This window comes from Micromonospora sp. S-DT3-3-22 (assembly GCF_015354745.1).
Lineage (GTDB): Bacteria > Actinomycetota > Actinomycetes > Mycobacteriales > Micromonosporaceae > Micromonospora > Micromonospora wenchangensis.
In genome coordinates this window covers 1-55,860 of sequence record NZ_JACGMO010000027.1, presented here as the reverse complement: position 1 = coordinate 55,860, position 55,860 = coordinate 1, and the positions used below count along the sequence as shown (strand labels likewise).

Here is a 55,860-nt window from a genome sequence, read left to right as displayed (position 1 = left end):
TCGGCGTCGGGGGAGCGCAGCTCGGCGGTGCCTGGGCGGCCGGCGCGTTCACCGTGCCGGGGGTGCTGGCCGGTACGGCGGCGATCGTCGCCGGGCTGCTTGCCCGCCGGCAGATCCGCCGGGCCGCGCCACCGCCGGCGGTGCGGTTCACCGGCCGGGGCCTGGCGACGGCAGGGATCAGCTGCGGCGGGGTGGGGCTGGTGCTCAGCCTGCTGGGCCTGGGGCTGGCGTTGCTGGTGCAGTTGGCGTGACCCCCGTCGCCCGGGGGTGACGGGCTGCGACGTACGGCAGCCGGTACACTGGACAGCCTAGGGGCCCGTCACGGGCGAGCAGGCAGGGCGCACGGCGCGACCGACGGAGTTCTGAGACCCGGCGGACCAGCCCGTTTTGACCTGCGAGGCTGTGGTAGGTACTCTTTCCCCTTGCGCCCGGGCATGCCCGGGCGACTCGTGCGTGCGCGGGATCCGGATTGATCCGGAGATCGAGCGGCCGTACGACACAGTCCACAGGACCCGGCGGGCGGACGACCACGCGCCGGTGACAGAAACCGGTGCCACCCGCGCGAGCGACGGCACCGGGACCGCGAACCGGGCGACACACCCGACCGCGGGTACCGGGACCGCCGCGAGGTGGACCCGGTCGGAATGTAGGAGAGCCGGCCATCAGGTCGGCTAACGAGCAGACGGCGCGGTCGCGTGACGCGGCCGAAGGGAGCGGAGAAACCCGGTGCCCACCATTCAGCAGCTGGTCCGAAAGGGCCGCCAGGCCAAGACGACCAAGACCAAGACCCCGGCGCTGAAGGGATCCCCTCAGCGGCGCGGTGTGTGCACCCGCGTGTACACCACCACCCCCAAGAAGCCGAACTCGGCGCTCCGCAAGGTCGCTCGTGTCAAGCTCAGCAGCCAGATCGAGGTGACCGCCTACATCCCGGGCGTGGGTCACAACCTTCAGGAGCACTCGATCGTGCTCGTTCGCGGCGGCCGGGTGAAGGACCTCCCCGGCGTGCGTTACAAGATCGTCCGCGGCTCGCTGGACACCCAGGGTGTCCGCAACCGCAAGCAGGCGCGCAGCCGGTACGGCGCGAAGAAGGAGAAGAGCTGACATGCCGCGCAAGGGACCCGCTCCGCGGAAGCCGCTGGTCGCTGACCCGGTGTACAACTCGCCGCTGGTCACCCAGCTGGTCAACAAGATCCTGATGCGCGGCAAGCGTCAGCTCGCCGAGCGCATCGTGTACGCCGCCCTGGAGGGGTGCCGCGAGAAGAGCGGCACCGACCCGGTCGTCACCCTCAAGCGCGCGATGGACAACGTCAAGCCGACCCTGGAGGTGCGCAGCCGCCGGGTCGGTGGCGCCACCTACCAGGTGCCGGTCGAGGTCCGTCCGGCCCGGGCGACCACTCTCGGTCTGCGTTGGCTGGTCACGTACTCCAAGGCCCGTCGCGAGAAGACCATGGTCGAGCGGCTGATGAACGAGCTGCTCGACGCGAGCAACGGTCTGGGTGCCGCCGTCAAGCGGCGCGAGGACACCCACAAGATGGCGGAGTCCAACAAGGCCTTCGCGCACTACCGCTGGTAACAGCCTGGTTCCGGCGCCGGACCGGCGCCGGAACCGCCACCGGTCGAGTCGAGACGACGATAAGTAGGGATTGAAGTGGCCGCCGCAGACGCGCTCGCCAACGTACGCAACATCGGCATCATGGCGCACATCGATGCCGGTAAGACCACGACCACCGAGCGGATCCTGTTCTACACCGGTATCACCTACAAGATCGGTGAGGTCCACGAGGGCGCTGCCGTCATGGACTGGATGGAGCAGGAGCAGGAGCGTGGTATCACCATCACCTCTGCTGCCACCAAGTGTGAGTGGAAGGGCCACACGATCCAGATCATCGACACGCCCGGTCACGTCGACTTCACGGTCGAGGTCGAGCGGTCGCTGCGGGTGCTGGATGGTGCGGTCGCGGTCTACGACGGCGTTGCCGGCGTGGAGCCGCAGACGGAGAACGTCTGGCGGCAGGCCGACAAGTACCACGTCCCGCGGATGTGCTTCGTCAACAAGCTCGACCGTACGGGCGCGGACTTCTTCCGCTGCGTGCAGATGATGATCGACCGGCTCAACGCCACCCCGCTGGTGCTCCAGATCCCGATCGGGCTCGAGGGCGACCACATCGGTGTCGTCGACCTGATCGGCATGCGCGCCCTCACCTGGCGCGGGGAGACCCAGAAGGGTGAGGACTACGCCATCGAGGAGATCCCGGCCGACCTGGCCGACTCCGCGGCGGAGTGGCGCGAGAAGCTGATGGAGACCCTGGCCGACGTCGACGACGCGGTGATGGAGAAGTACCTGGAGGGCGAGGAGATCTCCGTCGAGGAGATCAAGGCCGCCATCCGGCGGGCCACCATCGCCAGCAAGGCCAACCCGGTGCTGTGCGGCTCGGCGTTCAAGAACAAGGGCGTGCAGCCCATGCTCGACGCCGTGGTCGACTTCCTGCCGTCGCCGCTGGACGTGCCGGCGATCGAGGGCACCGCGACCGACGGCGAGACGCCGTTGCAGCGTAAGCCGTCGAAGGCCGAGCCCTTCTCCGGCCTGGCCTTCAAGATCCAGACCGACAAGCACCTCGGCAAGCTCACCTACGTCCGGGTGTACTCGGGCGTGGTCGAGACCGGCAACCAGGTGGTCAACTCCACCAAGGACCGCAAGGAGCGGATCGGCAAGATCTACCAGATGCACGCCAACAAGCGGGAAGAGCGCGGCTCGGCCCAGGCTGGCGACATCATCGCGGTGCAGGGTCTCAAGCAGACCACCACCGGTGACACCCTCTGCGACCCGGCGAACCCGGTCATCCTGGAGTCGATGACCTTCCCCGAGCCGGTCATCGAGGTCGCGATCGAGCCGAAGACCAAGGCCGACCAGGAGAAGCTCAGCACCGCCATCCAGCGGCTGGCCGAGGAGGACCCGACCTTCCGCGTCAAGCTGGACGAGGAGACCGGTCAGACGGTCATCGCCGGCATGGGCGAGCTGCACCTGGACATCCTGGTCGACCGAATGCGCCGCGAGTTCAACGTCGAGGCCAACATCGGCAAGCCGCAGGTGGCGTACCGCGAGACGATCCGCCGCAAGGTGGAGAAGATCGAGTACACCCACAAGAAGCAGACCGGTGGCTCCGGCCAGTACGCCCGCGTCATCGTGAGCATCGAGCCGCTGCCGCTGGACAACGAGTCGCCGACCTACGAGTTCGCCAACGCCGTCACCGGTGGCCGTATCCCCCGGGAGTTCATCCCGTCGGTGGACGCCGGTGCGCAGGACGCCATGCAGTACGGCATCCTGGCGGGCTTCCCGCTGGTCGGTGTCAAGCTGACCCTGCTGGACGGCCAGTACCACGAGGTCGACTCGTCCGAAATGGCATTCAAGATCGCCGGCTCGATGGTGATGAAGGAGGCGGCCCGCAAGGCCGACCCCGCGCTCCTCGAACCGATGATGGCCGTTGAGGTCACCACTCCCGAGGAGAACATGGGTGACGTCATCGGCGACCTCAACTCCCGCCGTGGCATCATCCAGGCGATGGAGGAGCGCAGCGGCGCCCGCATCGTGAGGGCCCTGGTGCCGTTGTCGGAGATGTTCGGCTACGTCGGCGACCTGCGGTCGAAGACCCAGGGCCGGGCAAGCTACAGCATGCAGTTCGACTCCTACGCCGAGGTGCCGCAGAGCGTGGCGAAGGAGATCATCGCCAAGGCGACGGGTGAGTGACGCTCACCTGCTGCTGATCCGGTGAGCCGGGGCCGGTCGCGGACGGGAGTCCCGCCCGCGACCACCTCGGTCGGGTTGTGTGAATCCGGGCCTGTAGGCTTCATCGCCGCAGAACCCACCAAGCTCTCCGGCCGTTGGCCGGAAAGGCTGTCGACAGAGTCCTAAGCGCCGTCCGGCGCGCCGGGGCGAGAAGAACCAAGAAGTCCACAGGAGGACACCAGTGGCGAAGGCGAAGTTCGAGCGGACTAAGCCGCACGTCAACATCGGCACCATTGGTCACATCGACCACGGTAAGACGACGCTGACGGCGGCCATCACGAAGGTCCTGCACGACCAGTACCCGGACCTCAACCCGTACACGCCGTTCGACGAGATCGACAAGGCGCCGGAGGAGAAGGCCCGCGGTATCACGATCTCGATCGCGCACGTCGAGTACCAGACCGAGGCGCGGCACTACGCGCACGTCGACTGCCCCGGGCACGCCGACTACATCAAGAACATGATCACCGGTGCCGCCCAGATGGACGGCGCGATCCTGGTGGTCGCGGCGACCGACGGCCCGATGCCGCAGACCCGCGAGCACGTGCTGCTGGCCCGTCAGGTCGGTGTGCCGTACATCGTCGTGGCGCTCAACAAGAGCGACATGGTCGACGACGAGGAGCTCCTGGAGCTCGTCGAGCTCGAGGTCCGCGAGCTGCTGTCGGCGCAGGAGTACCCGGGTGACGACCTGCCGGTCGTCCGGGTGTCGGCGCTGAAGGCCCTTGAGGGCGACCCCGAGTGGACCGGCCGCCTGCTGGAGCTGATGAACGCGGTCGACACCGCGATCCCGCAGCCCGAGCGGGAGACCGAGAAGCCGTTCCTCATGCCGATCGAGGACGTCTTCACGATCACCGGTCGTGGCACGGTCGTCACCGGTCGCGCCGAGCGTGGCGTGCTCAAGCCGAACGAGGAGGTGGAGATCGTCGGTATCCGCGAGAAGTCGCAGAAGACGGTCTGCACCGGCATCGAGATGTTCCGCAAGCTGCTCGACGAGGCCCGCGCGGGCGAGAACGTCGGTCTGCTGCTGCGTGGCATCAAGCGCGAGGACGTCGAGCGCGGCATGGTGGTCGTCAAGCCTGGCACCAGCACCCCGCACACGGAGTTCGAGGCGACGGTCTACATCCTCTCCAAGGAGGAGGGCGGCCGGCACACCCCGTTCTTCCAGAACTACCGCCCGCAGTTCTACTTCCGCACCACCGACGTCACCGGTGTCGTCACCCTCCCCGAGGGCACCGAGATGGTCATGCCGGGCGACAACACCACGATGGCCGTCAAGCTCATCCAGCCCATCGCGATGGAGGACAACCTCAAGTTCGCGATCCGCGAGGGTGGTCGTACGGTCGGCGCGGGTCGCGTCACCAAGATCATCAAGTGACCCAGGTAACCCCGATTAGCGTCGCCGCCGGTCGTGCGGCATACTAGTCAGGTTGCGTAACGACGGTTAGTCGCCCGTGTCCGGCGAAAGCTGGACCTCCGGGAAGACCAACAGTCGCGCGTAGGGTGGTTGATCGCCCCTGGCGGTCAACCACCCTCGCACGGCGTCCAGATCGCTGTGATGCGATCGGCGCCTTGACCCACCGCGTGGTCAGAGAGTCGCTCCGGAGTCCCGGGGCGGAGCCTGGTCCGAGGGCGCGACACGCCCGACCGCGGGGGTCGGCGAAGTGGGCCTGTGCCAGCCGGTACAGGTGCCCGCAACACAGCGGCATCGAGAGAAGGAACAGAAGCCACCATGGCGGGACAGAAGATCCGCATCCGGCTCAAGGCCTATGACCACGAGGTCGTCGACTCCTCGGCGCGGAAGATCGTCGAGACGGTGACGCGCACCGGGGCGCAGGTCGCGGGCCCGGTGCCGCTGCCCACGGAGATCAACCGTTTCTGCGTCATCCGCTCGCCGCACAAGTACAAGGACTCGCGCGAGCACTTCGAGATGCGTACGCACAAGCGGCTGATCGACATCATCGACCCGACCCCGAAGACGGTCGACTCGCTCATGCGCCTCGACCTGCCGGCTGGCGTCGACATCGAGATCAAGCTGTAGGGACCGGACAAATGGACAGGCAAGTCAAGGGGATCCTGGGCGCAAAGCTCGGCATGACCCAGGTCTGGGACAACAACAAGGTTGTCCCCGTGACCGTGGTTCAGGCCGGCCCCTGCGTCGTCAGCCAGGTTCGTAGCGCCGAGAAGGACGGTTACTCCGCGGTCCAGCTCGCCTACGGCACGATCGACCCGCGCAAGGCCAAGAAGCCGCTCGCCGGGCACTACGCCAAGGCGGACGTGGCGCCGCGCCGGCACATCGTCGAGCTGCGCACCACCGACGCCGCGGACTACTCGCTCGGCCAGGAGGTCACGGTCGAGGAGTTCCCGGTCGGCGTGGTCATCGACGTCACCGGCAAGACCAAGGGCAAGGGCTACGCCGGCCCGATGAAGCGGCACGGCTTCCACGGTCTGCGCGCCAGCCACGGTGTCGAGCGCAAGCACCGCTCGCCGGGCTCCATCGGCGCCTGCGCGACCCCGGGTCGCGTCTTCAAGGGCACCCGGATGGCGGGTCGGATGGGTGGCGTGCGCTACACCGTCCAGAACCTGACCGTCCAGGCGGTCGACACCGAGAACAACCTCCTGCTCGTCCGTGGTGCCATCCCCGGCCCCAAGGGCGCGCTGGTCCTGGTCCGCACCGCGGCCAAGACGAAGGCGAAGAAGGGCGGTGTGGCCAAGTGACCACCGTTGACGTCCTCAACGTCGAAGGCGCCAAGAGCGGCTCCGTCGAGCTGCCGGCCGACATCTTCGACGTCCAGGCCAACATCGCGCTGATGCACCAGGTCGTGGTGGCTCAGCTCGCGGCGGCCCGGCAGGGCACCCACAAGGCCAAGACCCGTGGCGAGGTCTCCGGCGGCGGCAAGAAGCCGTACAAGCAGAAGGGCACCGGTCGCGCCCGGCAGGGCTCGATCCGCGCGCCGCAGTTCGCCGGCGGTGGCGTGGTCCACGGCCCGGTGCCGCGCGACTACAGCCAGCGGACCCCGAAGAAGATGAAGGCCGCCGCCCTGCGTGGCGCCCTCTCCGACCGGGCCCGCGCCGGCCAGGTGCACGTCGTCGAGACCTTCGTCTCGGGCGAGAAGCCGTCGACCAAGGCGGCCCTGGCCACCCTGGCCAAGCTGACCGGGGCCCGGCGGGTGCTGGTCGTGCTGAGCAGCACCGACGAGCTGAACTGGGTGTCGCTGCGCAACGAGCCGCGGGTGCACCTGATCGAGTCCGGCCAGCTCAACACGTACGACGTGCTGGTGGCCGACGACGTGGTCTTCACCAAGGGCGCCCTGGACGAGTTCCTGGGCGTGCCCGCCGAGACCACCGAGGAGGGTGGCAAGTGAGCACGATCGCCGACCCGCGGGACGTCATCGTCGCGCCGGTCGTCTCGGAGAAGAGCTACAGCGAGCTGAACCGGAACTGGTACACCTTCCTGGTGCACCCGGACGCGAACAAGACCGAGATCAAGATCGCTATCCAGCAGATCTTCAACGTCCGCGTCCTGACGGTCAACACGCTCAACCGCCAGGGCAAGCGCAAGCGCACCAAGACCGGCTTCGGTCAGCGCAAGGCGACCAAGCGGGCGATCGTGAAGCTGGCTGACGGTGACCGTATCGAGGCCTTCGGCGGCCCGGTCAGCTGAGGGGTGTAGACAATGGCTATCCGTAAGTACAAGCCGACGACGCCGGGCCGACGCGGCTCCAGCGTCGCCGACTTCGCCGAGATCACCCGGTCCACGCCGGAGAAGTCCCTGCTGGCTCCGCTGCCGAAGAAGGGCGGACGCAACGCCCACGGCCGGATCACCGCCCGGCACCACGGCGGCGGCCACAAGCGGCAGTACCGGCTGATCGACTTCAAGCGGGTCGACAAGGACGGCGTGCCGGCCAAGGTCGCGCACATCGAGTACGACCCGAACCGCACCGCGCGCATCGCGCTGCTGCACTACGCCGACGGCGAGAAGCGCTACATCCTCGCGCCGAAGGACCTGAAGCAGGGCGACCGGGTCGAGTCCGGGCCGGGCGCCGACATCAAGCCGGGCAACAACCTGCCGCTGCGCAACATCCCGGTCGGTACCACCATCCACAACGTGGAGCTGCGTCCGGGCGGCGGCGCCAAGCTGGCCCGTTCGGCCGGCGTCGGCATCCAGCTGCTCGGCCGGGAGGGCGTCTACGCGACCCTGCGTATGCCGTCCGGCGAGATCCGGCGGGTCGACGTGCGCTGCCGCGCCAGCGTCGGCGAGATCGGCAACGCCGACCAGTCGAACATCAACTGGGGCAAGGCCGGCCGGATGCGGTGGAAGGGCAAGCGCCCGACCGTCCGTGGTGTCGCGATGAACCCGGTCGACCACCCGCACGGTGGTGGTGAGGGTAAGACCTCCGGTGGTCGCCACCCGGTGAACCCGCAGGGTAAGCCCGAGGGCCGCACCCGTCGTAAGGGCCAGCCGAGCGACCGGCTGATCGTCCGCCGCCGCTACGCCACGCGTAAGCGCGGCTGAGGGAGATAGAGCATGCCTCGCAGCCTGAAGAAGGGCCCGTTCGTCGACGACCACCTGCTCAAGAAGGTGGAGACGCAGAACGACAAGGGCTCGAAGAACGTCATCAAGACCTGGTCGCGCCGCTCGACGATCATCCCCGAGATGCTCGGGCACACGATCGCCGTGCACGACGGACGCAAGCACGTCCCGGTGTTCGTGACCGAGGCCATGGTCGGGCACAAGCTCGGCGAGTTCGCGCTGACCCGTACGTTCAAGGGTCACGAGAAGGACGACCGGAAGAGCCGCCGGCGCTGACGCCGCGGGCATACGGATAGAGGAACAAGGGGTTACAGCGATGCCAGGAAAGGGCGACGCTCCGGTGCTTCCGGGCGCGCGGGCGGTTGCGCGACACGTGCGCATCTCGCCGATGAAGGCGCGCCGGGTGGTCAACCTCGTCCGCGGCCTGCCCGCGAAGGAGGCGCTCACGGTGCTGCAGTTCGCGCCGCAGGCGGCGAGCGAGCAGGTGTACAAGGTGCTCGCGAGCGCGATCGCCAACGCGGAGAACAACGAGCGGCTGGACCCCGATGCGCTGCTCGTCAGCGAGGCGTTCGTCGACGAGGGCCCGACCATGAAGCGGTTCCGGCCGCGGGCGCAGGGCCGGGCTTACCGGATCCGCAAGCGCACCTGCCACATCACCGTGGCGGTCGAGGCGGTCGCGCCGGCCGCGCCGAAGAAGTCCGCGGCGAAGAAGGCGGCGCCGGCGCAGCAGGCCGAGCCCGCGGCGACCGAGAGCAAGACGGAGGGTGCCGAGTAATGGGTCAGAAGGTTCACCCCACTGGGTTCCGGCTCGGCATCTCGACCGACTGGAAGTCCCGCTGGTTCGCCGACAAGCTCTACAAGGACTACATCGGCGAGGACGTCAAGATCCGCCGGATGATGTCCAAGGGCCTCGAGCGGGCCGGCATCTCCAAGGTCGACATCGAGCGGACCCGGGACCGGGTCCGGGTCGACATCCACACCGCCCGGCCGGGCATCGTCATCGGCCGTAAGGGTGCGGAGGCCGACCGGATCCGCGGCGAGCTGGAGAAGCTCACCGGCAAGCAGGTGCAGCTGAACATCATCGAGGTCAAGAACCCCGAGTCGGACGCGCAGCTGGTCGCCCAGGGTGTCGCCGAGCAGCTCTCCAGCCGGGTCAGCTTCCGTCGGGCCATGCGCAAGTCGATGCAGTCGGCGATGAAGAACCCCGTCTGCAAGGGCATCCGGGTGCAGGTCTCGGGCCGTCTCGGCGGCGCCGAGATGAGCCGGACGGAGTTCTACCGCGAGGGTCGGGTTCCGCTGCACACGCTGCGGGCCAACATCGAGTACGGCTTCTTCGAGGCCCGTACCACCTTCGGCCGGATCGGCGTGAAGGTCTGGATCTACAAGGGCGACGCAGTGCCGGGCCGGGAGGCTCCGGCCGAGGCCGGTCCGTCCCGCCCGCGTCGTGGTGAGCGTGGCGACCGGCCCGAGCGGCCGCGTCGTGGCCGGTCGGGTTCGTCGGGTACGACCGCCGGCGGTACCGAGGCCGGCCGGGCTGCCGCGACCACCATCGCGCAGCAGGCCGAGACGCCGAGTGGCGAGCCGGTCGACAGCTCCGCTGTCGCCGCAGCCGCCACCCAGCCGGCAGAAACGCAGCAGGAGGGCTGACAGATGCTGATGCCGCGCAAGCCCCCGAAGGGCTTCCGCAAGCCGCACCACCCGGACCGCCACGGCGCGTCCAAGGGCGGTAACCGGGTGGTGTTCGGCGAGTTCGGAATCCAGGCTCTCGAGCCGGCGTACGTGACCAACCGGCAGATCGAGTCGGCACGTATCGCCATGACCCGGCACATCAAGCGTGGCGGCAAGGTGTGGATCACGGTCTTCCCCGACCAGGCCCTCACCAAGAAGCCGGCCGAGACCCGGATGGGTTCCGGCAAGGGCTCGCCCGAGTGGTGGGTCGCGAACGTCAAGCCGGGGCGGGTTCTCTTCGAGATGTCCTTCCCCAACGAGCAGATCGCGCGAGAGGCGATGCGTCGCGCGATCCACAAGCTCCCGATGAAGTGCCGCATTGTTACGCGCGAAGTGGGTGAATCCTGATGGCAGCGGGCGTCAAGCCCTCCGAGCTGCGTGAACTCTCCGAGGAGGAGCTGGTCACGAAGCTGCGCGAGGCCAAGGCGGAGCTGTTCAACCTCCGCGTGCAGGCCGCGACCGGTCAGCTGGACAACAACCGGCGGCTGCAGGTCATCCGTCGGGAGATCGCCCGGATCTACACGATCATGCGTGAGCGCGAGCTGGGTCTCTCGGCCGCGCCGACTGAGGTGACTGCATCATGAGTGAGACCGAGAACACCGCCACCACCGTGCGGGCCCGCCGTAAGGTCCGTGAGGGCCTGGTGGTCAGCGACAAGATGGACAAGACCGTCGTGGTCGAGGTCGAGGACCGGGTCAAGCACGCGCTGTACGGCAAGATCATGCGCCGTACCAGCAAGCTGAAGGTCCACGACGAGCAGAACGCTGCCGGCATCGGTGACCGGGTCCTGATCATGGAGACCCGGCCGCTGTCCGCCACCAAGCGTTGGCGGATCGTGGAGATCCTCGAGAAGGCCAAGTAGCGAAGGCTCGAGCTCGGCCGGTTTCGGTCGGGCGCAGGTTCCGCCAGGCTCCGGCCGTCCGCGAGGGCGGCCGGAGAACCGGCAGACATAGGAGATAGACGTGATTCAGCAGGAGTCGCGACTGCGCGTCGCCGACAACACGGGTGCCCGGGAGATCCTGTGCATCCGGGTTCTCGGTGGCTCCGGTCGGCGCTACGCGAGCATCGGCGACGTCATCGTGGCCACCGTCAAGGACGCGATCCCGGGCGCCGGTGTCAAGAAGGGCGACGTCGTCAAGGCCGTCGTCGTCCGCACCGCCAAGGAGAAGCGGCGGCCGGACGGCTCGTACATCCGTTTCGACGAGAACGCCGCCGTCATCATCAAGGACGGCGGGGACCCGCGCGGCACCCGTATCTTCGGCCCGGTGGGCCGCGAGCTGCGGGACAAGCGGTTCATGAAGATCATTTCCCTCGCGCCGGAGGTGTTGTGACCGTGAAGGTCAAGAAGGGCGACACGGTCATCGTCATCGCCGGCAAGGACAAGGGCGCCAAGGGCAAGGTCATCGCGGCCTACCCGCGGCAGGACAAGGTCCTCGTCGAAGGCGTGAACCGGGTCAAGAAGCACACCCGTGTCAGCACCACCCAGCGCGGCGCCAAGACCGGTGGCATCGTCACCCAGGAGGCCCCGATCCACGTCTCGAACGTGCAGGTCCTGGACTCCGACGGGAACCCGACCCGGGTCGGTTACCGGTTCGACGACAACGGCCAGAAGGTCCGCATCGCGCGTAGCACCGGTAAGGACCTGTGATGACCACGGCTACCGAAACCAAGACCCTGCCGCGCCTCAAGGAGCGGTACCGCAACGAGATCGTGGCCAAGCTGCAGGAGCAGCACAGCTACGGCAACCCCATGCAGGTGCCGCGGCTGGTCAAGATCGTCGTCAACATGGGCGTGGGCGAGGCCGCCCGCGACGCCAAGCTGATCGACGGCGCCGTCCGCGACCTGGCCACGATCACCGGGCAGAAGCCGCAGGTGCGGCGGGCCACCAAGTCGATCGCGCAGTTCAAGCTGCGTGAGGGCATGCCGATCGGCGCGAAGGTGACCCTGCGCGGCGACCGGATGTGGGAGTTCCTGGACCGGCTGCTGTCGATCGCGCTGCCGCGTATCCGTGACTTCCGCGGCCTGGACGGTCGCAAGCTGGACGGGCACGGCAACTACACGTTCGGCCTGACCGAGCAGTCGGTGTTCCACGAGATCGACCAGGACCGGATCGATCGCCAGCGGGGCATGGACATCACGGTGGTCACGACCGCCACGACCGACGACGAGGGCCGGGCGCTGCTCAAGCTCCTGGGCTTCCCGTTCAAGGAGAACTGAGATGGCCAAGAAGGCGCTGATCCTCAAGGCCGCCGCGAAGCCGAAGTTCTCGGTTCGCGCGTACACCCGCTGCCAGCGGTGCGGGCGTCCGAAGGCGGTCTACCGCAAGTTCGGCCTCTGCCGGGTGTGCATCCGGGAGATGGCCCACCGCGGTGAGCTGCCCGGCGTGTCCAAGGCTTCCTGGTAATAGCCCGGCGCGCTCCGCGCGTCAGCTGAACTGTCTCTTCGCCGTAGGCCCCGGGCCGTGCCCGGGGAACCCCGGCGAGAAAGGTTGACGAATTTCATGACGATGACCGACCCGATCGCAGACATGCTCACGCGTCTGCGGAACGCCAACCAGGCGTACCACGACCGGGTGACGATGCCCTACTCGAAGATCAAGGCGAACATCGCCGAGGTCCTCAAGGCCGAGGGTTACATCGCCACCTGGTTGGTCGAGGAGCCCGAGGAGGGCGCCGTCGGCAAGCGACTGGTCGTCGAGCTGAAGTACGGCCAGAACCGGGAGCGGAGCCTGGCCGGCATCAAGCGCGTGTCCAAGCCCGGTCTCCGGGTGTACGCCAAGTCGGACGGGCTCCCGCGGGTGCTCGGCGGGCTGGGCGTGGCGATCATTTCGACGTCCCAGGGGCTGCTCACCGACCGGCAGGCCCGCAAGCGGAGCGTTGGCGGGGAAGTCCTCGCCTTCGTCTGGTAACGGGAGACAGGTAGAAATGTCGCGTATTGGACGTAAGTCGATCTCGGTGCCCTCCGGCGTCGACATCACGATCGAGGGCCAGACCGTCAAGGTCAAGGGCCCGAAGGGCGAGCTGAGCCACACGCTCGCCGAGCCGATCTCCGCGGAGCGGGGCGAGGACGGGCAGCTGCACGTCAACCGGCCGAACGACGAGCGCAAGGCCAAGGAGCTGCACGGCCTGAGCCGTACCCTGGTCGCCAACATGATCGTCGGGGTGACCGAGGGCTACCGCAAGAGCCTGGAGATCGCCGGCACCGGTTACCGGGTCACCGCCAAGGGCAAGGACCTGGAGTTCGCGCTCGGGTTCTCGCACCCGGTCCTGGTGCAGGCGCCGGACGGCATCACCTTCACGGTGGAGCGGCCGACGCTGTTCCACGTGGCCGGCATCGACAAGCAGCAGGTCGGTGAGGTCGCCGCCAACATCCGGAAGATCCGCCCGCCGGAGCCCTACAAGGGCAAGGGCGTCAAGTACCAGGGCGAGGTCATCCGCCGCAAGGCCGGAAAGGCAGGTAAGAAGTGAGCGCCACGCTGCTCAAGCGCCGCCGCGGCGTCGCCGCCAAGCGCGCCGTCGGCCGTGCGCGTCGACACTTCCGGGTCCGCAAGAACGTCAGCGGCACCGCCGAGCGTCCCCGCCTGGTGGTCACCCGCTCGCTGCGGCACATCGTCGCCCAGATCGTCGATGACACCAAGGGTCACACCCTGGCGTCGGCCTCGACCCTGGACGCGTCGCTGCGCGGTGCGGAGGGCGACAAGAGCGCCCTGGCCGGCAAGGTCGGCAGCCTGCTCGCCGAGCGGGCCAAGGCCGCCGGCGTCTCCAAGGTCGTCTTCGACCGTGGTGGCAACCGGTACGCGGGGCGGGTCGCCGCGCTTGCCGACGCCGCCCGCGAAGCCGGGCTCGAGTTCTAGAAACCCCGTCACGAGAGATAAGGAAGGCTGCTGATGCCAGGTCAACAGCGCCGTGGCGGCGGGTCCGGTGGCAACGAGGGTGGTCGCCGCGACAACCGCCGTGAGGGCGGCCGCGGAAACGCGCCCGTCGAGAAGACCCCGCACCTCGAGCGGGTCGTCGCGATCAACCGCGTCGCCAAGGTCGTGAAGGGTGGTCGTCGCTTCAGCTTCACCGCCCTGGTGATCGTGGGCGACGGCGACGGCACGGTCGGCGTGGGCTACGGAAAGGCCAAGGAGGTGCCCGCGGCGATCGCCAAGGGCGTCGAGGAGGCCAAGAAGCACTTCTTCAAGGTGCCGCGGATCGGCCAGTCGATCCCGCACCCGATCCAGGGTGAGGCCGCGGCCGGTGTGGTGCTGCTCAAGCCGGCGTCCGCCGGTACGGGCGTCATCGCCGGTGGCCCGGTGCGTGCCGTGCTGGAGTGCGCGGGCATCCACGACGTGCTCTCCAAGAGCCTCGGCTCGTCCAACCCGATCAACATCGTGCACGCCACGGTGGCGGCGCTGAAGGGGCTCGAGTCCCCGGAGGCCGTCGCGGCCCGTCGTGGCCTGCCGGTGGAGGACGTCGCGCCGGCCGCCATGCTGGCGTCGCGGGCGGGGGTGGCGTCCTGATGGCACGCCTGAAGGTCACCCAGATCCGGTCCGAGATCGGGCGGAAGCAGAACCAGCGGCACTCGCTGCGTTCGCTCGGCCTGAAGCGGATCAATGACGTGGTGGTCAAGGAGGACCGTCCCGAGATTCGGGGCATGATCTTCACGGTCAGCCACCTCGTGAAGGTCGAGGAGGTCGAGTAATGACGATCAAGGTTCACCATCTCCGTCCGGCCCCGGGCGCCAAGACCGCGAAGACCCGGGTGGGTCGCGGTGAGGGCTCCAAGGGCAAGACCGCCGGTCGCGGCACCAAGGGCTCCAAGGCCCGCAAGAACATCTCGGCGGCGTTCGAGGGTGGGCAGATGCCCATCCACATGCGCCTGCCGAAGATGAAGGGCTTCAAGAACAAGTTCAAGGTCGTCTTCCAGGTGGTCAACCTGGACCGGCTCGCCGAACTGTTCCCCAACGGCGGCCAGGTCGGCCCGCTGGAGCTGGTCGAGGCCGGCGCGGTCCGCAAGGGCCACCCGGTCAAGATCCTCGGCACCGGCGACCTCGGCGGCGTGACCCTCCAGGTGTCGGCGCAGGCGTTCAGCGCGTCGGCCAAGGAGAAGATCACCGCTGCCGGCGGCTCGGTCACCGAGCTGTAGGTCAGGCAGACCATGGCGCCCGCTCAGTTCTTCGTGACTGGGCGGGCGCCCTGGTCTACCCGGAGCGTGTGCGCCGGGTAACATCGGATTCGGTTTATGTAGCCGGGCACACCTGCCCGGAGCGGGATCGGGCTGTTAGAGTCCCTTCCCAGCCATGGATATCGGGCACTCGCCCGGCACCCACCCCACCCGCCAGGGACCACCACCGGGCGGCCCGCGCGCAGGAGGAAGAAGTTGCTGTCCGCCTTTCTCAGTGCGTTCCGTACGCCTGACCTGCGCAAGAAGCTGCTGTTCACAGTAGGCATCATCGCGGTCTACCGGCTCGGCGCCACTCTGCCCAGCCCCGGCGTCTCGTACGGCAACGTGCAGAAGTGTCTCGACAGTCTGCAGGGCCAGAACACGGGCGTGCTCAACCTGCTCGACCTGTTCTCCGGCGGCGCGCTGTTGCAGCTCTCGGTCTTCGCGCTGGGCATCATGCCCTACATCACCGCGTCGATCATCCTGCAACTGCTGACGGTGGTCATCCCCCGGCTGGAGCAGCTCCGCAAGGAGGGCCAGGCCGGCCAGGCGAAGATCACCCAGTACACCCGCTACCTGACCCTCGGCCTGGGCATCCTCCAGTCGTCGGCGTTCGTGGCGCTGGCCCGTTCCGGCCAGCTGTTCCAGAACCGCTGCGACCAGTTCCCGATCGTGCCCGAGGGCACCGGCATCCCGGACTGGCTGACCCTCGGCATCCTGGTCATGACGATGACCGCCGGCACCGGCATGGTGATGTGGCTCGGTGAGCTGATCACCGACCGGGGCGTCGGCAACGGCATGTCCGTCCTGATCTTCACCTCGATCGCGGCCCGTCTCCCCAGCGAAGGCTGGAAGATCAAGACCAACGAGGGCTGGGGCAAGTTCGCCCTCGTGCTCGCCCTGGTCCTGGTGGTCATCACCGCGGTCTGCTTCATCGAGCAGGCGCAGCGCCGCATCCCGGTGCAGTACGCCAAGCGGATGATCGGCCGGCGGATGTACGGCGGCACCTCCACCTACATCCCGCTGAAGGTGAACCAGGCCGGTGTCATCCCGGTCATCTTCGCCTCGTCGCTGCTCTACCTGCCGCAGCTGGCGCTCCAGTTCTTCGACCAGAACGACCCGGGCAAGACCCAGGCCTGGATCCAGAACAACATCGTGCAGGCCGACGCGCCGCTGCACATCGTGATCTACTTCCTGTTGATCATCTTCTTCACGTACTTCTACGTGTCGATCACGTTCAACCCGACCGAGGTCGCGGACAACATGAAGAAGTACGGCGGCTTCGTGCCGGGCATCCGCCCCGGCAAGCCGACCGCCGACTACCTCGACTTCATCCTCAGCCGGATCACCCTGCCGGGCGCGCTCTACCTGGGTATCGTGGCGGTCCTGCCGAACTTCTTCTTCATCTGGCTGAACAGCCAGCAGTTCCAGAACTTCCCGTTCGGCGGCACCGCTGTGCTCATCATGGTCGGCGTCGGTCTGGAGACCGTGAAGCAGATCGAGAGCCAACTCATGCAGCGGAACTACGAAGGGTTCCTGCGGTAGATGCGACTCGTTCTGGTTGGCCCGCCGGGCGCGGGCAAGGGCACACAGGCGGAGTTCATCGCCGCACACCTCTCGGTGCCGAAGATCTCGACCGGTGACATCTTCCGGGCCAACGTCTCCCAGGGGACGCCCCTGGGAGTCGAGGCGAAGCGGTACATGGACGCGGGCAAGCTGGTCCCGGACGAGGTGACCATCAACATGGTCCGGGACCGGCTCGCCGAGCCGGACGCCTCCGAGGGCTTCCTGCTCGACGGCTTCCCGCGCACCACCCCGCAGGCCGCCGCGCTGGACAAGCTCCTCGCCGACCTGGGCACCGCGCTGGATCTGGTGCTGGAACTGGTCGTCGACGACGACGAGGTGATCCGGCGGCTCTCCGGCCGGCGTACCTGTCGGGGCTGCGGCAAGATCTGGCACGTCGAGTTCGACGCCCCCAGCCGGGAGGGTGTCTGCGACCGGTGCGGCGCCGAGCTGTTCCAGCGCGACGACGACAAGCCGGAGACCATCGCGGCCCGGCTCCGCGAATACGCCGACAAGACCGCGCCGCTTGTCGACTACTACGGCGCGCAGAACAAGCTGGTCGGGATCGACGCCACCGGCCCGGTGGAGGACGTCACCGTCCGCGCGATCGACGCGCTGCGCTCGTACGGCGGCTGACCTCCCGCCGGGGCCCGGCGGATAGAGTGCGAACAGCGGGGTACGCGACGTGCCCCGCTGTTTCGCTGTGCAAAGCAACGAAAGGTGACCGCTCCATGCGCCGTGCCCAGCTGGACATCCAGCTGAAGACCCCTGACCAGATCCAGAAGATGCGGGCCGCCGGCCTGGTGGTCGCCGAGGCCCTGCGCCGGATGAGCGCGGCGGTCGCCCCCGGGGTGAGTACGGCCGACCTCGACGCCATCGCCGAGGCGACCATCCGCGAGGCGGGCGCGATCCCGTCCTTCAAGGGCTACCACGGCTTCCCCGCCTCGATCTGCTCGTCGGTCAACGAGCAGGTGGTGCACGCGATCCCCGCCGCCGACCAGGTGCTCAGGGAGGGCGACCTGATCTCGATCGACTGCGGCGCGGTGCTGGACGGCTGGCACGGCGACGCGGCGGTCACCGTCGGGGTGGGCGAGGTCGACCCGGCGCTGCTGAAGATGGCCTCGGTCGCCGAGGACGCCATGTGGGCCGGGATCGCCGCCGCCGCGCGGGGGGCCGCGAACGGCCGTGGCCGGCTCACCGACATCTCGCACGCCGTCGAGACCGCCGTCCGTCGGGGTGGCCGGTACGGCATCGTCGACGGCTACGGCGGCCACGGCATCGGCACCGAGATGCACCAGGACCCGCACGTGCTCAACCACGGCCGGCCCGGCAAGGGGCCACGCCTGGTGCCGGGCATGGCGCTGGCGATCGAGCCGATGATCACGATGGGTTCCCCGCGTACCGTCGAGTTGTCCGACGGGTGGACCGTGGTCACCCGGGACCGGTCGATGGCGGTGCACGTCGAGCACTCGATGGCGCTGCTGGAGGACGGGGTCTGGGTGCTGACCGCGTTCGACGGCGGGCGGGCGCGGCTCGGCGATCTGGTGACCGCCCGGCAGCCGGCCGACTCCCCGGCCACCTGACCCGTCACCTCGGCACCCGCACGCGGGATGGTTCTCGGGCTGGCGGTGTCCGGGTGGTGCGGTGTCCGGGTGGTGTGGTGTCGAGGCGTGCCGGTCTCGGTGGTTCACGCCGCCGTGGCCCGTTGCCGGCGGGCCGTGCCAGTTGACCACCCCGGGTCCTTTCGAGCTGATGACGTTGACGACTCAACCGTCGGCCGGGGGAGGAAACCGGCAACCTAGCTATCGGTCCGCACCGGCAATCAGCATTCTGGCTCTCGGCCGGGGGCGGGAACCGGGGTCCCGGGTGTCGGTCGAGGGAGAGAACCGGCTCCCGGGTGTCGGCCGGGGGCCCGTGGTCGGGCAGGAAGGGAACCGGCATCCCGGTGGTCGGGGAGGCGACGTCGATCTCGGCCGCCGGCCGGGGAGCGGACGTGCTCCCGACCGTCGGCGGAGGGGAGGCGTCGGCGGAGTACGGGCGTGAAGCCCACCCGGGGGACGGAAGAGGGACGTGAATCGCTGATGTCATCAGGTCGAAAGGACCCGGGGACGGATGCGGTGGGGGAGAGGCGGTCACCGGTGAGAGGAGACGGGCCTCGTGGGAAAGGGTCGGGGCGGCCCGTTGACCCCCTGAGGGCCGTTACCGGGAGGAACCGCCCGCTAGCCGCCGGCCGGGCTGGTCGGGGCCGGTGCGCCAGCCGGGTCAGCGTCGGCCAGCGGTGGCGGTGGCGGTGTGACCCCCGGTCCGGCAGTCGCCCTGTGGCCCGGTGGGCGGTTACGGGTTCGGCGGCGGTGGACCCGTGGTGTCATGCTTGCCGGCATGGAGGGGCGCGTCGGCATGGAGGGTCGGGACCGGATGCGGGCGGCGGACGCCGACCGGGAGGCGACGGCGGAACGGCTCCGGGTCGCCCTGGAAGAGGGTCGGCTCGACCTGCACGAGTACGACGAGCGCCTGCAACAGACGTACGGGGCGAAGACGTATGCGGAGCTGGACGCGGTACTGGCTGATCTGCCGGGGCCGGCGTCTGCGGAGCGCTCCGCGCTGACCCCGCTCGGCCCACAGGCCCCGCCGGTGCCCGGACCCGGGGCGTCGGTGCCCGACCGGGAGGTGCCGCCGGGGCCGCCGGTGACCGGGGACACCGTGGTCGGGAAGCCGGTGCCCGCGGGTGCCGGCTCCGGCCGGTGGCCGGTCGAGGTGTGGGTGCCCTGGCTGCGGGTGGCGGCCCTGCTCACCGCGATCTGGGCGATCTCCTCGGTCGGCAGCCGGGAACTGCTGTTCTACTGGCCGGTCTGGGCGCTCGGCCCATGGGGTGTCCTGCTGCTCCTCCGCACTGCGGGCGGGATGGCCGGTGCCGCTCCCGCGCGGGACCGCCGGCGGACGGCCCGCGACATCCGGCGGCGGAAGCGCCGGCACTACCGCTGACAGCTGGGTGTTGCGCGGGTGGTGCCCGGTTTTGTCCGGGTGGGTGACACCACCGGTGGCCGGTTTGGCGACCACCAGTGGGCGGGCGTACACTTTCAGATCGGCGCACAGCGTCCACTCCGGCATGCCCACCACGCGCTTCGGTGGGAGCCCGGAGCCGCGGCTGGCGCGGGTCCCCGACGACCGTCGGAAGGCCCGTGTAAGACGTTGTGGGTCGTCCGGAACAACCGACGTCAGGACAGCGGAGTACATGCCGAAAAAAGACGGAGCCATCGAGATCGAGGGTCGGGTCATCGAGCCTCTGCCGAACGCCATGTTCCGGGTGGAACTCGCGAACGGCCACAAGGTGCTGGCTCACATCAGCGGCAAGATGCGGCAGCACTACATCCGCATCCTGCCGGAGGACCGGGTCGTCGTCGAACTCTCGCCGTACGACCTGACCCGCGGGCGCATCGTCTACCGCTACAAGTAAAGCCTGACGGCGGCCGGGAAGTCCCCGTGTCCGTCTTCGACGTCCGGAGTCGTGGTCACCGCGTCGCCGGGCCGGATGGGAAGTAAGGCAACCGTGAAGGTCAAGCCGAGCGTCAAGAGGATCTGCAACAAGTGCCGGGTTATCCGCCGGCACGGCCGGGTCATGGTGATCTGCACCGACCCGCGCCACAAGCAGCGCCAGGGCTGATCCGAGCCCGCTCTCCGTGTGACGGAGGGCGGCGGACCAATCCGGGTCGCGCAGATCCGACGACAACACGTCACCAGCTCGTCCCAGCCGCGGAACGTACGCACGCGTACCTTCTCGTGGCCAACCCCCGGTCGGAGGCCGGGGCCCGCTCGGGCAGCGGCCGTCCGGTCGCCGGCGCACGACGCGCCGGAGCCGGAACAGGTCGGTAGCGGGGTGGGACGGGTCCACACCTCCGCCACACATCACGAGGAGTACGCCCGCACATGGCACGTCTAGTCGGCGTGGATCTCCCCCGCGAGAAGCGGATGGAGATCGCGCTCACCTACATCTTCGGGGTCGGTCGCACCCGCGCCCAGGAGACGCTCGCCGCTACCGGCATCTCGCCGGACAAGCGCGCTCGGGACCTCACGGACGAGGAGCTCGTTCAGCTCCGCGACCACATCGAGGCGAACTACAAGGTTGAAGGCGACCTGCGCCGCGAGGTCGCCGCCGACATCCGCCGCAAGGTCGAGATCGGCTGCTACGCCGGCATCCGGCACCGCCGGGGCCTGCCCGTGCGCGGCCAGCGGACCCGCACCAACGCGCGGACCCGCAAGGGCCCGAAGCGGACCGTGGCCGGCAAGAAGAAGCCCGGCAAGAAGTAATTCCCACGCCGGCGCCCAGGCCAAGAGCCAGCAGCCGATCGAGAACCCATACAGGAGCGCAGAAGACTTATGCCACCGAAGGCTCGTGCCGGAGCCGCAGTCAAGAAGGTCCGGCGCAAGGAACGCAAGAACGTCGCCCACGGGCAGGCGCACATCAAGAGCACGTTCAACAACACCATCGTGTCCATCACGGACCCGACCGGTGCGGTCATCTCCTGGGCCTCCGCCGGCCAGGTGGGCTTCAAGGGCTCCCGCAAGTCGACCCCGTTCGCCGCGCAGCTGGCCGCCGAGGCCGCCGCGCGCCGGGCGATGGAGCACGGCATGCGCAAGGTCGACGTGTTCGTCAAGGGTCCCGGCTCCGGCCGGGAGACCGCCATCCGTTCGCTGCAGGCCGTCGGGCTGGAGGTCGGCCAGATCGCCGACGTCACCCCGCAGCCGCACAACGGGTGCCGTCCGCCGAAGCGTCGCCGGGTCTGAGAGGTTAGAGAGAGATGGCTCGTTACACCGGTGCTGACTGCCGCCGTTGCCGGCGGGAGAAGATGAAGCTGTTCCTCAAGGGCAGCAAGTGCGATGGCCCGAAGTGCCCGTTCGAGTCCCGGCCGTTCCCGCCCGGGCAGCACGGCCGTGGCCGCACGAAGGAGACGGAGTACCTGCTCCAGCTCCGCGAGAAGCAGAAGGCCCGCCGCGTGTACGGCGTGCTGGAGAAGCAGTTCCGCGGGTACTACGAGGAGGCCGTGGCCAAGCAGGCCAAGACCGGTGAGGTCCTCCTGCAGATCCTGGAGTCGCGGCTCGACAACGTGGTCTACCGGGCCGGGTACGCGCACTCCCGGGACATGGCCCGCCAGCTTGTCAAGCACGGTCACTTCACCGTGAACGGCAAGAAGGTCGACATCCCGTCGTACCGCGTCAAGGAGCACGACATCATCGAGGTCCGGGGCAAGAGCAAGGAGCTCACCCCGTTCATCGTGGCGCAGGCCCAGGCCGGCTCGAAGACCGTCCCGGCGTGGCTGGAGGCGATCCCGAGCCAGATGAAGGTCCTGGTGCACTCGCTCCCGGCCCGCCAGGTGATCGACACCCAGGTCCAGGAGCAGCTGATCGTCGAGCTCTACTCCAAGTAAGGGCTCGTTGCGGTGGCCCGTCCTGCGGGGCGGGCCACCGGAACAGTTTGTGTCGTGGGCGTCATATAGCGGGCGTCCCGGAAGAGAAGAGAAGAAATGCTCATCAGCCAGCGACCGTCTCTCTCCGAAGAGTCGATCAACGAGACCCGCTCCCGGTTCACCATCGAGCCGCTGGAGCCCGGCTTCGGCTACACCCTGGGCAACTCGCTGCGGCGTACGCTGCTGTCGTCCATCCCGGGTGCCGCGGTCACCTCGATCAAGATCGACGGTGTGCTGCACGAGTTCACCACGATCCCCGGGGTCAAGGAGGACGTCGTCGAGCTCGTCATGAACATCAAGGAGCTCTGCGTCAGCTCCGAGCACGACGAGCCGGTCAGCATGTACCTGCGTAAGCAGGGGCCGGGCGACGTGACCGCCGGTGACATCCAGCCCCCGGCCGGTGTCTCGGTGCACAACCCCGACCTCAAGCTCGCCACCCTCAACGGCAAGGGCCGGCTCGACATGGAGCTGACCGTCGAGCGGGGTCGCGGCTACGTGACGGCGGCGCAGAACAAGCAGGCCGGCGCCGAGATCGGCCGGATCCCGGTCGACTCGATCTACTCGCCGGTGCTGAAGGTGACGTACCGCGTCGAGGCGACCCGTGTCGAGCAGCGGACCGACTTCGACCGGCTGATCATCGACGTCGAGACCAAGCCGTCGATGGGCCCGCGTACCGCGCTGGCCTCCGCCGGTTCGACGCTGGTCGAGCTGTTCGGGCTGGCCCGGGAGCTGGACGAGACCGCCGAGGGCATCGACATCGGGCCGTCCCCGCAGGACGCCCAGCTGGCGGCCGACCTCGCCCTGCCGATCGAGGAACTGGACCTCACCGTCCGCTCCTACAACTGCCTCAAGCGCGAGGGCATCAACTCCGTTGGTGAGCTGATCGGGCGTACCGAGGCCGACCTCCTCGACATCCGCAACTTCGGTCAGAAGTCGATCGACGAGGTCAAGATGAAGCTCGCCGGGATGGGTCTGGGGCTGAAGGACTCGGCCCCGAACTTCGACCCGGCACACGTCGTGGACGCCTTCGGCGAGGCCGACTACGACACCGACGACTATCGCGAGACCGAGCAGCTCTAGTCCGCGCTGCCGCCACACCTGAGGAGCACCAAGCATGCCCACGCCCACCAAGGGCCCCCGCCTCGGCGGCAGCCCCGCGCACGAGCGGCTGATGCTGGCCAACCTGGCCACCGCGCTGTTCCAGCACGGCAAGATCCAGACCACCGAGACGAAGGCCCGGCGGCTGCGTCCGCTGGCCGAGCAGCTCATCACCAAGGCCAAGCGCGGCGACCTCGCCTCGCGGCGGCGGGTGCTGGGCGTCGTCAAGGACAAGGACGTGGTCTACTCCCTGTTCGACCAGATCGCGCCCCGGTACGCCAACCGCAACGGTGGCTACACCCGGATCGTGAAGACCGGCCCGCGCAAGGGCGACGCCGCTCCGATGGCGATCATCGAGCTGGTGGAGGAGCTTCAGGTCGCCGAGCCGAAGGCGAACAAGAAGACCGCCGCCCGCAAGAGCGCCCAGCAGGACAAGGTCGAGGCCCTGGCCCCGGCCGAGGAGACCCCGGCGGCCCCGGCCGACCAGGACTCCGAGGCGCCGGTCTCGGCGTCCGGTGACACCGCCGCCGCCCGCGAGGACAGCGACGAGGCCACCGAGGCCACCGAGAACAAGGCCTGAGCAACGGCAGCACCGTCGGGCCCGGCATCCCTTCCTGGGGTGCCGGGCCCGACGTCGTGAACGGGAGGTACGAGGTGGACGAGCGGACCCGGCTACGGCTGGACGTCGCGTACGACGGCACCGACTTCTCCGGCTGGGCCGCCCAGCCGACCCGGCGCACCGTGGCCGGGGTGCTGGTCGAGGCGCTGGACCTGGTGCTCGGGGCGGGCACCGTGACCGGCCTGACGGTGGCCGGTCGGACCGACGCCGGGGTGCACGCCACCGGGCAGGTCTGCCACCTCGACCTGCCCGCCGCCGTCTGGGCGGAGCACCGGGAGCGGCTGCTGCGCCGGTTGGCCCGACTGCTCCCCGGTGACGTCCGGGTACGGGCGATGACCGAGGTGCCCGCCGACTTCGACGCCCGCTTCTCGGCGACCTTCCGCCGCTACGAGTACCGGGTGACCGACGCCCCGTGGGGTGCCGAGCCGCTGCGGCGGCGCGACACCCTCGCCTGGCCCCGGACGTTGGACCCGGCCGCCCTGAACGTCGCGGCGGCCGGCCTGGTCGGGGAACACGACTTCGCCGCGTACTGCCGGCGCAAGGAGAACGCCACGACGGTGCGCGAGGTGACCCGGCTGGACTGGCGACGGGACCCCGACGGCATCCTGGTCGCCACCGTGCAGGCCGACGCGTTCTGCCAGGCGATGGTGCGCAGCCTGGTGGGGGCGATGCTGACCGCCGGGGACGGTCGACGTCCGGTCGGCTGGCCGGCCGGGCTGCTCGTCCGCCGGGAACGTTCCAGCGAGGTGACGGTCGCCCCGGCGCACGGGTTGACCCTGGTGGCCGTCGGCTATCCGGACGACCCGGCCGACTACGCCGACCGCGCCGACCGGACCCGCCGGTTGCGGCTCCCGGTGGAGTCCTAGCCGGTCGGCCCGTGCTGTCGGCGGGCGGCGGCGCCGCGCTGGCGGGCCGACTCGTAGAGCACGACGGTCGCGGCGGCCGCCGCGTTCAGGGAGCTGGCGGCCCCGGACATCGGGACCCGGACGAGCTGGTCGCAGGCGTCCCGCCAGCCGACGCTGAGACCGGTGGTCTCGTTGCCGATCAGGGTCAGCGTGGGTTGCGTGAAGTCGTACCCGGTGACATCCAGGACGGCGTGCTCGTCGGCACCCGCGATGCCGATGCGGACACCGCCGGCGCGCAGGTCGGCGACCCAGGACAGCACCGTCTGGTGGGCGGGCACCCGGACCACGGGCAGCGCGAACAGTGAACCGGTGCTCGCCCGCACCGCCTTCGGGTCGTACACGTCGGCGGCATGGCCGGTGACGATGACGCCGGACGCGCCGAAGGCGTCCGCGGACCGGATGAGTGTCCCGATGTTGCCGGGGCTGGTGGGCCTGTCGAACACGACGGTGAGCATGGTCGGTCCGGCCGGGATGCGGCACAGGTCGTCCTCCGGCAGGGCGACCACGGCCAGCAGTTCCGGCACCGTGTCCGCCTTGCCGCCCAGCTCGTGCATCAGTTCGGGGGAGACGGCGTACCTCTCGGCCCGGACGGTGTCCAGGGTGTCGCGGGCCCAGCCGGACAACCGGACGTCGGCGTCGTACAGCAACTCCCGGACGTGCCAGCCGTGTTCGACGGCCATGGCGATCGGGCGTACGCCCTGCACGAGGAACTCGCCGCGACGCTGCCGCTTGGTCCGGTTGCGGAGCAGCGCCTCCCACTGCTGGAATCGCGCGTTGCGGCCACTCACCCGCCCCCTCACCGGTGTTCCCGCCTCCCCGGTACCTCCGGATCGGGGGTGTCGTGCCCGAGCCCCCGGCGGATCGCGATCTCCACGGGCGAGTACGCGCCGTCGGGCCGTTCCAGCTCGTACGGTGCCGCCGGCATCAGCGGCGGCTGGGCCATGAAGCGCGGCCGCGTACCGTGGTGCGGCTGCGCCGCGTGCACCAGGAACGGATGGCAGAGGAAGACGTCGCCCGGGGACCCGGTGGCCAGGGCGACCGGCCGGTGGTCCGACGCCGCCACCAGTTCGGGCGCGAGGTCGAGCCCGCTCGCCCCGTCCTCCCCGTACCGCTGGAGCACCTTCGGTACGTCGAGGTGGGAGCCGACCCTGATCCGGGTCGGCGCGTCCTCGTCACCGACCTCGCTGAACAGGAACAGCATCAGCAGGGCCCGACCCCGGGAGCGGACGTTCGTGAAGTACCAGTCCGCGCCCTCCGGCAGGTAGCTGCCCTCGATGTGCCAGCCCGCGTCGTCCGGCTCGTCCCGGTGCGGGAACCGCAACGGGAAGGTGCCCAGCGAGTAGCGCGGCTCCCAGCGTCCCGCGCCGACGAGCAGGTCGTACGCGTGATGGAGGTACGGGGAGTTGGGCGCGGCGGCGAACGGCCCCTGCGCCATGCCGGGCACCCAGTGCACGGGCTGCGTCCAGGTGGCCGGGTCGTCTGGGTCGCAGCCCGTCTCCCGCCACAGCAGCCGTGCGCAAAGCGCGGCCACACGCGGCGCGACGGCGCCCGCCACCTTCACGAAGCCGTCGTGGAGGAACCGGGATACCAGTGTCGTGTCGTCCATGCGCCCATCGTGGGGCGGCACCGGGCCCGGTCGCCCGACACTTTCCGCTCCACTTCTGTCGGGTGTGCCGCCTGCGCGCCGGCCCACGATACGAAAGGCCGGGTCATCCGGTAGCACGGCTCAGGTTCCGCCCACCGCCGAAGGGAACGAAGGCATGGAAACCCGCATCGTCGGCCGTCCCGCATTCCGGCTCGTGGGGCACGCCGCCCGGGTTCCCTTGATCCACCGGGGCGTCAACCCGTACATCCAGCGGCACGTCGCGGCGCTGCCGGCGGGGGAGCACCTGCGCCTGAAGGCGCTCGGCGATGCCGAGCCGGGTGGCCTGCTCGCGGTCTGCGACGACCTCGACGCGGACTACGACGAGGGGAGCGAGCTGACGTACCTGCACGGGGTCGCCGTGTCCCGCAGCACGCCGGTCCCGGCCGACCTGGACGTCATCGAGGTCCCGGCGGGCCGTTGGGTGGTCATCCGGGTGGCGGGGCCGCATCCGCAGATCCTGCAGAGGACCTGGGCCACTGCCGCAACGGGGTGGTTTCCGTTCAACCCGTGGCGGCTGCGGCCGGGCCCGGAGATCGTCGCGGTGCCCGGCCCGACGGACGACCTCGGCAGTCCGACCCGCGAACTCTGGTTGCCCGTCGAACCGGCGTAGCGACCGGGCCCGCCGCCGGCCAGTCCCGGGCCGGCTCCTCAGACGCAGGCCCGGCCGCTCCGGCCGGGCCTGCGTCGCCGGCGGTCAGTCGCCGGGCAGTTCGTCGGTGTCCGGGTCGTCGCCGCGCGGGGAGGCGGTGGGCGTCCGGCGGGTCCCGGCGGACGGGGTGGCCGAGGCGCCGGTGGCCTTCGCGGTGGGCTGGTCCACGCTGACGCCGGCCGCGCGGCGGTCCAGCACCCCCTTGTCGAGGTGCAGCTCGATCAGGTCGTAGATGATCTCGCGGACGGTACGGTCACCGGCCGGGACGGCACCGGCGTCGTCCCGGGTGACCAGGCAGTAGGCGACGTAGTGGCCGCGTACCTGCCAGGCGACGCGGGCGGCGGCGGTGGCGACCGACTCGGTGTCGTCCCCGGCGGGCATGCCCCGGAACCGGCCGCGCCGGTCGTCGAGCAGCGGCCTGATCCGCTCCCGGACGCGTTGCGCGGTGGCCAGGTCGGTCAGGTTGAACAGACCGGCGGTGAGCAGGTGGTCGCCGTCGGGGGAGCGCAGGGTGGCCCGGACCACCTGGCTGCACCCGAGGGTGACCAGCAGGTCGGCGATCTCACCGGTGGCGGCCACGGCGCAGTTCGCGCCGGACTGGGTCTTGAGCACCTGGTATTCGTGCCGGTCGACGCCGACGACCAGGGTCTTGCCGGGGAAGACCTCCTTGGCGGTCAACGGCTGCCGGTCGGAGTCCCGGGAGTCCAGGGGGCCGGTAGCGGTCTGGTCGGCCGGGGCGGTGCTCGCCGACGCCGTCGGCGCGGCCCCGGTCTGCCCCGGATCGTCGGTGGCGGAGCGGTCGATGAGCAGCAGGGCCCCGCCGATGCCGCAGAGGCCGAGCAGCATCAGCACCGCCGCCCCGCCGACGGCGATCTGCCAGAGCCGGCCGCCCCGGGCGTCGGCGGAGCGGCGGGACCGGGAGCGCTCCGGCGTGGACGTCGGGGCGGGCACCTGGACGGCGGAGCGGATCGGGACGGGATCGGCCTCCGGCGGCGTCGGCCGGCTGGTCCGGGGCAGGGAGGGGGCCGGGAAGCGGGACGGGGAGGGCCCGGCCGGTGCGGTCGGGCCGGGTTGGAACAGCGGCAGGTCCGCCCCGGGCCGCGGGTTCTCCTCAAACGCGTCCTCAGCGGACTCGTACCGATATACCATGTCGCCCAGAGTAGGGTCCATTGCCCCTTTAGGGGATAATATCGGGAAATACCGCGCGTGGCGCGTCGGGTCCACCGGACCGTCCACCCCGGCGGCCCGCCGGGCACACCGACCGCCGACGACGGGACCGGTACGGGCCGGTGGAACAATGCCCCGGTGACCGGCGACCACTACTTCACCCCGGAGCCCAGCGCCCCGGCCCACCCCCGCGAGGTCGAGTTCCACGTCGCCGGGCGCGACTACACGCTCGCCTCCGCCAGCGGGGTCTTCTCCGCCGCCCGGCTCGACCCCGGCACCGCCGTACTGCTGCGCAAGGCCGAGCTGCCGACCGCCGGCACCGGCGGTCACCTGCTCGACATCGGCTCCGGATTCGGGCCGATCAGCTGCGTGCTGGCCGACCTCGCACCGACCGCCACCGTGTGGGCGGTCGACGTCAACGCGCGGGCCCGCGAGCTGACCGCCACGAACGCCGCCCGCGTCGACGCCGCCGACCGCGTCCACGCGGTCGCCCCGGACGAGGTGCCGGCCGAGGTCACCTTCACCCAGATCTGGTCCAACCCGCCGATCCACATCGGCAAACCCGAACTGCACGGGCTGCTGCGCCGCTGGCTGCCCCGGCTCGCCCCGGACGGCGTCGGCTGGCTGGTGGTGGCCCGGCACCTCGGCGGCGACTCGCTGCACCGCTGGCTGGGCGACGAGGGCTTCGCGGTGACCCGGCAGGCCAGCCAGAAGGGCTACCGGGTGCTGCGGGTCACCCGGTAATCGAGTGTCGCCCGGCCCCACGCCTCGGGCAGGATGCCGGCGTGGGATACGTGGACGTGGCAGCGGTTGGGCACATCCTCCCGGACGGCCGGGAACTCTTCGCCGACGTGTCGTTCCGGGTCGGTGAGGGCGCCAAGGTCGCCCTGGTCGGGCCGAACGGCGCCGGCAAGACGACGCTGCTGCGGATGGTCGCCGGTGACCTGCCGGTGCGTACCGGGGCGATCGCCCGCTCCGGTGGGCTCGGCGTGATGCGGCAGTTCATCGGCATGATCGGCGACGAGTCGACGCTGGCCGACCTGGCCCTGTCGCTGGCCCCACCGGCGCTGCGCGCGGCCGGCCACCGGCTCGCCGACACCGAACGGGCCATGCGCGGAGCCGAGCTGCGCGGCAAGTACAGCACCGCCGCCGGCAAGGCCCAACTGGCGTACGCCGACGCGCTGGCCGCCTGGGGCGAGGCCGGCGGGTACGACGCCGAGGTGCTCTTCGACACCGTCACCACCACCGTGCTCGACCTGCCCTGGGACGCCTCCCGGGACCGGCCGGTACGCACCCTGTCCGGCGGGCAGCAGAAGCGCTTCGCCCTGGAGCTGCTGCTGCGCGGCCCCGACGAGGTGCTGCTGCTCGACGAGCCGGACAACTTCCTCGACGTGCCCGGCAAACGCTGGCTGGAGCAGCGGCTGCGCGAGTCCACCAAGTCGGTGCTGTACGTCTCGCACGACCGGGAACTGCTCGCGCACACCGCGGACCGGGTGGTCGCCGTCGAAGGGGGCAGCGCCTGGGTGCACCCGGGAGGCTTCGCGAGCTGGCACGACGCCCGCACGGCCCGGCACGCCCGCCTCGACGAGCTGCGCCGCCGCTGGGACGAGGAGCACCAGAAGCTGCGCGAGCTGATGCTGATGTACAAGCAGAAGGCCGCGTACAACGACGGGCTCGCCTCCCGCTACCAGGCGGCGCAGACCCGGCTGCGCAAGTTCGAGGAGGCCGGGCCGCCGCCCGTACCGCCGAAGGACCAGGACATCCGGATGAAGCTGGCCGGCGGGCGGACCGGCAAGCGCGCGGTCATCTGCGAACAGCTCGAACTGGACGGCCTGACCTACCCGTTCGACCTGGAGCTGTGGTACGGCGACCGGGTGGCGGTGCTCGGTGCCAACGGCACCGGCAAGTCGCACTTCCTGCGCCTGCTGGCCCGGGGCGGCACCGACCCCGACCCGGCCAACGGCCCGGTGGACGGGGCCGCCGCCCTGGCCCCGGTGGCGCACGGCGGAACGGCCCGGTTGGGTGCCCGGGTCCGGCCGGGGCACTTCTCGCAGACCCACGACCGGCCGGAGCTGATGGCGAAGACCCTGGTCGAGGCGCTGTGGCGCGGCGACGAGCACCGGGCCGGGATGGACCGGCACGCGGCGATGGCGGCGCTGAGCCGCTACGAGCTGGCCGGCCAGGGCGACCAGCGGTTCGGCACCCTCTCCGGCGGCCAGCAGGCCCGGTTCCTGGTGCTGCTGCTGGAACTGTCCGGGGCGACCCTGCTGCTGCTCGACGAGCCGACCGACAACCTCGACCTGGCCTCGGCGGAGGCGTTGGAGGCGGGGCTGGCCGCGTTCGCCGGGACGGTGGTGGCGGTCACCCACGACCGCTGGTTCACCCGCTCGTTCGACAGGTTCGTGCTGTTCCGGGGCGACGGTGACGTGGTGGAGACCCCGGAGCCGGTCTGGGACGTGGGCTGAGCCACCCGTGCGTCCGTGAGGTGCCGACCACGCCCGGTCACCGGGCGTGGTCGTCGCCGGTCGGGGCCGGTCCGGGCGGCATAGGGTGGATCTCGTGACAGAGATGACCTACCGCCGGCTGGGCGACTCCGGGCTCGTGGTGTCCGTGGTCGGCATCGGCTGCAACAACTTCGGCCGCAAGCTCGACATCGACGGCACCCGGACGGTGGTCGACGCCGCGCTCGACGCGGGGATCACCTTCTTCGACACCGCCGACATCTACGGCGAGCCGCCGGGCGGGTCCGAGGAACTGCTCGGGCAGGCCCTCAAGGGGCGGCGCGACGACGTGGTGCTGGCCACCAAGTTCGGCATGTCGATGGGCGGGCGCAACGGCCGCGACTTCGGGGTACGCGGCTCCCGGCGGTACGTGGTGCGGGCCGTCGAGGCGTCGCTGCGTCGGCTCGGCACCGACCACATCGACCTGTACCAGCTGCACGAGCCCGACCCGGACACCCCGGTCGACGAGACGCTCGCCGCACTGGACGACCTGGTCCGCGCCGGCAAGGTGCGCTACCTGGGCAACTCCAACTTCTCCGGCTGGCAGATCGCCGACGCCGACTGGACGGCGAAGACCCGCGGGCTGACCCGGTTCGTCAGCGCGCAGAACCACTACAACCTGCTCCACCGGGACGCCGAGGTCGAGATCATCCCGGCCTGCGAGCGGTTCGGCCTGGGCCTGCTGCCGTTCTTCCCGCTGGCCAACGGGCTGCTCACCGGCAAGTACCGGCGGGACAGCGCCCCACCCGCCGGCAGCCGGCTCTCCGGTGGCGGCCGGTACGCCGAGCGGCTCGCCGCCGCCCGCTGGGACACCATCGAGGCGCTGGAGGCGTACGCGGCGCAGCGGGGGCTGACGCTGCTCCAGGTGGCCATCGGCGGGCTGGCCGCCCGCCCGGCGGTGGCCTCCGTCATCGCCGGCGCCACCACCGCCGAGCAGGTCCGGGCGAACGCCGCCGCCGGCGGGTGGCAGCCCACCGACGACGACCTCGACGCACTGGACGCCCTGCTCTGACCGGCCGGCCCCGACGCGGTCGGGCCCGGACACCGTCGCGGTGTCCGGGCCCGACCAGGAACCGGGTGGTCAGCTGTCCAGGCCGGCCGGTTCCCCGGGGCCCGGCCGAGCACGGCCGCGACCCCACAGCAGCAGCGTCGTCCCCGCGACGACCACCGCCAGCGCACCGGCCAGCCACGGCCAGCCGCCGAAGCCGTCGTCGGTGTCTCCGCCGGTGGGCGGCGGCGCGGCGGCGGCCGGCGACGGCGACTGGGCCGCCCGCGCCTGCACCTGGGCGGTCGCCGTGCTCCGGTACGGCTCGGGGGCGCTGACCGTCACCCGCCAGTCGCCGGGGGACAGCAGCGGGCCGCTGCTGTAGAAGCCCTGCCCCTCCCCGGCCGGCTCGATCTGCACCGGCCCGGCCGTCCGGCCACCCTCGCCCTCGGCGGTCAGGGTGAGCCGGACCGGCTGGTCCAGCCGGTGCCCGTCGGCGTACACGGCCATCACGGTGACCCCGCCGGCGCCGTCACCGGCCACCGTCAGCTTGACCTTCCCGCCGTGCGCCGCCGCCGGACCCGCCGGCAGGACCACCAGGGCCGCCACGACCAGCGCGGCGGCGAGGGCTCTGAAGGTACGCATCGACGTCTCCCTTCCGATGTGGAGGGCCGCCCCCACCGTCGGTGTCGACGGTGGGAGCGGCCCCGTGGTGCTCCTTACAGCGAACCGCCCTTGGCGATCCGGGTGGGGTCGGCGCCGAGCCGGCCGGCCCCGTCGACCGACTTGTTGTCGTTCGCCTTGACGCCGGCCTTGGTGGCCGCGCCGCCGAGCCGGACGATCATGGCGTCGGCGTCACGGACCAGCACGTCCCGCACGTCCGTGTCGGTCACCACCGCCGGGTCGGTGGCCAACGCCTTGAAGGCGGTCAACTGCTGCACCGCCCGCTTGTCGTTGCCCGCCGCCTCGGAGGCCCGCACCGCGTCCAGCTTGTTGGACAGCTGACGGTGCGCCTTGGTGGTGAGTCGTCCGGTCGCCTTGAACCGGTCCAGCAGGTTCTGCATGTCCCGGAACGAGGTGGTGACGAAGAACCGGACCGTCGAGGTGGTGGAGTTACCCGCCTTGTCGGTCGCGGTCACCGTCAGCTCGTGCAGGCCGAGCGGCAGCTCGTACAGCGCCTGGAGGGTGCCGCTGGCGTACGCCCGACCGTCCAGCACGCCGGAGGTCGTCTTGATGCCGGAGGTCGGGTCGACCGCCTGCCACGAGATCCGGACGTCCTGGCTGTCACCGTAGAGCTGGCCGTCGGCGATGCCGGAGACCAGCAGCGTCGGCTTGGTGCCGTCGATCTTCACGACCGCCGACTTCAGCGCCTCGACGTTGCCGGCGGCGTCGGTGGCCCGGTACAGCAGCTCGTGCGTGCCGTCCCCGGTCACCTCCACCGGCGTGGTGTACGCCGTCCAGGCGCCACCGTCGAGCGACCACTCCAGCTTCTTCACCCCGGAACCGGCGTCGGTGGAGGTGATCACCACCGGGACGGTGCCGTTGTGCCAGCCGTCGGCGTTGGCCGGGGCGAACGCCGCCGAGCTGACCGGCGCGGTGGCGTCGATCTTCACGGCGACCTTCTTCGTCGCCTCCACGTTGCCGGCCTTGTCCGTCGACCGGAACCGCAGCTCGTGTGCGCCATCCCCGGTGACCTGCACCGGCTCGGTGTACGCCGTCCACGTGGTGGCGTCGTCGAGCTGGTACTCGGTGCTCGCCACCCCGCTACCGCCGGCCTCGTCGGCCGCCGCCAGCGTCACCGTGACCGGGCCGGTGTACCAGCCCTCGGTCGGGGTGCCGGAGACGGTGGCCGTGGTCACCGGGGCGGTCGTGTCGGCCGCCTTGGTGGAGAGCCGGAAGTAGTCGAACGAGGCCGTCTTCGAGGTGGCCGCGTTCGCGCCGAGGGTGAACAGACCGACCTTCGGGGTGGCCCCGACGGCGGTGTTCGTCAGCGTCTCGAACGTCGTCCACTCCTGCCCGTCGGCCGAGTACGACGCGGTGAAGGTGTCACCGGCCCGGGCCAGCCGCAGGTACCACACCGCCGAGGTCAGGTTGGAGACCTGCGGCTGCGGGTTCTGCGTCACCCCGGCGACCTCGCCACGGAACTCGATCCGCCGCGACGGGGTCTGACCGGCCTGGTTGTCCACGATGAAGTCGAACTTGACGTAGTTGTCGTCGTCGGCGTGGACGATCAGACCGGCCTGCTGGTACTGCTCGGCCAGCGCGCTGCCGTCGACCTTCGTCTCCAGGGTCCAGTCGCCGCTCGGCGCGGTCTGGAGGATGAAGTTCGTCGGCCCGGTGTTGCTGGTGCCGTAGATGTCACCCTTCGGCACGTCGATCTTCAGTGCGCCGTCGGCCACCCGGTAGGCGGCCGGGTCCTCCCGGAGCACCGCGTTCCACCGGCACTTGTCGAGCGTGGTGCCGGTGAACTCGTCCGACGGGTCGACCGGGCCGGCCGGGGCGTCCGGCGAGACCAGGAACGAGTCGAACAGCGCGTCCACCACCGGGGCGGTGGTGGCACCGTTGAGGGCGAACAGACCGATCCGCGGGTTGGTGATGCCGGCCAGCGCGGCGGACCGACCGACCGGGGTGAACGTCGTCCCGTCGCCGGAGAACGCCGCGGTCAGGTTGGTGCCGTCGCTGATCAGCCGCAGCCAGATGGTGTCACCGGCCGGTGCGGCGGTGGCGTCCGCCCCCTCGTTGCGGGGCGAACCGGCGGTCTCCCGGATGAACTCCACCCGGCGGGAACCGCTGTAGAGCAGGTCCACCTTGGCGTAGTTGTCGTCGTCGCCGTAGATCAGCAGGCCGGCCTGCTGGTAGTTGGCGGTGACGGGCAGGGTGACCTTGGTGGTGGCCTGCCAGGCCCCGCTGGGTGCGGGCTGGAGGACCAGGTTGGTGGCGCCGTTGGTCGTGCCGTACAGGTCACCGGAGGCGGTGGGCAGCCGCAGCGACCCGCCGGAGACCGAGTAGAGCTGGTTCTCCCGGACGACCGTCCAGCGGTCCTTGTCGAGGGTGTTGCCGGTGAACTCGTCCGAACGCGCCCCGAGGCAGGAGTTGTTCGGCGCGTCCACCTTGACCGGGACGGTCGCGTAGGACTTCGCGCCCCGGCTGTCCGTCACCGTCAGGGTGGCGGTGAAGGTGCCCGGGGTGGTGTAGGTGTGGGTGGCGTTCAGGGTCGTCGCCGTCCCGCCGTCACCGAAGTCCCAGGCGTACGTCAGCGGGGTGTCACCCTCGGTGTCGGTGGCCGTGCCCGTGAAGGTCACGGTGACCGGCGCGGTGCCGGTCGCCGGGGTGGCGGTGGCCGTCACCTGCGGCGGCGCGTTGTCGGTCACGCCCCGTCCGATGAAGTCCATCCAGTTGACGTTGAACAGCGAACCGGCGCCACCGGCCGGGTCCTTGGCGACGAAGTACAGCGCGCCCTCCGCACCGGCCGTCACCGGCGCGGTCACGTCGACGAACTGCTGCCAGCCGCCCGTGCCGGGCACGGTGGCCGTGGCCACCACCGGACCGTCGACGGCACCGGCGTGCACGTCGATCCGGCCGCCCTGGACCTCGGAGGCCACCCGGAACCGGATCTGCTCGACCCCGGTCAGGTTGGCCGGGACGAGCGACCACCAGTCGCCGTCCTCGATGAAGCCGATGTTCTGGCCGCCACCGGCGGTGTCGCTGGTGGTCTCCTTCTGCACGCCCGGGTCACCGCCGCCGGTGCTGCCCGGGGCCCGCCCGGTGGCCGTGTAGTACTCGGCCTGCTTGCGCTTGGGCTGGAGGATCTCGATCGCCCGACCGGTCAGCGGGCCGGCGCCGCCGGTGCCGCCGTCGTCGGTGTAGGTGGCCTCGAAGACCGCGAAGACGTTGGCCTCCGCGCCGTGCCCGGACGCCAGCGAGGTCTGCACGGTGCCGGTGCAGCCGGTGTGCTGCTCCAGCGGGTGGGCGTGCTCGTCGTGGCCGAGCAGCACCTGAAGCTGCACCCGGTCACAGTCGACGGTGCCGTCCTCCGGGTCGGTCACCTTGATCGTGTACTTGACCTGGTCGCCCCAGTCGAAGAACCCGCCGCTGGGCGGGAACTCGATGGTCACGGTCGGGGCGGTGTTGCCGACCGTCACCGGCACGTTCGCCACGGCGGTACGGCCCTTGGGGTTGGTGACGGTGAGCTGGGCGGTGTAGTCGCCGGCCGTGGCGTACGTGTGGGTGGGGTTCGCCTCGGTGGAGGTCTGTCCGTCACCGAACTTCCACGCGTAGGTCAGCGTGCCGCCGTCCGGATCACGGGACCCGGCGCTGGAGAACTTCACGGTCAGCGGTGCGGCCCCGGAGGTGGGGTCGGCGCTGGCCTCGGCGATCGGGGCGCGGTCACCGGCGGTGTAGTCGATCCGGTAGACCCCGGAGTCGTCGTTGTTGCCGCCGAAGCCGGTGCCCCACTCGATCAGGTAGAGCGCGCCGTCCGGCCCGAACTCGAAGTCCATCGGGCGGATCATGGACATGCCGGTGAGCAGCTGGTTGATGTCGATCAGCGACTTGCCGTCCGCGCTGACCTGCATCGTGTACATCTTCGACTGGTTCCACTCGCCGAGCAGCGCCTTGCCGTCGTAGTACGCCGGCCACTTGCGGCTCGACGTGCTGTCGGCGTCGTAGCGGTAGACCGGGCCGCCCATCGGGGCGCCGCCGCCGCCGATCTCGGGGAAGCGCGGGTCGCCCGCGTAGCCGTAGTCCACCGTCGCCGGGATGGCCGGCGGCAGGTTGGTCAGGCCGGTGTTGTTCGGCGAGTCGTTGACCGGCGCGGCGCAGTCGAACTTCGCGCCGCTCGGCCCGGACGGGAAGGTGTAGTCGTTGTACGCCTTGTTGTTGCCGGTGCAGTACGGCCAGCCGTAGTTGCCGGCGGTGGCGACGATGTTCCACTCCACCAGGCCCTCGGGGCCACGGTTCGGGTTGGCCGCCGAGGCGTCCGGCCCGTAGTCGGCGACGTAGAGGGTGTCGGTCTTCTGGTCGACGCCGATCCGGAACGGGTTACGGAAGCCCATGCCGAAGATCTCGGGACGGGTCTTCGCGGTGCCCGGGGCGAACAGGTTCCCCGTCGGGACGGTGTAGGTGCCGTCGTCCTCCGGGTGGATCCGGATCACCTTGCCGCGCAGGTCGTTGGTGTTGCCGGCGCTGCGCTGCGCGTCGTAGTCCTGCCGGCCGGCCCGCTCGTCGATCGGGGTGAAGGCGCTCGACTCGAACGGGTTGGTGTTGTCGCCGGTGGCGAGGTACAGGTTGCCCTTCGAGTCGAAGGTCATGCTGCCGCCGGCGTGGCAGCAGGTGTTGCGCTGGGTGTCGACCTGGAGCACGACCTTCTCGGTGGCCTTGTCGATGGTGTCACCGTTGACGGTGAACCGGGACAGGTAGTTGCGCGGGGCGCCACCGGCCGGTGCGTAGTACAGGTAGATCCACTTGTTGGTGGCGAAGGCCGGGTCGAGGCGCAGGCCGAGCAGGCCGTCCTCGTTGCCGGTGAAGACGTCCAGCCGGGTCGCGGTGACCGTGTTGCCGGTGTCCGGCTTCACGATCTGCACCCGGCCGTCACGCTCGGCGTAGAACACCCGGCCGTCCGGAGCGATGTCCAGCTCCATCGGGTTGTTGGTGTTGCTGTCGAGGGTGACCTTCTCGAAGTTCGAGGTCTTCGTGGCGCCGCAGTCGGCGTTCTCGACCCCGGCCGCGGTGCGGATGCCGCCGAGCAGGTGGCTGAGGAACTCCGGCTCGGTGTACGACGCCTGGGTGTGGCCGCCGCCGGTGTACCAGGACCGACCGCCGTCGTAGTCCTGGCACCAGGCGGTGGGGTGGTCGGCACCCATCGCGCCGGCGCCCGGGCTGTAGGACTTCTCGTCCAGGCTGGCCAGCACGTGCACCTTGGAACGCGGGTTGGTGCGGAAGTTGTACCACTCGTCGAACCGGGACCAGCGGTCCGGCAGGTCGGCGGTCGACGGGTGCGCGTGGTCCTCGACCTTGACGGTCGCCTGCTGGTTGGCCGGGTGGCCGGAGAAGTACGCGCCGACCAGATTGCCGTACCAGGCCCAGTCGTACTCGGTGTCGGAGGCGGCGTGCACGCCGGCGTAGCCGCCGCCGGCCTTGATGTAGCGCTCGAACGCGGCCTGCTGGGTGGCGTCGAGGACGTCACCGGTGGTGGAGAGCCAGATCACCGCCTGGTACTTGGCCAGGTTGGTGTCGTTGAAGGCGGCCCCGTCCTCGGTGGTGTCGACGGTGAAGCCGTTCTCGGTGCCGAGCTTCTGGATCGCGGCGATCCCGGCCGGGATGGCGTCGTGCCGGAACGCAGCGGTCTTGGAGAAGACCAGGACCGAGAACGGTTCGGCGGCGGCTGCCGCCGCCGGCGCGGGTGCGGCCTGGGGCCGGGCCTGCGCGACGGGAGCGGCCTGGGCGGCGGTGCCGCCGATCAGACCGCTGGCGAGTAGGGAGAGGGCCAGTAGACCGGCACCCAGTGGACCGCGACGTGCGCGGCGATGGCGGGATGGAGACACTCCATGCTCCTTTTGTCCGCGTTGGACAGTGGTGGGGGCATGGGGACGACTCGCCGCAGACCGTCCCCGGTCGGATCGGTGTGGGCCCGCCGAGGTCCGCACCGGTGGCGATCAGGTGCGGGCCACGCCGAGGCTTCGCACCGGAATAATGTCGATCGGTTGAACAAATTAGCGCCGCTGGATTGGTTTCCGGCAAGGCATGAGCATGTAACGATTCGGTATCGGCGACTCGCTTTTCCGGCTTATGTGGATACAAGCCCAAAATAGTAGCCATCGACGTTGCTGGATCAATCTAACACCCCTTGGCGGATCAGCGGATCTGTCGTACGGTCACAGGCACGTGACCCACGGGAGCCCGGTACACCGGGCTGAGAGGGGGGCTGAGAGCCCCCGACCGTCGAACCTGATCCGGGTAATGCCGGCGCAGGGAGGAGAGTTGCCGTGCCGTCCCTCGGCCGACTGCATCTGATCACCGACACCCGCCCCGGGTGCGACCCGCTCGCCGTCCTGCGGGCCGCCCTCCCGGTGGCCCGCGACGAGCTGGTCGTCCAGGTCCGGGTGACCGACGACACCACCGACCGGCAGGCCTACGACCTGGCCCGCCGGGTGCGCGAGCAGTGCGCGCCGTACGGGGCGACCTGCCTGGTCAACGACCGGCTGCACGTAGCCCTCGCGGTGGACGCCCACGGCGGCCACGTCGGCGCGGACGACCTGCCCGTCGCGGCGGCCCGCCGGGTCCTCGGCCCCGACGCCGTGCTCGGGGCGACCACCCGGGAACCGGGTGCCGCCGCACGGGCGGTCGCCGCCGGGGCCAGCTACCTGGGCGTCGGCCCGTGCCACCCGACCGCCACCAAGACCGGCCTGCCCGACCCGATCGGCCCCGCCGGGATCCGCGCCGTCGCCGATGCCGTCGACGTGCCGGTGATCGCCATCGGCGGGGTCACCGTCGCCACGGTGCCGGCGCTGCGGGCCGCCGGGGCGTACGGGGTGGCGGTCGTCGGCGCGCTGTCCGCCGTCGCCGACCCGGGCCGGGCCACCGCCGAACTGATCGCGGCGCTGACGTGCTGAACCGGCCCGACGTCGCCGTCGTGGGCGCGGGGCCGGTCGGATTGGCGATCGCCTGGCGCTGCGCCGCCCGGGGCCTGCGGGTGGCCGTGCACGACCCGGCCCCCGGCTCCGGCGCGTCCCGGGTCGCCGCCGGGATGCTCGCCCCCGTCGCCGAGGCGTACTTCGGGGAACGGGAACTGACCGGGCTGCTCACCGAGTCCGCCGCCCGCTGGCCGGGCTTCGCCGCCGAACTGGCCGAAGCCACCGGAACGGAGTTCGGGTACCGCACCGACGGCACCCTCGTCGTCGGGCTGACCGGGGACGACCTGGCCGAGGCGCGCCGGCTCTGGTCGTACCAGCAGGGGCTGGGGCTGCCGATCAGCGCGCTGCGGCCGTCGCAGCTACGGGAGCGCGAACCGGCGCTGACCCCCCGGCTGCGCGGCGGCGCGGTCGCCCCCGGCGACCACCAGGTCGACCCGCGCCGGCTGGTCGACGCGCTGCGGGTCGCCGCCGGACGGGCCGGCGCGACCCTGCTGCCCGGCGCGGTGACCCGACTGGCCGAGGTGGACGCGCCGGTCGTCGTGGTCGCCGCCGGCTGCGGCGCCGCCGCGCTGACCGGGCTGCCGGTCCGCCCGGTCAAGGGCCAGGTGCTGCGGCTCCACGCGCCCGACCACCGCCCGCCCGGCTTCCGGCACGTCATCCGGGGGTACGCCGACGGCGAGCCGGTCTACCTCGTCCCCCGCGACGACGGTGAGGTGGTGCTCGGGGCGACAGTCGAGGAGCGCGCCGACACCGAGGTGACCGCCGGGGCGGTGCTGCGCCTGCTCCGCGCCGCCGTCGACCTCGTCCCCGAACTCGCCGAGTACGCGCTGACCGAGGCGAGCGCCGGACTGCGCCCCGGCACCCCGGACAACGCGCCGATCCTCGGCCCGCTGCCCGACCGGCCCGGCGTGCTCGCCGCCACCGGCCACCACCGGCACGGCATCGTGCTCACCCCGGTCACCGCCGACCTGATCACCGACCTGATCGTCACCGGTCAGCCGGACCCGCTGCTCACCCCCTTCACCGCCGACCGGTTCCACTGAGGAGGAAGACGTGCGACTGATCGTCAACGGCGTCGGACGCGAGCTGGCCGGCGGCACGACCGTCGCCGACCTGGTCGCCACGGTCACCGGGCAACGGCGCGGGCTCGCCGTCGCGGTCAACGGCGAGGTGGTCCCCCGGGGCGGCTGGCCGGCCACCGTGCTGCGCGACGGTGACCGGGTCGAGGTGCTCAGCGCCGCCCAGGGCGGGTGACCCGGATGCCCCTCACCATCGCCAGTCACACCTTCACCTCCCGGCTCATCCTCGGCACCGGCGGCGCGGCCAACCTGCACGTGCTGGAACAGGCGATCCGGGCCTCCGGCACCGGACTGGTCACCCTCGCCCTGCGCCGCGTCGACACCGCCCCCGGCACCGCAGGTGGCCTGCTCGACCTGCTCGACCGGTGCGCGGTACGGCTGCTGCCCAACACCGCCGGCTGCTACACCGCCGCCGAGGCGGTCAAGGTGGCCCGGCTGGCCCGGGAGGCGTTCGACACCGACTGGGTCAAACTGGAGGTGATCGGCGACGAACGCACCCTGCTCCCGGACGGGGTGGAGCTGCTGCGGGCCGCCGAGGAACTCGTCGCCGACGGGTTCGTCGTGCTGCCGTACACCTCCGACGACCCGGTGCTGGCCCGCCGGCTGGCCGACGTCGGCTGCGCGGCGGTGATGCCGGCCGGTGCGCCGATCGGTTCCGGACTGGGGATCACCAACCCGCACCACATCCGGCTCATCCGGCAGAGCGTCGACGTGCCGGTGATCCTCGACGCCGGGATCGGCACCGCCTCCGACGCGGCGCTCGCCATGGAACTGGGCTGCGACGGGGTGCTGCTGGCCAGCGCCGTCACCCGGGCCGCCGACCCGACGGCGATGGCCACCGCCATGCGGCACGGCGTACGGGCCGGGCGGCTCGCGTACACCGCCGGGCGCATCCCCCGGCGCTTCCACGCCCTCGCCTCCACCCCCGACGACGGAAGACCCGACCTGTGACCCGCCCCGCCGCCCCGCGCGGGGTGGTGCTGCTGACGGACCGGCGGGCGGCACGCGGCGACCTCGTCGACGTCGTCGCGGGGGCGGTACGCGGTGGCGTGCGGTGGGTGGTGCTGCGGGAGAAGGACCTGCCCCGCGCCGACCGGGCCGCGCTCGCCGTCGACCTGCGGGCGGTCCTGGTCGAGGCCGACGGCACCCTGATCGTGGCCGGCCCCGACCCGCTGGACGGGGACGCCGTCCACCTGCCCGCCGCCGGGCCGTACCCGCCGCCGGCCGTCGGGCTCGTCGGCCGGTCCTGCCACGACGCGGCGGAGCTGGCCCGACTCGGCACCGAGGACTACGTGACGCTCTCGCCGGTCTGGCCCACCCGCAGCAAACCCGGCTACGGCCCACCCCTGTGCCCGGACGGGCTGCGCCGGCTGGTGCGGCTCAGCCCGGTACCCGTGCTCGCCCTCGGCGGCATCGAGACGCCGGAGCAGGTGACGGCGTGTGTCGAGGCGGGCGCGGCCGGGGTGGCGGTACTCGGCGCGATCATGCGCGCCGCCGACCCGACCGCCGTCGCGGCAGCACTCACCGGCGTCTTCGACCAGCTCACCGCGCTGGCGGCACCCCGTCCGACCCCTCGCACCCCGATCCCCCAGGAGGGGACATGACACCGACGACCGTGCTCACCATCGCCGGGTCCGACTCCGGCGGTGGTGCCGGCATCCAGGCCGACCTGAAGGTGTTCGCCGCCCTCGGCGCGTACGGGACGAGCGTGCTGACCGCGGTCACCGCGCAGAACACCCGTGGGGTGGACGCCGTGCTGCCGCTGCCCCCGCAGACCGTCGCCGAGCAGCTCGACAGTGTGCTCGGCGACTTCGCGGTCCGGGCGGTGAAGACCGGGATGCTCGGTACCCCGGCGGTCGCCCACGTCGTGGCCGGGGCGGCGGAGGCGGGCCGGCTGCCGCACCTCGTCGTCGACCCGGTGCTCGTCGCCACCAGCGGACACCGGCTCGGTGTGGTGGCGGCGGTCGAGCGGCTGCTGCCGTACGCCCGGGTGGCGACACCGAACTGCGCGGAGGCCGCCGCCCTCACCGGCGGCCCGGTGACCACGGTCGGGGAGATGGTCGCGGCGGCGCAGGCCCTGGCGGCCGGCGGCCCGGAGTACGTGGTGGTCACCGGCGGCGACGTCGACGCGGCCGGCGAGTCGGTCGACGTGCTGGCCGGCGGCGGGACGACCACCCTGCTCCGCGCCCCCCGGGTGGACACCCGGCACAACCACGGCACCGGCTGCTCGTTCTCGGCCGCGATCGCCGTCCGGCTCGCCGCCGGCGACCCGGTGCCGGTCGCAGTCGCCACCGCCAAGGAGTACGTCACCCGCGCGCTGACCGGCGCGCGGGACTGGGAACTGGGCGCGGGCCGCGGCCCGCTGGACCACTTCGGCTGGTCCCGATGACCAACAGGGAGGCTGTCATGCAGGCACGTCGCAAGGTCTACGTCGAGGGGTCCCGGCCGGACGTCCGGGTGCCGTTCGCCGAGGTGGAGCTGACCGGGGACAACCCGCCGCTACGCCTCTACGACACCTCGGGCCCCGGCTCGGACCCGGAGGTGGGGCTGCCGCCGCTGCGCGGCCCGTGGATCGCCGAGCGGGGGGACGTCGCTCCGGTCCGGGGCGCCGGCACCCCGCTGGCCGGCGTCGATTCCCAACGCCCCACCCAGCTCTGGTACGCCCGCGCCGGGGTGGTCACCCCCGAGATGGAGTTCGTGGCGATCCGGGAGGGGCTGCCGCCGGAGCTGGTCCGCGACGAGATCGCCGCCGGCCGGGCGGTGCTGCCGCTCAACGTCAACCACCCCGAGTGCGAGCCGGCGATCATCGGCAAGGCGTTCCTGGTGAAGGTCAACGCCAACATCGGCACCTCGGCGGTCACCTCGTCGGTCGCCGAGGAGGTGGAGAAGCTGACCTGGGCCACCCGGTGGGGCGCGGACACCGTGATGGACCTGTCCACCGGCAAGCGCATCCACGAGACGCGCGAGGCGATCGTCCGCAACTCGCCGGTGCCGATCGGCACCGTGCCGATCTACCAGGCGCTGGAGAAGGTCGGCGGCGACCCGGTCAAGCTGAGCTGGGAGGTGTTCCGGGAGACGGTGATCGAGCAGGCCGAGCAGGGTGTGGACTACATGACGGTGCACGCGGGGGTGCTGCTGCCGTACGTGCCGCTGGCCGTCGACCGGGTCACCGGGATCGTCTCCCGGGGCGGCTCGATCATGGCGGCCTGGTGCCTGGCCCACCACGAGGAGAACTTCCTCTACACCAACTTCCGGGAACTGTGCGCGATCCTCGCCCGCTACGACGTGACGTTCTCCCTCGGTGACGGGCTGCGTCCCGGCTCGATCGCCGACGCCAACGACGAGGCCCAGTTCGCCGAGCTGCGCACCCTCGGCGAGCTGACGCAGGTCGCCTGGGAACACGACGTGCAGGTGATGATCGAGGGGCCCGGCCACGTGCCGATGCACAAGATCAAGGAGAACGTGGACCTCCAGCAGGAGTGGTGCCACGAGGCGCCGTTCTACACCCTCGGCCCGCTGACCACCGACATCGCCCCCGCGTACGACCACATCACCTCGGCGATCGGGGCCGCGATGATCGGCATGTACGGCACCGCCATGCTCTGCTACGTCACCCCGAAGGAACACCTCGGACTGCCCGACCGGGACGACGTGAAGGCCGGCGTGATCGCGTACAAGATCGCGGCACACGCGGCCGACCTGGCCAAGGGGCACCCCGGCGCGCAGGCGTGGGACGACGCGCTGTCCAAGGCACGGTTCGAGTTCCGCTGGGAAGACCAGTTCAACCTGTCGTTGGACCCGGAGACCGCCCGCTCGTACCACGACGCCACCCTCCCGGCGGAGCCGGCGAAGACCGCCCACTTCTGCTCCATGTGCGGCCCGAAGTTCTGCTCCATGAAGATCACCCAGGAGTTGAAGGAGTACGCCGCCCAGGGCATGCAGAACAAGTCAGCCGAATTCCGCTCCACCGGCAACCGCGTCTACCTCCCCCTCGCCTGAGCCGTCCCGCCTCTGGCGGCCGTCCGGGAGTGCCGGCTTGGGCTGCTCTGCGTCGTGCTTGCCGGCTCGGGTTTCGCGTTGTGCCGGCCGGCCCCCCGGTTTGCTTCGGTGATCAAGAGGTTTGCGTCAGTTTCCGCGTGGGGGATGACGTAAAGCTCTTGATCACCGCGCTCCAGCGCCCGTCCGGGCGGGTGGCCGGTCGGCCCGCCTGGGTGTGGCTTGGTGATCAAGAGGTTTGCGTCAGGTTTCGGGGGGCGGGTTGACGCAAAGCTCTTGATCACCGAGGTGGAACGGGGGGGGGGGGGGGGGGGGGGGGGTTAGTCGCGGTGGTGGCGGCCGCTGGTACGCAGGGAGCGTCGGCCGCTGTCCCGTTCCGGCTCGTTGTCGGCCAGGGGCCTGCCCAGGCCGGTGACCCAGTCGACGTACTCGTCGTCCGGCGTCGCCGACTTCGGGTCGGCTTCGTCCGCCGGGGTGTCCTGCGGGGGGCGGTTGCGCCGGAACAGGCCCCGTCGACCCTTGACCTTCCCGGCCCGCTCCGGCGCGCTGCCGTCGTGGGGAGCGGGATCGGCCTGGTCAGCGTCGGCGGGCTGACCGTCCACCGGTGCGGTGCCGTGGGACTCCTCCGGCTCCCAGCGGAGACTGACCGGCTTCGGGACGTCCGTCTGCTCGGCGGCAGCCGGTTCGGGAAACGGCAGGGCGGCCCGGGCCGGTGCGGACCGGTCGGCATCGGCCTGGCCGCCCGTACCGCCGAGATCCGGCAGGTGGTGGCGGGGGCGGGGGGTGCCCTCGACGCCTCCCGGTGCGACGTGCCGTACGCCGGCCACCGGCGGCACGTCCCTGGTGATCGGCGTGGCCGCAGTGGTGCCCCGGCCGGTGGTTCCCGGTGCCGTCGTGCCGACCGGGGCGGTGTCGACGGCATCCGGTGCCGGGCTGCCGGTCGGGCCGGAGCCGACCGGTCGGTCGTCCCCGGTGTCGCCTGCCCCTGGGGCGGGCGAGGGTTCGGGTTGCCCGGCGGGGACGGCGGCAGCTCCGGTCGCGGTGGACCGGGCGCGGCTGGCCCGCTTCGCCCTGGGCTTGGGGGTGGCCACGGGCTCCTCCCCGGTGGCCGGACCGGTGCCCGCCGCCGGCCCCGCTCCGCCGACCTCGCTGCCGACCTGTTCGGCCGGTGCCGCCTTCCGCTGGCCTGAGCGGCTTCGCGACGACCCGGCCTGACCTGGCCCGTCGCCGGTGGGGGACGTCGCACCCGGCCCGTCCCCGGCCGGCCCGCTCGGGGCTGCTGCCGTCGGGTCCGGCCTGGTCGAGGCCGGCCGGTTCGGGCTGGGAGCCGGACCGATCGAGGCCGAGCCGGTCCAGGTCGCCCCGGTCGGGGCCGAGCCGGTCCGGGCCGGGTAGGTCGGGGTCGAGCGACCGGTTGAGGTCGAGCCGATCCAGGTCGGATCCGTCGGAGCGGGATCGGTCGAGGTCGACGGGATCGAGCCGGCCGGGGCCGAGTCGGTCCGGCCCGATGCGGGCCGGGTCGGCCTGGCGGGAGGCGGGGTGGTGTGGGAGGCGTGCCGGTCGGCGACCGTGGCGGCGGGGTCCGGCCAGTCCCAGTGGGCCGGATGGCGGCCGGTGCCCGGCGCGTCGGGCACCGGCCACCCCGGACCGGTTCCCGGCACCGCCGGCACTCCGCCGCCCCCCGGCGCGACGTCGGCCGAGGACCCGGAGGCGGCGGCCATCCCGGAGGCGGTGGCAGTGGGCCGGTCGGCTGCGCGGGAACGGGCGGTGCCGGCCTCCGGCTGGTCGGCGGCCCGGGATCGGGCGACATCCTGCTGGTCGGGGTGCAGGGAACTGGTGGCGGCACTCAGGTCCACGGTGACCGGCTCGTCCGCGCCGGAGCCGGTCAGGTCGGTACCGGTCAGGTCGGAGCCAGCCGGGTCGGAGCCGGTCAGGCCGGTCCGGTCCGGGCCGGAGCCGGCTGCGGCGTTGCGGGCCGGATCGGGTACGGCCGGCAGCGGGGCGAGGATGTCGGTCGGCTCGATCGCCGTCCCGCCGTCGCGACGGGCGGAGCGGGCGGGCAAGAGCGGCCAGCGCAGCAGGGTGGCGGCGACCGAGCCGAGCGCGCCGGTGACCACCGCGATCACCGCGCCGTAGTACGGGGCGAGCTGGTACCGGTCCACCTGGTCACCCGGGCCGGCGGTCAGGTAGGCGAAGGCGAGCAGCACCGGCCCGGCCACCCCGGCCGCCCCGCCGATCAGCGGGGGGTGTCCCCGTCGCCGGGCCAGCCCGCCGGTCACCGCGCCGGCCACCAGCGCGATCACGGGCAGCAGCAGCATCGCCAGCCGCTGTGCCCGGTCCGCCCCGAGCCAGGAGGGTTCCAAGACCCCCAGACGTACGGTGCGCAGCGGCTCGCTGGACAGCACCGCCGGTGCGACCGACAGGAGCGCGACCAGCCAGATCGTCCCGCCCAGCAGGGCGACGTTCCAGCCCAGCGGGGGGCGCAGCAGGACGGCCGAGGCGGCGCCCGCGCCGACCACCGCCCCGGCGACCGCGCAGATGCCGACCGCCCATACCGGGTCGACGGCGTTCAGGTCGGCGGCCCGCGCGGGCTGCATGCAGAGCGGGGCGACGACCAGCGCGCCGAGCGCGGCGACGCCGGAGATCGCGAGCTGGACGGGGGTGCCCTCGGGCAGCCCTTCGCGCCGGGCGAGCCGGCCGGTGAGGACCGCGCCGACCACGGCGGCGGTCACCGCGAACCAGCCGACCCAGGCGAGCTGGGCCGGCCAGCGGTTGACGTCGGTGAAGTCGCCGGTGAGTCGGACGATGCCGAAGCCGTACGCGATGCCGAGTTGGCCGGCCCCGGCCAACATGCTCACCCCGAGTGCGGTGAGCAGCAGTTTGCCCCACGTCCGAAAGGCCATGTGGCGCACGTTACGGCCCGGTGCCCCCGATCGCCACTGCGGCGCGGCGCGGCCGTGACGACCTGTTACCCAAGCTCTACCAGCGACTACTTCAGCTCGACCAGGCGGGCCAGGTAGGTCGTGTCCCCGACGTTGGTGAGCATGTGGACGGCGCCCGGGTCCCGGTAGACCACGCCGCCGGTGGGTTCGTCGGCGTCGATCCGGGTGCCGTCGATCGTCTGCACCACGTTCTTGGCGCCCTCGATCGCCACCACCAGGTACGGGTGGTCGTGCCGGTGCAGCGGCTGGCGCTCGCCCGGGGCCAGCCGGATGTGCCAGACCCGCACCCGGTCGTTCTCGAAGACGATCTCCTGGCCGACCGGGCCGAGTTCGAGGTCGTGCGTCACGTCGGTCATCGGGTTCCGTCCAGTTGGGGGAGCACCTCGGCGGCGATGAGTTCCAGGTGGTCGAGGTCGTCGAGTTCGATCAGCCGCAGGTGCACCCGGGTCGCGCCGATCGCGGCGAACTCGCCGATCCGGTCGACGAGTTGGGCGGGGGAGCCGACCACCGGGTCCTCCGGCGGTAGGGCGCTCTTGACGTGCAGCGGGGCGGCCCGACGGTGGGCCTCGGCGTCGGTACGCCCGATCGCCACCACGATCCCGGCGGAGAGCACCAGCGGTGCCCGCCCCGACTCGGCCCGGCCGGCCCGGTCGCAGGCTTCCCGTACCCGGTCGTACGCCTCGGCGGTCTCCTCTACCGACTTGAACGGCATGTTGAACTCGTCGGCGTACCGGGCGGCGAGGTCGGGGGTGCGCTTCGGTCCCCGGCCGCCGACGATGACCGGCGGGCCGGGCTGCTGGACCGGCTTGGGCAGGGCCGGGGCGTCGACGAGCCGGTAGTGCTCACCGGCCCAGCTGTACGTCTCGCCGACCGGGGTGCGCCACAGCCCGGTGACGATCTCCAACTGCTCGGCGAGCCGGTCGAAGCGTTCGCCGACCTTCGGGAAGGGGATGCCGTAGGCGGTGTGTTCCCGTTCGTACCAGCCGGCGCCGATGCCCAGCTCGACCCGTCCGCCGCTCATCTGGTCGACCTGGGCGACCATCACGGCCAGCGGGCCGGGCAGCCGGAAGGTGGCCGAGGTGACCAGGGTGCCGAGCCGGATGCGGGAGGTCTCGCGGGCGAGCGCGGCCAGGGTCAGCCAGGCGTCGGTGGGGCCGGGTAGCCCGGGTTCGTCGCCCATCGCCCGGTAGTGGTCGGCCCGGAGGAACCCGTCGAACCCGCCGGCCTCGCAGAGCTGGGCGAACCGGAGCTGGTCGTCGTAGCTGGCGCCCCGGTGCGGTTCGGTGAACACGGCCACCCGCACGGTCATCGTCCCTCCACCCCGGCCGCCGCCGGCAGGTCCCGTTCCATCAACAGTTCGTGCAGGTCGGCGCTGACCCGGGCGACGTCGGCCAGGTGCGCGTTGCGGCCGAGGGTACGGGGCCGGGGGATGTCCACGTCGACGATCTTGCGGATCCGGCCGGGGCGGGGGCTGAGCACGACCACCCGGTCGGCCAGCAGCACCGCCTCGTCGATGGAGTGGGTGACGAAGACGACTGTCGCGCCGGTCTCCATGTGCACCCGTTGCAGTTCCCCGGAGAGTTCCTCGCGGGTCAGCGCGTCCAGGGCGGAGAAGGGTTCGTCCATCAGCATCACCCGGGGCTCGCCGATCAGCGACCGGCACAGCGACACCCGCTGCTGCATGCCGCCGGAGAGTTCGTGCGGCAGGCGCTTCTCGAAGCCGGCCAGGCCGGAGAGTTCCAGCAGTTGGCGGGCGCGGTCGCGGTGTTTGGCGCGGCTCCAGCCGAAGATCTCGGCCGGCAGCAGCACGTTGTCGAGCACGCTGCGCCAGGGGAGCAGGGCCGGCTTCTGGAAGAGCATCGCGACGTCCCGGCGGGGCCGGGTGATCCGGCTACCGGCCACGGTGATCTCGCCGCCGCTGACCGGCAGCAGCCCGGCGATCATCCGGAGCAGGGTCGACTTGCCGCAGCCGGAGCGGCCGAGCACGGCGACGAACTCGCCCTCGGCCACGTCGAGGTCGATCCCGCGCAACGCCTCGACCCGCCCGGAACGGCCGTCGAACGTACGCGACACATCGGACAGTCGGATCATCGCCGTCGGTCTCCCCTGATTCGGCGGTCAGGAATCCGACAAGGATATCCCCAGCGTGTCGGCCGCTCACTGTCCGGGGTGGAACGGAGTTGTTTCCGTTCCGCAACCCGATCCGCCTGGTGTGGTGACGGTAAGTGTCTCGTACTCTGTGCCAGCGAAGAGTCCCTTCACGACGGCGGCTCGGTGCCCCCTCACGCCGTGCCGCCGACCGACAACCCCCTCCGGGTACACCGCCCGGTCGGAAAGGACATGGTGCACAGATGACAAGGCTGACCCGCACGGTCGCCGCGGCCACCCTGGCCACCGCCCTCGCCCTGGTCTCCGCCTGCAGTGGCGGGTCCGACTCGGCGGACGCTGCAAAGACCGGCGACGGCTCGTCGCTGGAGAAGGTGACCTACCTCACCTCGTTCGGCAACTTCGGTCGTGACTCCTACGCCTGGGTGGCGAAGGACAAGGGCTTCTTCAAGGAGGCCGGCTTCGACGTGGAGATCAAGCCCGGTCAGGGCACCGGCGCGGTCATCCAGACCATCGTCGGCGGCCAGGCCGACTTCGGCCCGATCGACCTGACCGGTGGCCTGCTCCAGGTCGGCAACGGGCAGGCCAAGGACTTCGTGGCGGTGGCCGCGATCCAGCAGCGCACCATGGCCGCCATCGTCTCGGTCGAGGGCAAGAACATCGCCACGCCGAAGGACCTGGAGGGCAAGAAGCTCGCGGACACCCCCGGCTCCGTCGTGCGCAACCTCTTCCCGACCTACGCCCGGATGGCCGGGGTGGACTACACCAAGGTCACCTGGGTCAACGACCAGGCGCAGAACCTGATGGGCACGCTGGCCTCCGGCCAGGTGGACGGCATCGGTCAGTTCGTCGTCGGCCAGCCGACGGTCGAGGCGGTCACCAAGAAGAAGCCCGTCGTGCTGCCGTACAGCAACGTGATGCAGGACCTCTACGGCAACGCGCTGATCACCTCCAGCAAGATCGCCAAGGAGAACCCGGAGAAGGTGAAGAAGTTCACCGCCGCCCTGCTCAAGGGCCTGGAGTACGCTCTGGCCAACCCGCAGGAGGCGGCCACGATCCTGAAGAAGAACGTGGACGCCACCAACCCGGCCGCCGCCGCGGCCGAGTTGCAGCTGATGGCCGGCTACGTCCGCTCCAGCAACTCCGGCACCGCCATCGGCACCCTGGACAGCGACCGGGTCGCCAAGAGCATCGCCATCCTCCAGGGCGCGGGCGCGCTCAAGTCGAACATCACCCCGGACCAGATCATCAACTTCGACCTCGTGCCGAAGGCCTGACCGACACCGACGGTGCCACGGGGGTGCGACCCAGCGGTTCGACCGGTGGGTCGCACCCCCGTCGTGTGCCGGCCAGCGTGCCGGCAGGAGAGGAGGACCCTGTGACGGAGTCGATGACCCGTCCCGTACCCGGGTCGGCCGGACCGCCGACCGCGCCGGGTGCCGTGCCGACCGCCCCCCCGACGCCCGGCCGGTCACCCTGGTCCCGGATACGCCCCGCGACGGTCGGCCTGCCGCTGCTCGGCCTGGTGGTCACGGTGGCCGTCTGGTGGGCGGTCACCTCCGGGCTGCACCTGGTGCACCCGGCGTCCCTGCCGCCGCCGCAGGCGGTCGGGTCGTCACTGACCGCGTCGGCGGACGTGCTCTTCCCGGCGCTGGGCACGACCACCCTGATGACCCTGCTCGGCTTCCTGCTGTCGACGGTCGCCGGGGTGCTGATCGGGATGGCGCTGGCCGCCTCCCGGCGGGTCGAGCGGATGTTCGCCCCGCTGCTGGTGGCGATCAACGCGGTCCCGAAGATCGCGCTGGGGCCGCTGCTGGTGGTCTCGGTCGGCTGGGGGACCAAGCCGATCCTGACCATGGTGTTCCTGCTCTGCTTCTTCCCGATCGTGCTCTCCACCGCCACCGGCCTGACCACCACCCCGGCGGACCTGGCCGAGCTGGCCCGGTCGCTGAACGCCTCCTGGTGGCAGTCGTTCCGCAAGGTCCGGTTCCCGGCCGCGCTGCCGCAGATCTTCGTCGGGTTGAAGGTGGCGATGCCGCTGGCCGCGATCGGCGCGGTGATCGGGGAGTTCTACTCCGACAAACCGGGCCTGGGTTACCAGATCCTCCAGTACAACGGCGTCGGCGACACGGCGACCGCGTGGGCGGCGATCGTGCTGATCGCCGCCATGAGCATCCTGCTCTACTCGGCGTTGTCGCTGGTGGAGCGGCTGGCCCTGCCCTGGGTCCGGGCCACCACCTCGGCCCGCTGACCCGTCCCGGGGCGACCCCCCGACGCCACTGACGGGCCGACCCCACCCGGGGACCGGCCCGTCAGTGCGCGGCGGTCAGCCCGCCAGCCGCCACCGGCCACCGCGTGCGACCAGCGTGGTCAGCGCCTGCGGCATCAGGCCGGAGTGGTTGTCCGGGGTCATCCGGATCGGCCCGGACAGGCCGTCGAGCTGGGACGTCTCCAGCACGTCGCGCAGGCCGTCCCGGTCGACCTTGCCGTCGGGGCCACCGGAGCGCAGCGCCGAGTCGGCGATCAACTGCACGGCGTCGGCGGCGAACGACGACAGCCCGTTGTAACCGCCGAACCGGGCGGTGTAGTCCTGGAACCACTGCCGGCGGGCGGCCTTGGCCGGGGTGGTGGCGATGACGTCGTCGATCACCATGGTCTGCGTGAAGATCAACGTGGCCCGTTCGGTGGCCCGGCCGGAGCCGCCCAGGAACAGGTCGCCGGCCGCGGCGGCGTCGAGGAAGAGCGATCCGCCGTAGCCGGACTGGTCGGCGGCGGTGGCGGCGAGGGTGGCCTGCTCCGGCGGGGTCCAGATGATCAGGGCGGCGGGGTCCCGGTTGGTCAGCCGGCGCACCGGCGCGGCCAGTTCGGTGTCGGTGGTGCGGACCGCCTCGGCGCGTACCCGCTTGATGGTGGTCTTGCCGAACTCGGCGTCCAGCGCGGTCAGGCCCTCGCGCCCGTAGTCGTCGTCGCTGTGCAGGACGCCGACCTCGGTGATCCCGCGCCGCCGCAGTTCGGCGGTGAGCGCGGCGGCGCTGTCGGCCGCGTTCGGCGCGAGCTTGAACACGTACCGGCGTTCGGGGACCGGGTTGGCGACCGCGCCGGACGGGGCGAGCGCGATGGTCGGGATCTTCCGCTCGTTGATGGTGCGCACGGCGTCGACGGCGCACTGGTTGCAGCCGCCCATGATGATGGCGTTGACCGTGGCGTCGTTGCTGAAGTCGCCGATGTTGCGCAGCGACTCGGCGGCGTCGGAGCGGTTGTCCTTGACCACCAGCTTGATCTTCCGGTCGCCCAGGGCGCCGGACGAGTTCAACTGGTCGACCTTCAGTTCCAGGGCGCGCTGGTACGCCTTGCCGACCGGTGCGGCGGCACCGGAGAGTTCGAGGTCGGCGGCGATGGTGATCGGGCTGCTGTCCTTCTCTGCCGCGCCGAACGAGCAGCCGGTGAGCGTGGCGGCCAGCACGGCCGATGCGAGCGCCACGATGGTCGCGGAGCGGATGGGGCTCAACTCAGTCCTCCAGGTGCGGCGCGGGCGAGGCCCGGTCACCGCCGCTAGTCCGTCCTCAGTGGAGAAACGGGATTGTGTGCCGTACGGTGTGCGCGAAAGCCTGCAAAACCTTGCCAATGCGGGGGCGTGCGGTCAAGCGCGATGCTGACGGCGGTTTCGGGACGCGAATCTCACATTGTGGGGACATCAGATATTTACCCATGCTCACTCATCAGAGGCGAACGAACACTCTGGAGTGACATGCCCTGTTCAGGGGCGGCCTGCTCAGCAGGGAAAATGGTGACCAGCGCACTGGTCGACCGATTCCTGTCCGAACGCGGCTTCCCAAACAGGATCTTCTCTGATGAAATCGCGGCCGTGCCGCGCATGGCGCTGTCCGTCGCACCAGGCGCGGGTCGGCGGGTCAGGCGTGTGGAAGATACGACGGAGGCGATGTCGTGAGCACCGGACCGACGACCCTGCCCGAGCCAGGCGAAAATGCCGGACCCGACCGGGAGCGCCGACTGCCCCGGTTGCGGGATGCGCGGATTCGTTCCAAGCTCGCCCTCATTCTGGTCGTACCGGTCGCCGCAGTCATCGCGTTGGCAACAATCCGACTCGTCTCCACTACCGAGGGTGCTGTCGACGCGACCCAGATCCGGTCGCTGACCGCACTGTCCATCGACGTCTCGGCGCTGACGCAGGATCTGCACAAGGAGCGGATGGCGGCCGCCGCCTACCTGGCGAACCCGCAGCTGCGTCCGGACGACTACAACCTGCGGGTGCGGGCCACCGGCGAGCGGATCAACGCGTACCGGGCCGAGCGGGCCGACCTCGGCGAGGTCCCGTCCTCCGTGCGGGACCGGCTCAAGGTGATCGACGACCACCTGCGGACGCTCGACGCGACCCGGCAGGAGGTGCTCGACCGCCGGCAGATGCCGGTCGCCGAGGCCACCCTGCGGTACGGCGTGATCCTCACCGACCTGGTCTCGTACGGCGACACCCTGGCCCAGTTGCCCGGCCAGGAGAGCCTCGCGGACGCCCGCCGCGCGGTGGCCGCGTTCAGCCGGGCCAAGTCGGCCGTCGCCGAGGAGGAGGCGGTCGCCTACACCGCGCTGGTCGGCGGACGCCTCGACGAGGAGCAGTTCTCCTCCTTCGTGGCGACCCTGACCAGCCAGCAGGAGGCGCTGCTCGGCTTCTCCCTGGCCGCCGACCCCACCCAGCGCGCGCTGGTCGACAGCGCGGTCTCCGGTGACGCCGTCGGCCTCGCCGACCGGGTGGCCGCCGACATCACCCGCTCGGTCGGTCAGCGCAGCCCGGTCAGCGCCGGTGACGCCAGCGCCGCGATCGGCGCGGTCAACGACCTGATGAGATGGACCGAGATCCAGCTCCAGGACACCCTGCTCGCCCGCTCCGAGCAGGCCCGCAGCGACGTCATCCAGCAGGCCGTCATCGAGTCGGTGCTGGTGCTGCTCACCCTCATCGTCGCGATCACCCTCGCGGTGGTGCTGGCCCGCTCGCTCAACCACTCGCTGCGCCGGCTGCGGGAGGGCGCGCTGTCGGTGGCGAACCACGACCTGCCGGACGCGGTCAAGCGGCTGCAGAACATGGGCAGCGTCGGTGACGGCGGCGTCGAGGAGATCGTCCGCCAGGTGCGGGACCCGATCCGGTTGACCAACCGGGACGAGGTCGGCCAGGTGGCCCTGGCGTTCAACGTCGTCCACCGGGAGGCCGTCCGGGTCGCCGCCGAGCAGGCGGCCCTGCGCACCAGCGTCTCCGCGATGTTCCTCAACCTGGCCCGGCGCAGTCAGACCCTGGTCGACCGGATGATCGGCGAACTGGACGCGATCGAGCGCGGCGAGGAGGACCCGAAGCGGCTCGCCCAGCTCTTCGAGCTGGACCACCTCGCCACCCGGATGCGCCGCAACGACGAGAACCTGCTGGTCCTGGCCGGTGCCGACTCGGCCGTGCCGCGCCGCGACGACGCCCTGCTGGTCGACGTGCTGCGCGCCGCCCAGTCCGAGGTGGAGCTCTACAACCGGATCGAGTTCGGCACCGTCGACACCGACATCTCGGTCGCCGCCCACGCGGTCAACGACGTGGTACGGCTCGTCGCCGAGCTGCTGGACAACGCCACCCGCTTCTCGCCGCCCACCACCACCGTGGTCGCCGACGGCCGGCGCATCCGCGACTACGTGCTGATCCAGATCGAGGACCGGGGACTCGGCCTCACCGACGAGCAGCTCGACTCGCTCAACCGCCGGCTCGCCGCCCCGCCGACGGTGGACGTGGCCGCCTTCCGGCTGATGGGTCTCGCCGTGGTCAGCCGGCTCGCCAGCCGGTACGGCATCCGGGTGGAGCTGCGCCGCAACGTCGAGGGCGGCACCGTCGCCCAGGTGACGCTGCCCAACGCCACCGTGGTGCTCCCCGCCCACCGGGGCCGGGACCAGGCGATCAGCCGGCCCCGGCAGCCGCTGGCGGTCGAGCAGCCGCCCGCGCAGGCCGGTATCGGTGGGGCCCTCAACGGGGCCCGCAGCGCGGCGGCGACCCTGACCGACCAGTGGCGCAACACGCCGCCCGCCCCGGCCCCCTGGCAGCCGCCGGTGGACGCCCGGGACACCGCCCCCGCCGTGCAGTTCGGCGGGCCGGTCTCCGCCCCGCCGTTCGCGCCGGTCCCCACCCCGGCGACCGCCGACTCCGGGTTCAACGCCTTCTCCGCCGGCAGCCCCACGATGGCGAACCCGACCATCGACCCGCTGCCCCGCCGGGCCGCGCCGGCCGAGCCCGCCCCGGTGCTGCCGGCCGGCCCGGTCGCCGGTGCCAGATCGGAAGAGCGTC

The 55,860-nt window shown here is 71.2% G+C and carries 63 protein-coding genes and 1 riboswitch (1 of these 64 only partly in view); of the genes, 53 read left to right on the top strand and 10 right to left on the bottom strand.

Features of this window, described 5'->3' with window-relative positions; translation table 11 throughout:
* From H1A17_RS11025 to truA, 38 genes are all read left to right on the top strand, one after another.
* Positions 1–251: the 3' portion of a DUF4190 domain-containing protein gene (locus H1A17_RS11025; RefSeq protein WP_145923052.1), read on the top strand. It extends 121 nt beyond the left edge of the window; only the last 251 of its 372 coding nucleotides appear in the window; the start codon falls outside the window, past its left edge; its stop codon occupies positions 249–251.
* A 475-nt stretch (positions 252–726) separates the two neighbouring features.
* Entirely contained in the window at positions 727–1,101 is a 375-nt protein-coding gene (gene rpsL, locus H1A17_RS11020; protein ID WP_007465318.1) for a 30S ribosomal protein S12, read from the top strand.
* Between the two features lies 1 nt (position 1,102).
* Entirely contained in the window at positions 1,103–1,573 is a 471-nt protein-coding gene (gene rpsG / locus H1A17_RS11015) for a 30S ribosomal protein S7 (RefSeq protein ID WP_088647009.1), read from the top strand.
* A 75-nt stretch (positions 1,574–1,648) separates the two neighbouring features.
* A complete protein-coding gene (fusA, locus tag H1A17_RS11010; RefSeq protein WP_145921753.1) occupies positions 1,649–3,745 on the top strand; it encodes an elongation factor G in 2,097 nt (698 codons plus the stop codon).
* Between the two features lie 220 nt (positions 3,746–3,965).
* On the top strand, positions 3,966–5,159 hold the full coding sequence (tuf, locus tag H1A17_RS11005) for an elongation factor Tu (protein ID WP_088647007.1): 1,194 nt from the start codon (positions 3,966–3,968) through the stop codon (positions 5,157–5,159).
* A gap of 354 nt (positions 5,160–5,513) precedes the next feature.
* Positions 5,514–5,822: a 30S ribosomal protein S10 gene (rpsJ, locus tag H1A17_RS11000; protein WP_007073037.1), complete on the top strand. Its 309-nt coding sequence runs from the start codon at positions 5,514–5,516 to the stop codon at positions 5,820–5,822.
* Between the two features lie 11 nt (positions 5,823–5,833).
* Positions 5,834–6,499, top strand: a complete 666-nt coding sequence (rplC, locus tag H1A17_RS10995) for a 50S ribosomal protein L3 (protein ID WP_088647006.1) — start codon at positions 5,834–5,836, stop codon at positions 6,497–6,499.
* A complete protein-coding gene (gene rplD, locus H1A17_RS10990; protein WP_145921752.1) occupies positions 6,496–7,146 on the top strand; it encodes a 50S ribosomal protein L4 in 651 nt (216 codons plus the stop codon). Before rplC ends, rplD begins: the two co-directional genes overlap by 4 nt.
* Complete coding sequence (rplW, locus tag H1A17_RS10985; protein ID WP_067301418.1) at positions 7,143–7,445, top strand: 50S ribosomal protein L23; 303 nt, start codon at positions 7,143–7,145, stop codon at positions 7,443–7,445. The genes rplD and rplW overlap by 4 nt, the downstream gene beginning before the upstream one ends.
* Positions 7,446–7,457: 12 nt before the next feature.
* The gene (rplB, locus tag H1A17_RS10980) at positions 7,458–8,297 is read left to right on the top strand and encodes a 50S ribosomal protein L2 (RefSeq protein WP_145921751.1); all 840 of its coding nucleotides are present in this window, start codon (positions 7,458–7,460) and stop codon (positions 8,295–8,297) included.
* Positions 8,298–8,309: 12 nt separating this feature from the next.
* Positions 8,310–8,591, top strand: coding sequence for a 30S ribosomal protein S19 (gene rpsS / locus H1A17_RS10975; protein ID WP_007073032.1), 282 nt, complete (start codon positions 8,310–8,312; stop codon positions 8,589–8,591).
* Between the two features lie 40 nt (positions 8,592–8,631).
* A complete protein-coding gene (gene rplV / locus H1A17_RS10970) occupies positions 8,632–9,090 on the top strand; it encodes a 50S ribosomal protein L22 (RefSeq protein WP_088647002.1) in 459 nt (152 codons plus the stop codon).
* Positions 9,090–9,962 (top strand): 30S ribosomal protein S3, encoded by an 873-nt coding sequence (gene rpsC / locus H1A17_RS10965; protein WP_088647001.1) that lies wholly within the window; start codon positions 9,090–9,092, stop codon positions 9,960–9,962. The genes rplV and rpsC overlap by 1 nt, the downstream gene beginning before the upstream one ends.
* Positions 9,963–9,965: 3 nt before the next feature.
* Entirely contained in the window at positions 9,966–10,391 is a 426-nt protein-coding gene (rplP, locus tag H1A17_RS10960; RefSeq protein WP_088647000.1) for a 50S ribosomal protein L16, read from the top strand.
* Positions 10,391–10,627 (top strand): 50S ribosomal protein L29, encoded by a 237-nt coding sequence (gene rpmC, locus H1A17_RS10955; RefSeq protein ID WP_013288628.1) that lies wholly within the window; start codon positions 10,391–10,393, stop codon positions 10,625–10,627. Before rplP ends, rpmC begins: the two co-directional genes overlap by 1 nt.
* Entirely contained in the window at positions 10,624–10,905 is a 282-nt protein-coding gene (gene rpsQ, locus H1A17_RS10950) for a 30S ribosomal protein S17 (RefSeq protein WP_088646999.1), read from the top strand. The genes rpmC and rpsQ overlap by 4 nt, the downstream gene beginning before the upstream one ends.
* Before the next feature lie 100 nt (positions 10,906–11,005).
* Positions 11,006–11,374, top strand: coding sequence for a 50S ribosomal protein L14 (rplN, locus tag H1A17_RS10945; RefSeq protein ID WP_007073026.1), 369 nt, complete (start codon positions 11,006–11,008; stop codon positions 11,372–11,374).
* On the top strand, positions 11,371–11,691 hold the full coding sequence (rplX, locus tag H1A17_RS10940) for a 50S ribosomal protein L24 (protein WP_194821781.1): 321 nt from the start codon (positions 11,371–11,373) through the stop codon (positions 11,689–11,691). The genes rplN and rplX overlap by 4 nt, the downstream gene beginning before the upstream one ends.
* Entirely contained in the window at positions 11,691–12,260 is a 570-nt protein-coding gene (gene rplE, locus H1A17_RS10935; protein ID WP_067301437.1) for a 50S ribosomal protein L5, read from the top strand. The genes rplX and rplE overlap by 1 nt, the downstream gene beginning before the upstream one ends.
* Position 12,261: 1 nt before the next feature.
* Positions 12,262–12,447, top strand: a complete 186-nt coding sequence (locus H1A17_RS10930; protein WP_007073023.1) for a type Z 30S ribosomal protein S14 — start codon at positions 12,262–12,264, stop codon at positions 12,445–12,447.
* A 96-nt stretch (positions 12,448–12,543) separates the two neighbouring features.
* Positions 12,544–12,951: a 30S ribosomal protein S8 gene (gene rpsH / locus H1A17_RS10925; protein WP_067301438.1), complete on the top strand. Its 408-nt coding sequence runs from the start codon at positions 12,544–12,546 to the stop codon at positions 12,949–12,951.
* 16 nt (positions 12,952–12,967) lie between these two features.
* Positions 12,968–13,510, top strand: a complete 543-nt coding sequence (rplF, locus tag H1A17_RS10920; RefSeq protein ID WP_145921750.1) for a 50S ribosomal protein L6 — start codon at positions 12,968–12,970, stop codon at positions 13,508–13,510.
* Complete coding sequence (gene rplR, locus H1A17_RS10915; protein WP_088646997.1) at positions 13,507–13,896, top strand: 50S ribosomal protein L18; 390 nt, start codon at positions 13,507–13,509, stop codon at positions 13,894–13,896. The genes rplF and rplR overlap by 4 nt, the downstream gene beginning before the upstream one ends.
* 33 nt (positions 13,897–13,929) lie before the next feature.
* On the top strand, positions 13,930–14,544 hold the full coding sequence (gene rpsE, locus H1A17_RS10910; protein ID WP_088646996.1) for a 30S ribosomal protein S5: 615 nt from the start codon (positions 13,930–13,932) through the stop codon (positions 14,542–14,544).
* A complete protein-coding gene (gene rpmD, locus H1A17_RS10905) occupies positions 14,544–14,726 on the top strand; it encodes a 50S ribosomal protein L30 (protein ID WP_088646995.1) in 183 nt (60 codons plus the stop codon). Before rpsE ends, rpmD begins: the two co-directional genes overlap by 1 nt.
* Entirely contained in the window at positions 14,726–15,169 is a 444-nt protein-coding gene (gene rplO / locus H1A17_RS10900) for a 50S ribosomal protein L15 (RefSeq protein ID WP_088646994.1), read from the top strand. The genes rpmD and rplO overlap by 1 nt, the downstream gene beginning before the upstream one ends.
* A 234-nt stretch (positions 15,170–15,403) precedes the next feature.
* Entirely contained in the window at positions 15,404–16,732 is a 1,329-nt protein-coding gene (gene secY, locus H1A17_RS10895) for a preprotein translocase subunit SecY (protein WP_145921749.1), read from the top strand.
* Positions 16,733–17,386, top strand: coding sequence for an adenylate kinase (locus H1A17_RS10890; RefSeq protein ID WP_088646992.1), 654 nt, complete (start codon positions 16,733–16,735; stop codon positions 17,384–17,386).
* 95 nt (positions 17,387–17,481) lie between these two features.
* Complete coding sequence (gene map / locus H1A17_RS10885; RefSeq protein WP_145921748.1) at positions 17,482–18,333, top strand: type I methionyl aminopeptidase; 852 nt, start codon at positions 17,482–17,484, stop codon at positions 18,331–18,333.
* A gap of 796 nt (positions 18,334–19,129) precedes the next feature.
* The gene (locus tag H1A17_RS10880) at positions 19,130–19,732 is read left to right on the top strand and encodes a DUF1707 domain-containing protein (protein WP_194821780.1); all 603 of its coding nucleotides are present in this window, start codon (positions 19,130–19,132) and stop codon (positions 19,730–19,732) included.
* Between the two features lie 250 nt (positions 19,733–19,982).
* Positions 19,983–20,204, top strand: a complete 222-nt coding sequence (gene infA / locus H1A17_RS10875) for a translation initiation factor IF-1 (RefSeq protein ID WP_007073013.1) — start codon at positions 19,983–19,985, stop codon at positions 20,202–20,204.
* A 93-nt stretch (positions 20,205–20,297) separates the two neighbouring features.
* Entirely contained in the window at positions 20,298–20,411 is a 114-nt protein-coding gene (gene rpmJ / locus H1A17_RS10870) for a 50S ribosomal protein L36 (protein WP_012184307.1), read from the top strand.
* 263 nt (positions 20,412–20,674) lie between these two features.
* A complete protein-coding gene (gene rpsM / locus H1A17_RS10865) occupies positions 20,675–21,055 on the top strand; it encodes a 30S ribosomal protein S13 (RefSeq protein WP_088646990.1) in 381 nt (126 codons plus the stop codon).
* A gap of 69 nt (positions 21,056–21,124) precedes the next feature.
* Complete coding sequence (gene rpsK, locus H1A17_RS10860; RefSeq protein WP_030329919.1) at positions 21,125–21,532, top strand: 30S ribosomal protein S11; 408 nt, start codon at positions 21,125–21,127, stop codon at positions 21,530–21,532.
* Positions 21,533–21,546: 14 nt separating this feature from the next.
* Entirely contained in the window at positions 21,547–22,173 is a 627-nt protein-coding gene (gene rpsD, locus H1A17_RS10855) for a 30S ribosomal protein S4 (RefSeq protein ID WP_067301470.1), read from the top strand.
* Positions 22,174–22,269: 96 nt separating this feature from the next.
* Positions 22,270–23,292: a DNA-directed RNA polymerase subunit alpha gene (locus H1A17_RS10850; protein ID WP_007073009.1), complete on the top strand. Its 1,023-nt coding sequence runs from the start codon at positions 22,270–22,272 to the stop codon at positions 23,290–23,292.
* A gap of 34 nt (positions 23,293–23,326) precedes the next feature.
* Positions 23,327–23,890, top strand: a complete 564-nt coding sequence (gene rplQ, locus H1A17_RS10845) for a 50S ribosomal protein L17 (protein ID WP_145921746.1) — start codon at positions 23,327–23,329, stop codon at positions 23,888–23,890.
* A 74-nt stretch (positions 23,891–23,964) separates the two neighbouring features.
* Complete coding sequence (gene truA / locus H1A17_RS10840) at positions 23,965–24,795, top strand: tRNA pseudouridine(38-40) synthase TruA (protein WP_145921745.1); 831 nt, start codon at positions 23,965–23,967, stop codon at positions 24,793–24,795.
* Here truA and H1A17_RS10835 read toward each other — a convergent pair.
* Both H1A17_RS10835 and H1A17_RS10830 read right to left on the bottom strand, forming a co-directional pair.
* Entirely contained in the window at positions 24,792–25,622 is an 831-nt protein-coding gene (locus H1A17_RS10835; protein WP_375372806.1) for a TrmH family RNA methyltransferase, read from the bottom strand. The two genes, truA and H1A17_RS10835, sit on opposite strands and share 4 nt — an antisense overlap.
* Before the next feature lie 8 nt (positions 25,623–25,630).
* Positions 25,631–26,440, bottom strand: a complete 810-nt coding sequence (locus H1A17_RS10830) for a phytanoyl-CoA dioxygenase family protein (RefSeq protein ID WP_145921743.1) — start codon at positions 26,438–26,440, stop codon at positions 25,631–25,633.
* A 154-nt stretch (positions 26,441–26,594) separates the two neighbouring features.
* On the opposite strand from H1A17_RS10830, the gene H1A17_RS10825 reads away from it, so the two are divergent.
* Positions 26,595–27,089 carry a GyrI-like domain-containing protein gene (locus tag H1A17_RS10825; protein WP_145921742.1) on the top strand — a complete coding sequence of 165 codons (495 nt, stop codon included), beginning with the start codon at positions 26,595–26,597 and terminating at the stop codon, positions 27,087–27,089.
* An 84-nt stretch (positions 27,090–27,173) separates the two neighbouring features.
* On the opposite strand, the gene H1A17_RS10820 is transcribed toward H1A17_RS10825, so the two are convergent.
* A complete protein-coding gene (locus H1A17_RS10820) occupies positions 27,174–28,277 on the bottom strand; it encodes a hypothetical protein (RefSeq protein WP_194821778.1) in 1,104 nt (367 codons plus the stop codon).
* Between the two features lie 156 nt (positions 28,278–28,433).
* On the opposite strand from H1A17_RS10820, the gene H1A17_RS10815 reads away from it, so the two are divergent.
* From H1A17_RS10815 to H1A17_RS10805, 3 genes are all read left to right on the top strand, one after another.
* On the top strand, positions 28,434–29,039 hold the full coding sequence (locus H1A17_RS10815) for a methyltransferase (RefSeq protein WP_194821777.1): 606 nt from the start codon (positions 28,434–28,436) through the stop codon (positions 29,037–29,039).
* Between the two features lie 41 nt (positions 29,040–29,080).
* Positions 29,081–30,760 (top strand): ABC-F family ATP-binding cassette domain-containing protein, encoded by a 1,680-nt coding sequence (locus H1A17_RS10810; RefSeq protein WP_194821776.1) that lies wholly within the window; start codon positions 29,081–29,083, stop codon positions 30,758–30,760.
* A gap of 85 nt (positions 30,761–30,845) precedes the next feature.
* Complete coding sequence (locus H1A17_RS10805) at positions 30,846–31,808, top strand: aldo/keto reductase (protein WP_194821775.1); 963 nt, start codon at positions 30,846–30,848, stop codon at positions 31,806–31,808.
* A 69-nt stretch (positions 31,809–31,877) separates the two neighbouring features.
* On the opposite strand, the gene H1A17_RS10800 is transcribed toward H1A17_RS10805, so the two are convergent.
* Both H1A17_RS10800 and H1A17_RS10795 read right to left on the bottom strand, forming a co-directional pair.
* Positions 31,878–32,426, bottom strand: a complete 549-nt coding sequence (locus H1A17_RS10800; RefSeq protein WP_194821774.1) for a hypothetical protein — start codon at positions 32,424–32,426, stop codon at positions 31,878–31,880.
* Between the two features lie 74 nt (positions 32,427–32,500).
* Positions 32,501–38,323, bottom strand: coding sequence for a ThuA domain-containing protein (locus H1A17_RS10795; RefSeq protein ID WP_194821773.1), 5,823 nt, complete (start codon positions 38,321–38,323; stop codon positions 32,501–32,503).
* Between the two features lie 338 nt (positions 38,324–38,661).
* Positions 38,662–38,770, top strand: a riboswitch (TPP riboswitch).
* Between H1A17_RS10795 and thiE the strand changes: the two genes are divergently transcribed.
* From thiE to thiC, 7 genes are all read left to right on the top strand, one after another.
* Positions 38,765–39,391, top strand: a complete 627-nt coding sequence (gene thiE / locus H1A17_RS10790) for a thiamine phosphate synthase (RefSeq protein WP_194821772.1) — start codon at positions 38,765–38,767, stop codon at positions 39,389–39,391. Its footprint overlaps the riboswitch before it by 6 nt.
* A complete protein-coding gene (gene thiO / locus H1A17_RS10785) occupies positions 39,385–40,455 on the top strand; it encodes a glycine oxidase ThiO (protein WP_194821771.1) in 1,071 nt (356 codons plus the stop codon). The genes thiE and thiO overlap by 7 nt, the downstream gene beginning before the upstream one ends.
* Positions 40,456–40,465: 10 nt before the next feature.
* On the top strand, positions 40,466–40,666 hold the full coding sequence (thiS, locus tag H1A17_RS10780; RefSeq protein ID WP_194821770.1) for a sulfur carrier protein ThiS: 201 nt from the start codon (positions 40,466–40,468) through the stop codon (positions 40,664–40,666).
* A 5-nt stretch (positions 40,667–40,671) separates the two neighbouring features.
* Positions 40,672–41,442 (top strand): thiazole synthase, encoded by a 771-nt coding sequence (locus H1A17_RS10775; protein ID WP_194821769.1) that lies wholly within the window; start codon positions 40,672–40,674, stop codon positions 41,440–41,442.
* The gene (locus H1A17_RS10770; RefSeq protein ID WP_194821768.1) at positions 41,439–42,095 is read left to right on the top strand and encodes a thiamine phosphate synthase; all 657 of its coding nucleotides are present in this window, start codon (positions 41,439–41,441) and stop codon (positions 42,093–42,095) included. The genes H1A17_RS10775 and H1A17_RS10770 overlap by 4 nt, the downstream gene beginning before the upstream one ends.
* Complete coding sequence (gene thiD, locus H1A17_RS10765) at positions 42,092–42,880, top strand: bifunctional hydroxymethylpyrimidine kinase/phosphomethylpyrimidine kinase (RefSeq protein WP_194821767.1); 789 nt, start codon at positions 42,092–42,094, stop codon at positions 42,878–42,880. The genes H1A17_RS10770 and thiD overlap by 4 nt, the downstream gene beginning before the upstream one ends.
* A gap of 17 nt (positions 42,881–42,897) precedes the next feature.
* The gene (gene thiC / locus H1A17_RS10760; protein ID WP_194821766.1) at positions 42,898–44,490 is read left to right on the top strand and encodes a phosphomethylpyrimidine synthase ThiC; all 1,593 of its coding nucleotides are present in this window, start codon (positions 42,898–42,900) and stop codon (positions 44,488–44,490) included.
* 317 nt (positions 44,491–44,807) lie between these two features.
* Here thiC and H1A17_RS10755 read toward each other — a convergent pair whose 3' ends face one another.
* The 4 genes from H1A17_RS10755 to H1A17_RS10740 all read right to left on the bottom strand — a co-directional run bounded on the left by H1A17_RS10755 (position 44,808) and on the right by H1A17_RS10740 (position 49,520).
* Positions 44,808–47,390: a hypothetical protein gene (locus H1A17_RS10755; protein WP_194821765.1), complete on the bottom strand. Its 2,583-nt coding sequence runs from the start codon at positions 47,388–47,390 to the stop codon at positions 44,808–44,810.
* A gap of 86 nt (positions 47,391–47,476) precedes the next feature.
* Positions 47,477–47,785: a cupin gene (locus H1A17_RS10750; protein WP_145921730.1), complete on the bottom strand. Its 309-nt coding sequence runs from the start codon at positions 47,783–47,785 to the stop codon at positions 47,477–47,479.
* The gene (locus H1A17_RS10745; protein WP_145923050.1) at positions 47,782–48,732 is read right to left on the bottom strand and encodes an LLM class F420-dependent oxidoreductase; all 951 of its coding nucleotides are present in this window, start codon (positions 48,730–48,732) and stop codon (positions 47,782–47,784) included. The genes H1A17_RS10750 and H1A17_RS10745 overlap by 4 nt, the downstream gene beginning before the upstream one ends.
* Before the next feature lie 2 nt (positions 48,733–48,734).
* On the bottom strand, positions 48,735–49,520 hold the full coding sequence (locus H1A17_RS10740; protein ID WP_145921729.1) for an ABC transporter ATP-binding protein: 786 nt from the start codon (positions 49,518–49,520) through the stop codon (positions 48,735–48,737).
* Positions 49,521–49,780: 260 nt separating this feature from the next.
* Between H1A17_RS10740 and H1A17_RS10735 the strand changes: the two genes are divergently transcribed.
* Positions 49,781–50,812 (top strand): ABC transporter substrate-binding protein, encoded by a 1,032-nt coding sequence (locus H1A17_RS10735; protein WP_088647305.1) that lies wholly within the window; start codon positions 49,781–49,783, stop codon positions 50,810–50,812.
* A 101-nt stretch (positions 50,813–50,913) separates the two neighbouring features.
* Complete coding sequence (locus H1A17_RS10730) at positions 50,914–51,786, top strand: ABC transporter permease (protein ID WP_240762404.1); 873 nt, start codon at positions 50,914–50,916, stop codon at positions 51,784–51,786.
* Between the two features lie 75 nt (positions 51,787–51,861).
* Here H1A17_RS10730 and H1A17_RS10725 read toward each other — a convergent pair whose 3' ends face one another.
* Positions 51,862–53,043, bottom strand: a complete 1,182-nt coding sequence (locus H1A17_RS10725; RefSeq protein ID WP_145921728.1) for an ABC transporter substrate-binding protein — start codon at positions 53,041–53,043, stop codon at positions 51,862–51,864.
* A 279-nt stretch (positions 53,044–53,322) separates the two neighbouring features.
* On the opposite strand from H1A17_RS10725, the gene H1A17_RS10720 reads away from it, so the two are divergent.
* Together H1A17_RS10720 and H1A17_RS10715 are read left to right on the top strand one after the other, a co-directional pair.
* Positions 53,323–53,484, top strand: a complete 162-nt coding sequence (locus H1A17_RS10720; protein WP_168222566.1) for a hypothetical protein — start codon at positions 53,323–53,325, stop codon at positions 53,482–53,484.
* On the top strand, positions 53,481–55,860 hold a 2,380-nt coding region (locus H1A17_RS10715), incomplete at its 3' end, for a sensor histidine kinase (RefSeq protein WP_194821764.1). The genes H1A17_RS10720 and H1A17_RS10715, both read left to right, overlap by 4 nt.

Coding starts and splice junctions, on each gene's coding strand:
- rpsG (WP_088647009.1), top strand. CDS start 1,103: ATGCCGCGCAAGGGACCCGCTCCGCGGAAGCCGCTGGTCGCTGACCCG.
- rpsJ (WP_007073037.1), top strand. CDS start 5,514: ATGGCGGGACAGAAGATCCGCATCCGGCTCAAGGCCTATGACCACGAG.
- rplC (WP_088647006.1), top strand. CDS start 5,834: ATGGACAGGCAAGTCAAGGGGATCCTGGGCGCAAAGCTCGGCATGACC.
- rplB (WP_145921751.1), top strand. CDS start 7,458: ATGGCTATCCGTAAGTACAAGCCGACGACGCCGGGCCGACGCGGCTCC.
- rpsS (WP_007073032.1), top strand. CDS start 8,310: ATGCCTCGCAGCCTGAAGAAGGGCCCGTTCGTCGACGACCACCTGCTC.
- rplV (WP_088647002.1), top strand. CDS start 8,632: ATGCCAGGAAAGGGCGACGCTCCGGTGCTTCCGGGCGCGCGGGCGGTT.
- rpsC (WP_088647001.1), top strand. CDS start 9,090: ATGGGTCAGAAGGTTCACCCCACTGGGTTCCGGCTCGGCATCTCGACC.
- rplP (WP_088647000.1), top strand. CDS start 9,966: ATGCTGATGCCGCGCAAGCCCCCGAAGGGCTTCCGCAAGCCGCACCAC.
- rpmC (WP_013288628.1), top strand. CDS start 10,391: ATGGCAGCGGGCGTCAAGCCCTCCGAGCTGCGTGAACTCTCCGAGGAG.
- rpsQ (WP_088646999.1), top strand. CDS start 10,624: ATGAGTGAGACCGAGAACACCGCCACCACCGTGCGGGCCCGCCGTAAG.
- rplE (WP_067301437.1), top strand. CDS start 11,691: ATGACCACGGCTACCGAAACCAAGACCCTGCCGCGCCTCAAGGAGCGG.
- H1A17_RS10930 (WP_007073023.1), top strand. CDS start 12,262: ATGGCCAAGAAGGCGCTGATCCTCAAGGCCGCCGCGAAGCCGAAGTTC.
- rpsH (WP_067301438.1), top strand. CDS start 12,544: ATGACGATGACCGACCCGATCGCAGACATGCTCACGCGTCTGCGGAAC.
- rplF (WP_145921750.1), top strand. CDS start 12,968: ATGTCGCGTATTGGACGTAAGTCGATCTCGGTGCCCTCCGGCGTCGAC.
- rpsE (WP_088646996.1), top strand. CDS start 13,930: ATGCCAGGTCAACAGCGCCGTGGCGGCGGGTCCGGTGGCAACGAGGGT.
- rpmD (WP_088646995.1), top strand. CDS start 14,544: ATGGCACGCCTGAAGGTCACCCAGATCCGGTCCGAGATCGGGCGGAAG.
- rplO (WP_088646994.1), top strand. CDS start 14,726: ATGACGATCAAGGTTCACCATCTCCGTCCGGCCCCGGGCGCCAAGACC.
- H1A17_RS10890 (WP_088646992.1), top strand. CDS start 16,733: ATGCGACTCGTTCTGGTTGGCCCGCCGGGCGCGGGCAAGGGCACACAG.
- map (WP_145921748.1), top strand. CDS start 17,482: ATGCGCCGTGCCCAGCTGGACATCCAGCTGAAGACCCCTGACCAGATC.
- H1A17_RS10880 (WP_194821780.1), top strand. CDS start 19,130: ATGGAGGGGCGCGTCGGCATGGAGGGTCGGGACCGGATGCGGGCGGCG.
- infA (WP_007073013.1), top strand. CDS start 19,983: ATGCCGAAAAAAGACGGAGCCATCGAGATCGAGGGTCGGGTCATCGAG.
- rpsM (WP_088646990.1), top strand. CDS start 20,675: ATGGCACGTCTAGTCGGCGTGGATCTCCCCCGCGAGAAGCGGATGGAG.
- rpsK (WP_030329919.1), top strand. CDS start 21,125: ATGCCACCGAAGGCTCGTGCCGGAGCCGCAGTCAAGAAGGTCCGGCGC.
- rpsD (WP_067301470.1), top strand. CDS start 21,547: ATGGCTCGTTACACCGGTGCTGACTGCCGCCGTTGCCGGCGGGAGAAG.
- H1A17_RS10850 (WP_007073009.1), top strand. CDS start 22,270: ATGCTCATCAGCCAGCGACCGTCTCTCTCCGAAGAGTCGATCAACGAG.
- rplQ (WP_145921746.1), top strand. CDS start 23,327: ATGCCCACGCCCACCAAGGGCCCCCGCCTCGGCGGCAGCCCCGCGCAC.
- H1A17_RS10830 (WP_145921743.1), bottom strand. CDS start 26,440: ATGGACGACACGACACTGGTATCCCGGTTCCTCCACGACGGCTTCGTG.
- H1A17_RS10825 (WP_145921742.1), top strand. CDS start 26,595: ATGGAAACCCGCATCGTCGGCCGTCCCGCATTCCGGCTCGTGGGGCAC.
- H1A17_RS10820 (WP_194821778.1), bottom strand. CDS start 28,277: ATGGTATATCGGTACGAGTCCGCTGAGGACGCGTTTGAGGAGAACCCG.
- H1A17_RS10800 (WP_194821774.1), bottom strand. CDS start 32,426: ATGCGTACCTTCAGAGCCCTCGCCGCCGCGCTGGTCGTGGCGGCCCTG.
- H1A17_RS10775 (WP_194821769.1), top strand. CDS start 40,672: ATGCCCCTCACCATCGCCAGTCACACCTTCACCTCCCGGCTCATCCTC.
- thiD (WP_194821767.1), top strand. CDS start 42,092: ATGACACCGACGACCGTGCTCACCATCGCCGGGTCCGACTCCGGCGGT.
- thiC (WP_194821766.1), top strand. CDS start 42,898: ATGCAGGCACGTCGCAAGGTCTACGTCGAGGGGTCCCGGCCGGACGTC.
- H1A17_RS10755 (WP_194821765.1), bottom strand. CDS start 47,390: ATGGCCTTTCGGACGTGGGGCAAACTGCTGCTCACCGCACTCGGGGTG.
- H1A17_RS10750 (WP_145921730.1), bottom strand. CDS start 47,785: ATGACCGACGTGACGCACGACCTCGAACTCGGCCCGGTCGGCCAGGAG.
- H1A17_RS10740 (WP_145921729.1), bottom strand. CDS start 49,520: ATGATCCGACTGTCCGATGTGTCGCGTACGTTCGACGGCCGTTCCGGG.
- H1A17_RS10735 (WP_088647305.1), top strand. CDS start 49,781: ATGACAAGGCTGACCCGCACGGTCGCCGCGGCCACCCTGGCCACCGCC.